The organism is Variovorax gracilis (genome assembly GCF_030317115.1).
Lineage (GTDB): Bacteria > Pseudomonadota > Gammaproteobacteria > Burkholderiales > Burkholderiaceae_C > Variovorax > Variovorax gracilis.
Map to the genome: position 1 here is coordinate 1 of NZ_JASZYF010000038.1, position 49,817 is coordinate 49,817.

Here is a 49,817-nt window from a genome sequence, read left to right on the forward strand (position 1 = left end):
AGTCTTTCCTGGATCCAGGCGTGAATCAGTGCGTAGTAGACGAACTCCATGGTGCTCGGGCAGTATCACCATCGCCTCTTGGCGAATGGCCCGAGCAGGGCTTCAATTCGTTCGGAAACTTCGCCGATTGATGGCGTGTTTTCCCGTTTCCGCTCAAGCTAGATCCCCTGCGGCTTCCTCAACGTCTGCATCCGATCCACCGCATGCACCTTGATCTTGCGCACCTCCGACCCCTGCCGCACGGTCAGCTCCACATCCGCGTCGGCGCCCGGCCGCATCCAAAGCTGCTTGTAGAAGGCCTCCAGCGTCGTCACCTGGATGCCGTCGATCTCCAGCACCACGTCGCCGGGTTGCAGGCCCGCTTCGAGCGCCGGTCCGGATCGGTCGACCCGCACGATCTCGATGTGGCCGCCGCGCTCCGACGATGACAGCCCGAGCCATGGCCGCACGCTCGCACGCGTCCGGCCGGTGGACTGCATCTCGGCGAGCACCGGGCGCAGCAGGTCCACGGGCACGAACATGTTGCCGGGCAGGGTGCGCTCCGGCCCCGCGGCTTCCAGCACGAACAGGCTGCCGATGCCGAGCAACTCGCCGTTGGCGTTGAAGAGCGACGCGCCACTGTGATTGGCGACCGGCGGGCTGGTGAAGATCGCCGCCTCGATGTGATATTCCCAATAGCCCGAGAAGGGGCGCGTGCCGACCAGCCGCGTGAAGCCCACCTCCGTGCCGTTGCTGCTGCCGGTCGCGACGAGCAGAGGTTGCCCCGTGTTCAGGCTGGACACACCGGCCAGGGGCACGGGCTCGACACCTCGAAGCGGCACCAGCGGACGCACCAGTCCGAATCCCGTCGCGAGGTCATAGGCCACCTGCCGCGCAGGCAGGACACGCTCATCCTGGGTGACGACCTCGATGGTTTCGGCTTCGAGCAGCAGGTAGCCGATGGTGAGGATGAGCCCGTCGGAGCCGATCACCACGCCCGAACCCGAGCGCCGCTGCCCCAGGCTGTCGGCCGACGTCGCGCCTTCGGTCGCGGTGACGTTGACTGCGACCACCGCATCGCCCGCACGCTTGAGCGCCCGGATCTGCGCGTTGGACGATGCGCTTTCCGGCGCGTTGGTGGCCGGTGCGGCCGGAAGGCTGGAGAAGAGCAGGGCGCTGCCCGCAAGCAGGCCGCCCATCCACCGCACGCGAGCGCATGACCACCAGCCGGTCCACGAAGATCGAACAACTGATCCTTGAACTTGCATGGCCGCGCTCCTCGGAACGATGGTCCCTCATGGTGCGCCCCCGCCGCCGCGCTCGCAAGCCCGCTTCAGCGCGAAGCGGCGCAGCTCATTGCGGCTTCAGGGCCGGTTCGGCGACGGGCGCCTCGTCCCGCGTCACCAGCCAGATCCCGCCGCACACCAGCAGCAGCGCCAGGCCGTTCTTCCACTCCAGGAAACTCTCGTTGAGGAAGAGCGCCGACAGCAGGGTGCCGAAGACCGGCACCATGAAATTGAACACCGCGACCATGCTCACGCGGTTGTACTTGAGCAGGGTGGTCCACAGCGAGAAGGCGGCGGACGACAGAAGCACCAGATAGCCCAGCAGGGCCAGCGCAGCGGGCGTCGGGCTGCCGAGCGTTCCGCCCATGGCGAAGCCGATCACCAGCAGCGCCACGCCGCCGATGGCCAGCTGGTAGCCCGTGAGCACCACCGAGTCGATCCGCTGCGAGAGCTTCTTGCCATAGATGCTGGCCGCGGACAGCACCAGCGCCGCCATCACCACCGAGCCTTCGCCCAGGAGGGTGAAGTCGAACTGCATCACGCCGTTGCCGAAGTTGACCACCATCACGCCGACGAAGCCCACCAGGCAGCCCAGCACCTTGTTGAGGCTGAGCCGGTCGTTGTGATAGATGAAGTGCGCCAGCAGCACGCTGAAGAAGGTGCCGGTGGCGTTCATGATCGAACTCTTGACGCCGGTGGTGTGCGCCAGCCCGAGATAGAAGAAGAGGTACTGCAGGCTGGTCTGCGTCAGGCCCAGCAAGGTGACCTGGCCCAGCGTCCGCCGGTCGAAGGGAAAGACATCCTTCCGACCCAGCGTCGCGACGCCCAGCAGCACCAGTCCTGCGAACAGGAAGCGGTAGCCCGCAAAGACCAGCTGCGAGGGAATGTCGCCCGGCGCGATGTGGAACAGCGCATAGCCGTTCTTGATCGCTGGGTAGGCGCTCCCCCACAGCAGGCAGCAGAGCGACGCGAGAAGAAAAACGACCCTGCGGTCGGTGAAGAAGGCGCGGCTGTTCATGCGCGCGCCCCGAGGTCGCTGTTGTTTTCTTGCCGGCGGAGCGGATCGTTCATTCGTTGTTTCTCCCTGGAATCGCGATTTGCCTGTCGTGTTGTCGTACAACAAACCCGCAATTATCGGAGAAACGATGAGGTTGTATGACAACTCCGGGCGCGCTGAGCGCCGGGGGTGGCGATTCCGACACACTTGCACCGTTGCCCGAGCCGCTGTCACGGGACTGAAATAGCAACTGTCGTGCCAGATCTGTTAGAATCTGGGGTTCGTTTCGATACCACGACGAAGCACTTCGTCACCTCGCCGGCTGGCCTGGAAATTCCAGGCCCTTTCATTTCAAGCCGGCTCATACAGTGTGTTGGAGCGCCAGACCCGGCGCCCATGATTGCCACCACTGCCTTCGTACTTGTTGAAGCGAACAGCGCGCTGTCCGCTCCGGTGGGCGCCTTTTCCGGCCGGCCTGCGCTCGTTTTTTCAAATGTTTTCAGCGCTACGCGGCGTCGCGGAGCGCAAGGCTTTTCATGGACATCATTCAACACAGCATCGCGGTGGGCAAGTACCTTGTCTCACCGCTCATCAAGGATCTGGACGACGGCCGCTTCTCGGCTTCCGTGTCGATCCGTTCCGGTCGCGGCAGCGGCACGCACGACCGCGTCATGCGCTTCACGCCGCGCTTTGGCAGCCATGCCGCCGCGGTGCGCTACGCCGTCGACCAGGGCCTGGGCTGGGTACGCGAGCGCACGGCGCCACACGCGCATTGCCCCGCTTGAACAGTCCCCCCGATTTCCTATCCAATCACGACAACCATTTTCAAAAGGTAATTCATGCCCAAGGAAGAACTGATCGAAATGAACGGCGCAGTGACCGAAGTGCTGCCTGACTCGCGCTACCGCGTGACGCTCGACAACGGCCACCAGCTCATCGCCTACAGCGGCGGCAAGATGCGCAAGCACCACATCCGCATCCTGGCCGGCGACAAGGTGTCGCTGGAGCTGTCGCCCTACGACCTGACCAAGGGCCGCATCACGTTCCGCCACCTGGAACGCCGTGGTCCTCCGCCCGTGAACAGCGGCGGCAACAACTCGCAGCGCCGCTGATCCTCGCAGTGACCGGTCCCGCCACCGACTTCGCCTCGCTGCCGCTTTCGCCACAGACGCTGGCGAACCTGACGCAGCTCGGCTATCTGCAGATGACGCCGATCCAGGCGGCCAGCCTGCCCGTGGCGCTGCTCGGCAAGGACCTCATCGCGCAGGCCAAGACGGGCAGCGGCAAGACCGCGGCCTTTGCGCTGGCGCTGCTGGCCAACCTCAATCCACGGCGCTTCGCGGTGCAGGCCATGGTGCTCTGCCCTACTCGCGAACTCGCCGACCAGGTGACCACGGAAATCCGCCGCCTCGCGCGGGCCGAGGAAAACATCAAGGTCGTCACGCTCTGCGGCGGTGTCGCATTGCGCGGCCAGCTTGCCAGCCTGGAGCACGGCGCGCACATCGTGGTCGGCACGCCGGGCCGCATCATGGACCACCTCGACCGCGGCAGCCTCCAGCTCGAAGCGCTCAACACCCTGGTGCTCGACGAAGCCGACCGCATGCTCGACATGGGCTTCTTCGACGACATCGCCAAGGTCGCGCGGCTGTGTCCCAAGGAACGCCAGACGCTGCTGTTCTCGGCCACCTACCCCGAAGGCATCGCCAAGCTCAGCGCGCAGTTCATGAAGAGCCCGCAGCAGATCACGGTGCAGGCCCAGCATGACGGCGCCAAGATCCGACAGCGCTGGTACGAGGTGAAGGACAGCGAGCGGCTCCACACCGTGAGCCTGCTGCTGAACCACTTCCGCCCGTCCAGCACGCTCGCCTTCTGCAACACCAAGCAGCAGTGCCGCGATCTGGTCCAGGTGCTGCAGTCGCAGGGCTTCAGCGCGCTGGCGCTCTTCGGCGAGCTCGAACAGCGCGAGCGCGACCAGGTGCTGGTGCAGTTCGCCAACCGCAGCTGCTCCGTGCTGGTCGCCACCGACGTGGCGGCGCGCGGGCTCGACATCGCCCAGCTCGAGGCGGTGATCAACGTCGACGTGACGCCCGACCCCGAGATCCACATCCACCGCATCGGCCGCACCGGCCGCGGCGATGCCGAGGGCCTGGCGCTGAGCCTCGCCAGCATGGACGAGATGGGCAGCGTCGGAAAGATCGAGCAGCTGCAAGGCCGCGAATCCGAATGGCACCCCGTCGGCGAACTCGCAGGCGACCCGACCCCCCTGCAGCCGCCGATGGCCACGCTGCAGATCGTCGGCGGCCGCAAGGAGAAGATCCGCGCCGGCGACGTGCTGGGTGCACTGACCGGCGAGGCCGGCTTCACCAAGGAGCAGGTCGGCAAGATCAACGTCAACGAGTTCTCCACTTACGTGGCGGTCGACCGGCGCATCGCGCGCGAGGCCGTGCACAAGCTTTCCACCGGCCGCGTCAAGGGCAAGACCGTCAAAGTGCGGCTGCTCGACGATGTGGCTTAATTACGTCCTTCGATTTCTTTTTACCGAGCTTTCCATGCCCAAGAAAATCCGCACCGAGGCAGACCGCATTGCCACCCCCCGCCCCGTTCCTGTCGCCGGCTACAACGTTCCCAAGACGGGCGGCGGCCAGAAGGTCAGCCTGGAGCGCGGTACCGCGACCCGCAGCAAGAAGAACCCCGGCAAGCGGGCCAAGAAGGGCGGCTGATCGCGCTTCGCGCCTTCATTGAGCCTCGGCTCTCGACAAGACGCGCCTTCGGGCGCGTTTTTCATTTGGACCTTCGCTGCAGCACCATGTCCGACGACTACCAGATCGACATCCCTCCCTCGTTCTTCGCGGTGTTCACCGATGCCAGGCAGCGCCTGAGCGAGCCGATCGGCGTCGTGCGCGAGCGCTACGAAGTCTGCGAGGACCTCGCCAACCATCTGGTGCAGCACGCGCAGATCCTGCACCACGTGGAAGTGCCATCGGAGGACGAGATCCTGCGGCGGATCCTCGCAGGCCTGGAATCGCCTGATGCCGGCGTGTCGGCGGCCGAAGCGCAGTGGATCGTGCGTCGGCTGGCCGAGCTGCTCGGCTGGGCCTGCCCACCGCTCGGCGACCAATCCGTCGCCTGAGCGCGCTCAGGTCGCGGCGCGCTTCGCTTTCTTCACCGGAGCCGCCTTCCTTGCGGATGCTTTCGCCCGCGCAGCCGGCACGGCATCCATGGGCGGGAACGGCGGCAATGCCCGTTGGGCCACCTGCTTCGCGTCGGCCCAATCCATGCCGAGGCCCCGCAGCACGCAGCTCGCCACGTCACGGCCGTGCGATGCGGGAACGCCCCCCAGGGCCACGGTGCGCATCGCCTGCTGCACCGTGCCGTTGATCAGGTCCATGGCCGCCGTCTCGCCGGGAATGCGAAAGGCCTTCTGCTTCACGCCGAGCCGCAGGTCGGCCAGCACGTAGTCGCGGATTTCCAGCACCATCTCCGGCGCCGCGGCCGACACCTCCAGCATCATCCGCGCCCATTCCGGGCTCTGCTCGGCCAGCCAGATGTAGCGCTGTATGCCGATCGCCATACGCTGCGCGCCTTCCGCGACGCCCTGCTGGCTGTCGGTGATGCGGCGGCACAGCGTGTGCGCCAGCAGCAAGGCAACCGCACTGGCCACCTCTTCCTTCGTCTTGAAGTGGTTGTAGACCGTGCCGGTCGTCATGCTCGCGACGCTTGCGATCTCCTGCATCGTCGCATCGGCATAGCCCCGCGTGCTGAACACCCGGATCGCCGCCTGCACGAGCTGCAGCCGGGTGCGCTCGCGCTTCAGCAGGCCGGGCCGCGGCGCCCACACACTTTCGGCCAGGACCTCTGGCAAAAGTGATATTGACCCTGCGCCAAAATTTACGCCATCATTCATTTTTGCACGTACAGTCTATTTTTGGTCAGTCCATCCATTCGAGAGAGTTTGCCATGCGTCCTGATCTCCGCCTCGGCTATCTGGTCTTTGAAGTCCGTCGGCTTCCTCGATGGATGGCGTTCTGCGAGCACATGCTCGGGCTGCCCGCGCCGGTGAGCAATGCGGACGGCAGCCTCGGCTGGCAACTCGACGAGGCCAGCCAACGGCTGATCGCGCAGGAGGGCGGGGCGGACGATCTCGCGGCGCTGGGCCTGGAGTGTTCGAGCGATGACGTGCTCGACCGGCTGGTGCGCACCCTTCGCGCCGCCGGCATCACCGTCGCCGCTGGCGATGCCGCGCTGTGCGCTGCACGCCGGGTGAAGCAGCTGCAACGCTGCGTCGATCCCTGCGGCAATGTCGTGGAACTGTTCACCGGTCTCGCGCCGGCGACCGTGCCTTTCGACTCGGCCGCCTTCCCCGAAGGCTTTCGAACCGGTGACCTCGGGCTGGGCCACGCCGTGCTGGTCGCGCACGACATCGCGGCCATGGAGTCCTTCTACGTCGACCTGCTGGGCTTCGGCGTGACCGAGCGGCTCGCCACGCGCGTCGGCCCCATCGACATCCGCGGCGTGTTCCTGCACTGCAACCAGCGCCATCACTCGCTCGCGCTGTTCGACATGCCGGTGCGCAAGCGCATCCATCACTTCATGCTGCAGGCCGAGCGCCTGTGCGACATCGGCCTGGCTTTCGAGCGCGCCCGGCGCCACAAGGTGCCGCTGAGCCTGGAACTGGGGCAGCACCCCGATCCGGACGGCACCTTCTCCTTCTACGGCGCCACGCCTTCGGGCTTCGATTTCGAGATCGGCGCGGGCACGCAGACCATCGACCCGGCCGGCTGGGAGACCCACCACACCGACGTCACCAGCACCTGGGGCCACAAGCCGAAGCTGCGCCTGCAATTGAAGATGGCCGCAGGCCTGATCGCCCAGAAAGTTTCCGGCGCGCCCCGCGCCACGAAGGAGCTGGCATGACCGCCGCCACCTCGCCCGGCAAACGCTGGCTGAAACGCATCGTCATCGCGCTGGTGGCGCTGCTCGCACTCGCCGCGGCAGCGATCTTCATCGGCGACCAGTTGGCGCGCCAGAAGATGCAGCGCAAGGTCGATGTCGCGGTGAAGGGCGTTCCCTTCCGCGATGACGCGGCTTCGCTGGAACGCGGTCGCTACCTGTTCGCGTCGCGCGGCTGTGTCGACTGCCATGGCGCCAAAGGCGGCGGCGCGGTGTTCGTCGACGACGGCAAGGGCCTGCGCATCGCCGGACCCAACATCAGCCCCGGCAAGGGCAGCGTCGTCGCGGGCTACACGCCGGAGGACTGGGTGCGCTCGATCCGCCACGGCGTCAACCCGAAGGGCCACGCGCTGATGGTCATGCCGAGCGAGGACTACAACCGGCTGACCGACGACGACCTGGCTTCGCTGGTCGCCTACATCCGTCACATGGAGCCCGCGCCGGGCGGAGCCGCCGTGCTCGACCTGTCGCTGCCGATGCGCGCCTTGTACGGCTTCGGGATGATTCAGGATGCCGCCTCGAAGATCGATCACACCCGGCCGCCCGAGCAGCCGGTACCCGATGGCGTGAACGTGACGCATGGTGCCTACGTCGCCAACATGTGCCTGGGCTGCCACGGCGCCAAGCTCAACGGCGGCAAGATCCCTGGCGGCCCGCCGGACTGGCCTGCAGCGGCCAACCTCACGCCAGGCGAGGGCACCGCGATGACGCGCTATGGCGACGCAGAAGCCTTCGCGCAGATGTTCAAGACGGGCAAGCGGCCCGACGGCACGCCGGTGAAGGTCATGCCCTTCGGGTCGCTGGGCGCGATGAGCGACGTGGACGTGCGCGCGCTGTTCCTGTACCTCAAGACCCTGCCGGCGAGTCCGCACGGCTAAGCCGACACGCCGACGCACTTGCCGACGCTGTTGGCAAGGCCAAGGTGCCCTCGCAAAATCCGTCTCCACAACATCCACGGAGACAGATCCATGTTCAACCGCCGTCTGGCCTGCGCTGGCGTACTCGCCCTTTCCGCATCCCTGGCCGCGCCGGCAGCGCTGGCGCAATCCTTCCCCGACAAGACCATCACGGTCATCGTGCCGAACCCGCCGGGCGGCGTGGTCGACTCGTCCGCGCGCCTGGTCGCCGACCCGCTCACCAAGCTCTTCGGCCAGGCCGTGATCATCGACAACCGCGCCGGCGCCAGCGGCAACATCGCCTACCAGATGGTGGCGCGCGCGCCGAAGGACGGCTATACGCTGCTCGCCTCCTACTCGGCCTACCACGTGGGCAACCCAGCGATGTTCCCCAAGCTGCCGTGGGAGCAGAAGGACCTCGTCCCGGTGGCGCTGATCGCCGCGGCCACCAACGTCATCACCGCGCACCCCTCGGTCCCCGCGCAGAACCTCAAGGAGTTCATCGCCTACGTGAAGCAGAACCCCGGCAAGGTGAACTACGCATCGCAGGGCAATGGCTCCCTGTCGCACGTCGGCACCGAGCTGTTCGACCAGACCACTCAGACGGAGATGACGCATGTGCCCTACAAGGGCTCGGGTCCGGCGATCCAGGACGTGCTGAGCGGTCAGGTGCAGGTGTTCATCACGACGCCGCCCTCGGTGATGGGGCACGTGCAGGCCGGCAAGCTCAAGGCCTTCGCGGTCACCAGCAAGACGCGCCATCCGATGCTGCCCGACGTGCCCACGACCGCGGAGGCCGGGTTGCCGGGCTTCGAGCTGGAGGCCTGGGTCGGCCTCTTCGCGCCGGCCGGCACGCCGCCCGAAGTGATCGCCAAGCTCTCCGACGGCGTGAAGAAGGCGCTCGAACTGCCCGAGACGAAGAAGCGCGCCGAGACGCTGGGGATCGAGCCGCGCTACCTGGGCCCGGATGCCCTGGCCGCGCTGGTCAGGAAGGACACCGAGTACTGGGGCAAGGTGATCAAGGCCCGCAACATCAAGGCCGACTGAGCCCGGCCTCGCTCAATCGACCTTGGCGCCGGATGCCTTCACCACCGCACCCATCGCATCCCAGTCGGCGCGCAGCAGCTTCTGGAACTCCTCGGCGCTCTGGCTGCGCGGCTCCACGCCCAGGCGCTTGAAGCGCTCCTGGATCGCCGGGTCGGCCAGCACCTTGTTGGTCGCGGCGTTGAGGCGGTCGATCTCGGCCTTGGGCGTGCCGGCCGGTGCGAGCAGGCCGATCCACGAATCGAAGGCATAGCCCGGCAAGCCGCTCTCGGCGACGGTCGGCAGGTTCGGCAGGAAGGGGCTGCGCTGCTGGCCGGTGGAAGCCAGCAGCTTCATGCGGGGGTCGTTCTGGAAGCCGATCACGCCGATGCTCGACGAGATCACCGCCTGCACCCGTCCCGCGAGCACCTCGTTGACGGCCTCGCCGGTCGACTTGGTCGGGATGTGCGTCATCTGCAGGCCGGCCTTGGCGAGGAAGGAGGCCATCGCCAGGTGCGTGGCGCTGCCGTTGCCCGCCGAGGCGTAGTTGTATTTGCCGGGGTTGGCCTTGACCTCCTTGATGAAGTCGGCCGTGTTCGACACGTTGAGGCCGCTCGCCACCGCGAGCACGTAGCCGGCGTTGCCGATGTTGGCGACGCCTACGAAATCCTTCAGGGGGTCGTAGGGCAGCTTGCTATACAGGAAGCCCGCGATGTGATGGCTGGCCGCCGCCAGCACCAGCGTGTTGCCATCGGCCGGCGCCTTGGCCGCGATGGCCGCGCCCACCGTGCCGCCCGCGCCTGCGCGATTCTCGACGATCACGGCGGCATTGAGCGCCGTGCCCAGCTCGTTGTTGAAGGCGCGCGCGACCGTGTCCTGCACCGCGCCCGTGCCGAAGGGCACGACGATGTGGATCACGCGCTGCTGCGCCAGAACGGGTGCTGCGGCGCCGAGGGCCAGCGCGCCGGCCGCTGCGAGAAGGGCCGAACGTCGGGTGGGGTGAGGGGTCATCGTTGAAAACGCTTTCGGGTCAGGGTGGAGGTGATGGAGATTCAAGCACCGGCGCCGACCGGGAGCCAGCGCTCCACCAGCTTCACGAAGTAGCTGGCACCGATCGGGATGATCTCGTCGTTGAAGTCGAACGAGGTGTTGTGGATGATGCAAGGCCCGGGCCCGTGGCCATCGAGCCGGTGGTCACCGTCGCCATTGCCCAGGAAGGCATAGCAGCCCGGCCGCACCTGCAGCATGTGGGCGAAGTCCTCCGCGCCCATCACGGCCGGGAAGTCGTCGGTGACCATGTCCTCGCCCACCACCTCGCGCATCACGCTGGCGGCGAAGCGCGCCTCGGCCGCATGGTTCACGACCGGCGGCGAGGCGCGGTTGAAGCTGATTTCCGCCGTGCACTCGTGCGCCGCCGCCACGCCCTCGGCGACCGTGCGCAGGCGCGCCTCGATCTTGTCGAGCGCATCGATCGAGAAGGTGCGCACCGTGCCGCCGACCGTCGCCGCATCGGGGATGACATTGGGCGCATCCGAACCCTGCAGCTGCGTGACGGCGAGCAGCGCGCGCTCGGTGCTCGCGATGGTGCGCGGCACGATGGTCTGCAACTGCTGCGCCAGCGTGATGACTGCTGCCACCGGGTCGATGCCGGTGTGCGGCATCGAGGCATGCGTGCCGCGTCCGCGCAGCGTGATCTTGTAGGTGTTGCTCGACGCCATGAGCGCGCCCTCGTTGAGCGCGAAGCGCCCGACTTCCCCCACCGGGAAGTTGTGCAGCGCGAAGACCGCGTCGCACGGAAAGCGGTCGAACAGCCCGTCCTGGATCATCTTCCTGGCCCCGGCCTTGCCCATCTCCTCGGCGGGCTGGAAGATGAAGTGGACCGTCCCGTCGAACTGGCTGCCCTTCTGGGCGAGGTGCCAGGCAGCCGCCAGCAGCATCGTGGTGTGGCCGTCGTGGCCGCAGGCGTGCATGCGCCCGGCGTGCGTGGACTTGTGGGCGAACTCGTTGGCCTCGTGCAGGGGCAAGGCATCCATGTCGGCGCGCAGGCCGATGGTGCGTTTGCTGCTGCCCCGCCTCAGCACGCCGACGAGCCCGGTGCCGGCGATGCCGCGATGGACCTCGATGCCCCATTCCTCCAACAGTTTCGCGACCTTCTCGGAGGTGCGGTGTTCTTCGAAACCCAGTTCTGGATGGGCGTGGATGTCGCGGCGGATGGCGACGAAACGGGTAACGTCCGCGAAGGAATCGGCGAGGTTCATGGCATGGCTGGAGAGAACGAGCCACGGATTCTGACGCAGCGCGGCACCTGCGCGCATGAGTAGTTGGCTCTATCGGCCCCAGGCCCTAGGATGACTCCCATCGCCCCCGATGGAGTTTCGACATGAGCAACGAGCTGCGCAACAAGCTGCACGAGCTGCAGGAGCTATCGAACAACGCCGCCGACCCGCAGACTCGCGCGCTCATCGAGGCGTTGCGGCTGCAGACCGCGATCCTCAACGAGCGCCTGTTCCGCATCGAGCTTCAACTCGGGGAGATGTCCAAGCGCCTCGACTCCGACCCGGCCTGAGCCGCACGCCCGGCAAACCGCGCGACGCCGGCGCGATCAGCCCCGATGCTCGGCGTTGCGCTTGCGGGTGGCGGCGGCCTTCTTCGCCGAAGCCGAGCGCTCGGCCGCACTGCGCGAAGCCGAGGCGGCACCGCCCAGTTTTCCGCCCTTGTGGGCCGGCGCATGGTTCTCGGCCTTGCCACGGCCGGAGCCGCTCTTCTTGCCACCGCCGGTCTCGGCGTTCACCGTGGCCCATGCGCGCCGCTCCGCTTCGGCCTTCGCGACGCCTCGATGCTCGTAGCCCTTTTCGATGTGCTCGGCCTGGCGCTTCTGCTTGCCCGTGTACGACGACTTGTCACCCCTTGGCATGGCGATGCTCCTTCAATCGTTGGATGCTGGGATGCCCATGTTTCGCACCCGGCGTGCGAGGCGGGTAGGAATAGACGGGCGTTGTCCGTCAGTGCACGCTTTCATGGCGCGCATGCTGGCCGTTCGGCCGCTTCCTACAAGCGGTTGAACTCGCTACCTTTACGCTTGGGTCATTCGACGAGGAAAGAGCGTGAAGAAACGCGAGAAGAACATTGCAGCCTTGGCCGGCCTGTCGGTGCTGGCCGGCCTTGCCGCGGCGACCGCCGGCTATGCGGCGCTCCGGCTGCGGCAATCGGCCCGGCTCGCCCGCATGAGCCACCCCTTCGACAAGCTTGCGCGGGCCGAAGGCTCGCGCCTGCTGGTGGTCGGCGACAGCACCGCCAAAGGAACGGGCGCCAGCGCACCGGAGTACAGCGTTCCGGGGCTGTTATGCCGTGCGAATCCGTCGCTCACCGTCGTCAACAGGGGGCAGGACCGCGCGCGCTTCGAGGACTTCCTCTCGCAACTGGATGATGACGAGCGCTTCGATGCCGTACTGATCCTCGGCGGCGGCAACGACGTGCTGCGCATGACGCGCGACGCCGCGCTGCGCGACAGCATCCGGCGCGTGGCGCAGCGTGCGCGGGTGCGCTCCGACCTGGTCGTCTTCCTGCCGCCGGGCAACATCGGCAATGCGCCGTTCTTCTTTCCGCCGTGGAGCTGGTGGATGACCTACCGCTCGCGCAGGCTGCACGCGATCGTCTCGGAAGAGACGCAGGCCAACGGCGCCCTCTATGTGTCGCTCTTCCGTGACCGCGACGACGACCCCTTCGCGCGCCATCCGCAGCGCATGAACGCGCGCGACGGCCTGCATCCGAGCGACGCGGGCTATGAACTCTGGCAGCGCGAGCTGGAGGCGCAGGTGCAGTTGTCGGCCAAGCTCCGCAAGATCGGGCGGACCGCGGCGGCGCGCGGGCCCGCTTTCTGAGGCTGGTTCCTTTCTACCGCTGCGCCGCGAACAGCGGCTGCACGTGCCACCACGCAGGCAGCAGCGCGCGAATCTCCTCCCGCGCAAATCGGTCGTCCAGCAGGTAGAGGACACCCGCGTCGGTCTCCGTGCGAATCACGCGGCCGGCCGCCTGCACCACCTTCTGCAGGCCGGGATACACGTAGGTGTATTCATAGCCGTCGCCGAACAGCGCGTGCATGCGCTCGCGCATGATCTCGTTGGGCTCGTTGTACTGCGGCAGGCCCAGGCTGGCGACGAAGGCGCCGACGAGCCTGTCACCGGGCAGGTCGATGCCCTCGCCGAAGGCACCGCCCAGCACCGCGAAGCCGATGCCCTGTCCGCCCGCGATGAACCGGGCCAGGAAGGCATCGCGATCCGCCTCGCGCATGCCACGCGACTGCGACCACGCCGGGATCTCCGGGTGCCGCTCCGCGAAGGCGGCCGAAGCGCTCGCCAGGTAGTCGAAGCTGCTGAAGAAGGCGAGGTAGTTGCCCGGATGCCCGGCGAACTGGCCCGCGATGATGTCGGTCAACGCCGTCAGCGAACGGTCGCGGTCGCGGAAGCGGGTCGATACGTCCATGGCGACACGCACGGTCAATTGCTCGCTGCGAAAGGGCGAGCCCACGTCGAGCGTGGCCGTGTCTTCCGGCAGGCCCAGCGTGTCGCGATAGAAGGAGAAGGGCGCGAGCGTGCCGGAGAAGCAGGCCGCCGAATTGCAGTCGACGAAGCGGCCCTCCAGGAAGGGCGCTGGCACGAGGTTGCGGATGGCGAGCATCCGTTCGGCGTCATCGCCCACCATGCATTCGAAGACCGAATGCTTGCCGAAGGAATCCGCGAGGCGGCTGAACTGGAGCAGGTCGAAGAAGCATTGCTGCAGCAGGCCGTGGGCATCGTCGGGCCGTGCGGTGAAGTGCTCGGCCATGACGGCAACCACGTCCTGCAGGGCGCGCGTGAAGCGCTCCGGGATCTCGTCGCGCGCCTCGTAGGCGCTGGCCTGGTCGCGCTGCAGCAGCAGCCATTCACGCTGCAGTTGGCCCAGCGCCTTCTTGATGAAGGGCGGCGCCTTGCCGCGCACGGCGTCCACGGCCTGCGCCTCCAGTTGCGCGGAGTACATGCCCCGCGCGCGGTCCAGCAGGTTGTGCGCCTCGTCGACCAGCAGCGCGACGCGCCAGTCCTCCTCCTTCATCAGGCCGAAGAGGAAGGCGCTGCCGTCGAAGTAGTAGTTGTAGTCGCCGACGATCACGTCGCTCCAGCGCACCAGTTCCTGCGCGAGGAAGTACGGGCAGACCTCGTGCGCGAGTGCGATGCTGCGCACGGCTTCACGATCGAGCCAGGCGGCCCGCGCCGCTTCGCTGCGCGCGGCGGGCAGCCGGTCGTAGAAGCCGCGCGCCAACGGACAGGCTTCGCCGTTGCAGGCGCGGCCGGGGTATTCGCAGACCTTTTCGCGCGCGGCGAGTTCGAGCACGCGCAGCGGGGCGCGTTCGCGGTCCATCGTGCGCAAGGCGTTGAGCGCAATCGACCGACCGGAGGTCTTCGCGGTGAGGAAGTAGATCTTGTCCAGCTTGCGCCCGGGCCGTGCCTTGAGCAGCGGGAACAGCGTCGCGACTGTCTTGCCGATGCCCGTCGGCGCCTGCGCCAGCAGGCAGCGTTGCGAGACGGCCGAGCGGTACACCGCCTGCGCCAGATCGCGCTGGCCCGCGCGGAATTCGCCGTGCGGAAAGCTCAGTGCGTCAAGCGCCTCGTCGAGCCCCGCACGATGGGCGGCCTCCTGCTCGGCCCAGGCGAGGAAGCCGCCGCAGAGCCGATCGAAATGCTCGCGCAAGGCCTCGCGCGTGCAGGTCTCTTCGAGCACCACTTCGCGTTCGGTGCCCAAGTCGAGGTAGACGAGCGCCACCTCGGCCTGCTCCAGCGCATCGCGCTCGCACAGCATCCAGGCGTAGGTGCGGGCCTGGGCCCAGTGCAGCGCGCGGTGGTTGGCCTTGATGGCTTCGAAGTCGCCGCGAAAGGTCTTGATTTCCTCGACGCGCCGGCGATGGGTGTCGTAGCCGTCGGCGCGTCCGCGCACGTGCAGTTGCTCGTGCCGCGACGAGAGGGCGATCTCGCTTTCGTACCCTGCGCCCCGGCGTGCCTGCACCAGCCGATGTCCCGCCTGTCCCTCCTGCGCGCTCGGCGCCGGCACGAAGCGCAGGTCGAGGTCGCCCGCCTTCGCGCCGAAGGCGCAGAGCGTCTTGACGGAGACCGTGAACGCTGGGGATGGAGAAGTGGCGGCGGCCATGAGCCTGGCTGGATGAACGTGGGCGATGTCCTTGGCTCCGGCGCATCGGGGCACTGGATGGACGTACACATGTTAGCGGTGCCGCAGGGGCCACGCTACAGTCCGGCACGCAGACATGGAGGAGGGTCGCCATGACCATCGAGCTGAGCAAGGAAGCGCGGAAGGAAGCCATCGCCTCCATCGAGAGGTACTTCCGCGAAAACATGGAGGAGCCCATCGGCAACATCGCCGCGGGCGCGCTCCTCGGCTTCTTCCTGGAAGAAGTCGGCCCGGTCATCTACAACCGCGCCGTCGCTGAAGTACAGGAGCGGCTCCAGGCCAGGATTTCGGAGCTGGACATCGACGTCCACGAGGAGGAGTTCCAGTACTGGCGCAAGTACGAGCGCAAGGGAGGGTCACGGCGCTCATGAAGTTCGACACGCTGCCCGACACCTGCCTCGTCGACGAGACCCTTGCGATTCGTGTCCTGGAGATTCGCGCCGGCGCGCGAATCACCTTGAAGCTCTGGAGCAGCTTCAATGATGTCGTTCTCCTCTCCAGCGCGACCTTCACCGCCGATGCCGGCGGGGTCGTGGACCTCGGCCGCCAGGCACCCGATTCGGGCTCCTACCAGGACGTGGATGCGATGGGACTCTTCTGGTCCCGCGCACCCGTGCAGGGCGAGGTCGCCACCGGCTTCGAGGGCATGAGCAAGGACCCCTTCACTGCAACGCTCACTGCCGAGGCGGAAGACGGCACACCACCGATCTCCCACGCCATCCGTCGCGTCTTCCTCGGACCGGCCGCGGTCTCGCGCGAGGTCAGGGTCGATGGGCTCGTCGGCCGGATGTTCGAACCGGCATACCCCGGTCCGCATCGCGCAGTGCTCGTGGTCGGAGGCTCCAACGGAGGATTGGGCTGGTCGCAGGAAATGGCGGCCCTGCTGGCCTCCCGCGGGTACGCAGCGCTTGCGCTGGCGTACTTCGCCGCCGAGGGCCTGCCCTCGACGCTCGACCGCATTCCGCTGGAGTACTTCGGGACGGCGCTGGAATGGATGTCCGCCCAACCCGGTGTCGCAGCGAAGCACCTGGCGGTCGTGGGCGTCTCGCGAGGCGGCGAGCTGGCATTGCTGCTCGGTGCGACCTATCCCAGCATTCGGGCAGTTGTCGCCTATGTCCCGAGCGGCATCGCGTGGCCGGCCTATCCGCCGAGCGGCCACGGCGCGTGGACGCTGAACGGAAAAGAGATTCCCTATGCGAAGACGCTGACCCATGAGCAATGGGACGAGGCATTGGCCGGCGGAAGCGCCCGAGCGGACAGCTTCGACTGGTACCTCATTCCGCTGAAGGACGCCGGGTATGCGGACGCGGCTTCCATTCCGGTCGAGAAGATCAACGGACCTGTCCTCATGATCACCGGCACCGACGACAAGTTGTGGCCGTCGACCGATCTGACGGAGTTCGCGGTACGCCGCTTCAGGCAGCAGGGCTTTTCCCATCGTGTCGAGCATCTGAAATACGCGAACGCCGGTCACAGCATTGCCTGGCCCAACGGGCCGACGACGATGTTGAAGTCCAGGCATCCCGTTTCCGGGGAAGACATGGACATGGGCGGAACGCCCGAAGGGACGGCTCACGCCCGTCGGGACTCCTGGCCCCGCATGCTGGCGTTCCTCCGGCAAGCGCTCGCCGACGGCTGAGCGCATGGGTCTCCGGCCGTGGAGAATGTCCCGCCGATTGAGCTTGCCCATGACCCGCCTCGACCTCACTGCCGTCCGCGCCCTTGAAGAACGCAGCTTCAACGCGTGGCCCGCGCTGCAGACCGTCCTCTTCAATGGCTGGCTGTTTCGCCTGGCCGGCGGCTACACCAAGCGGGCCAACTCGGTCAATGCGGCAGAGCCTGGCGCATCCTTCAAGGGCGTGCGCGACGCGGCCGAAGCGTTCTATGGGCGCCATGGCCTTCCGGCCGTGTTCCGCCTTTCTCCGCTGGCGCCGCCCGAGGCGGACAGGACATTGGCGGACGCGGGCTATGCGCTCTTCGACCCGACGCAGGTAGCCTGCGCGTCGCTCGCGGCCGCGGCGCGGCATCCTTCCGTGAGCATTTCCACCGAGCCGTCGCCCGCATGGCTGGAAGGCATCACCGCCGCCAGCGGCGTGAACTCCCGGCAGGATGGCTTGCACCGCGCAATGGTTCGCTCCATCGCGTTGCCTTGCGCCTTCGCCACCCTGCATGAACAGGGTGGAGCGATCGGCTTCGGGCTGGCCGTGCTGGACCGTGGCGTGGTGGGCTTGTACGACATCGTGGTGGAGCCGGCCCGGCGCGGGCGCGGACACGGTCGTGCGCTGACGTGCGCGCTGATGGATTGGGGCCGCGAAGAGGGGGCGAGTTCTGCCTACCTTCAGGTGCGCGAGCAGAACGAAGCGGCACGGCGCTTGTACGCGGGGCTGGGGTTTGAAGATTCCTACCGCTATCACTACCGGGTGCCGGGCTGGCATGGCTGAACTTCGCCACGAAGTACGCAAGGGCGATCCGGCAGCTCCGAGCGCATCTTGACCGGCCCGTCAAGTGAGTTACCGCTCGCACCTCGCTGTGGAAAAGAAAATAGGCCGGGCACCAACATGGCGTGCTGCGTTGCACGGTCCCGACGCACACAAAGCGTGCCGCTCCCAATGGAAAAAGGGGTTTGTGCACCGCACCAAAATGCGAAAGTCAAGGCATTGTTTTCCCCTCGACCGGTGCATGACTCTGTGGATAACTAAGTGGGCATCTCGCCGAAGCCGCATTCCGCTTGGCTTTCATTGCGGTGCTCATCGAACGAGCAACGCGCACCCCGGCGTCCTGCGGCGCCGACAAGGGCGCTTCGTGTAGCATTCGCCCCCCTCCGCACCATGCCCCACATCGTCGTAGACCATCTGCGCAAGACCTACCGCATCCACGAGCGCGACCCGGGCGTGATCGGCGCATTGCGCGCACTGGTTCGGCCGCGCCACCGCACGGTCGATGCGCTGGCCGGTGTGTCGTTCGAACTTCAGCGCGGCGAGTTGCTGGGCTTCATCGGTCCGAACGGCGCAGGCAAGTCGACCACCATCAAGATCCTTGCGGGGATCCTGCGGCCCGACGGTGGCCGCGTCGAGATCGATGGACGCGATCCCTTCGAAGATCGCGAGCGGCACGTGGCGCGCATCGGCGTCGTGTTCGGCCAGCGCACGCAACTCTGGTGGGACCTGCCGGTGGGCGACGGCTTCGCACTGCTGCGCGATATCTACCGCGTCGACCCGATGCGCTTCGCCCGCACGCGCGACGAACTGGTGGCACTGCTGCGCCTGGAACGCCTGCTGGACCAGCCCGTGCGCCAGCTCTCGCTGGGCCAGCGCATGCGCGCCGAGATCGCCGCCGCGTTGCTGCACGAGCCCGACATCCTTTTCCTCGACGAACCGACGATCGGCCTCGACGCGCCCTCCAAGCTCGCGGTGCGCGATTTCGTTCGCCGCGCCAACCGCGAACGCGGCACCACCGTGCTGCTGACGACGCACGACATGCACGACGTCGAGGCGCTGGCCGAGCGGGTGATCGTGATCGGCCATGGCCGCGTGCTGGCCGACAGCCCGGTCGAAGCGCTGCGCGCTCAGGTCATTGCCGCGCGCCGCCTGCATGACGGCCTGCCCGAAGACGCCGAGGACGAGGGCATGACCATCGAGGCCGTCATCGCGCGCTTCTACGCGATGCACGGCGCGGCCGAAGCCTGACCAACCATGGCGCCGCGGGAATTCGCTCGCCCCTATGTGGCTGCCTTCGCGTCGCGCTTCCTCCAAATGCTGCAGTACCGGGCGGCGGCCTATGCCGGCTTTGCCACGCAGTGCTGGTGGGGCGGCATCAAGGTCATGGTGCTGGCTGCGTTCTATGCCGGCGCGGCGGCGGGCACGCCGATGTCGCTCGAGCAGGCGATCACGTACACATGGCTCGCACAAGGCCTGCTGGCGCTGCTGCCATGGCTCGGCGACCCCGAGGTGGCACAGGCGGTGCGCACGGGCGCCGTCGCATACGACCGGTTGCGGCCGGTCGATGCCTACGCGCTGTGGTTCGCGCGCTCCGCCGGCTGGATCGCCGCGCGCGTGCTGCCCCGCGTGGCGCTGATGCTGGCGTTTGCGGGCGCCGTGCTGCCCTTGCTCGGGCTCCGCGAGTGGGCGTGGCAGCCGCCGGCCGGGGTCGCCGCGGGCGTGGGCTTCGCTGCGTCGGCGCTGCTCGCGCTGCTGCTGTCGACCTCGCTCGTGATGCTGCTCAACATCGCGGCGGCATCGGCGCTCAACGAGCGAGGCATCAACGCGCTGGCCGGGCCGATCGTCATCGTGTTTTCGGGCAACCTGCTGCCGCTGGTGCTGCTGCCCGACGCGTGGCAGACGGGGTTGTTGCTGCAACCGTTGGCCGGCGTGATGGACATCCCGGCGCGCATCTATTTCGGGCAGCTCGACGGCGCCCGTGCCGTCGCGGGTCTCGGCCTGCAATGCGTGTGGATCGTGCTGCTCGTGGCTTTCGGCCATGCAGCCATGGGGCGAACGATGCGCCGGCTCGAAGTGCAGGGCGGTTGAGGGGAATGGGCTCGCTCGCGTTGTTCGCCCGCCTCGTGATGGCCTCGCTCGGCAGCCAGGCGCGCTACCCGGCCTCGGCGCTGATGCTCACCGTCGGCCAGTTCCTCGGCACGGGCATCGAGGTGATCGCGGTCTGGGCACTCTTCCACCGGTTCGGCGGCGAGGTGCAGGGCTGGCGCATCGGCGAGATCGCGCTGTTCTACGGGCTGGTGAACTGCATGTTCGCCATCGCCGATGCCCTGGGGCGCGGCTTCGATGTGCTGGGCACGGAATTCCTGCGCACCGGCGCGTTCGACCGGTTGCTGCTGCGGCCCCGCCCACTGGCGCTGCAATTGATGGGTCACGATTTCCGCATCAGCCGTCTCGGGCGATGGATGCAGGGGCTGCTGGTGCTGGCCTTCGCCACGGCGCAGGCGGATATCGCGTGGACACCGGCGTCGATCGCCGTCGCGCTGTTTGCGCTCGCGGGCGGCGTCGCGCTGTTCCTCGGCATCCTCGTGCTGCAAGGCACGCTGTCGTTCTGGACCGTCGAGAGCCTCGAGATCGCCAATGTGCTGACCTATGGTGGCGTGCAGGCGGCGCAGTATCCGCTGGCGCTGTACGCGCGATGGTTCCGGCTGATGATGACTTTCGCCGTGCCTCTGGCCTGCGTCGCCTACTACCCGGTACTGTCGATACTGGGCAAGGCCGATCCCCTCGGTGCGCCCGCGTGGGTGGGATGGGTGTCGCCGCTCGCGGGCTTCGTGTTTCTCGCGGCCGCCTTCGGCGCATGGCGCGTCGGGCTGCGCCGCTACGCCTCGACCGGCAGTTGACGAGGGCGACGAGCGTGCCGCTCAATGCGTCGCGACAACCTCGATCCCGCGGATCTGGCCAGCCTTCGCTTCGGTCGCCGGCCTCGGATAGCGGCTGGGCGAGAAGCGGTGCATCAACTCCGCTTCACGGCCGCGCGCGAGTGCGAGATTCGCCAGCTTCACGTGGCCGTAGCCACGGATCGTGAGCGGCACGGCGGCGATCTGCGCCGCGAGCTTCTGGTTGCCGGGTGACAGCTCGGCCATCAGCTCGTCGAGCCGCGCATCGAGCTGCCCGATCAGCGAGCGCTCCAGCCGGCGTTCCGCCGTGTGGCCGAACAGGTCGAGGGCCGTGCCGCGAAGGCGCTTGCCGTGGGCGAGCCACTTCATGGCCGGCAGCATCCAGGCGCCGAGGCGGATCTTGGCGGGCGGCTGGCCGTTCTTCGGCCGCGACAGCAACGGCGGGGCCATGTGGAATTCGAGCTGGACGTCGCCTTCGAACTGCTCCGCCAGCTTCTCGCGGAAGCTGCCGTCGCTGTAGAGGCGCGCGACTTCGTATTCGTCCTTGTAGCTCATGAGCTTGAGCAGGCTGCGCGCTGCGTTGCGCGTGACCGGCAGGCTCGGGTCGCCGCCGGCGAGTGACGCTTCGCGCTGCTGCACGGCGCGCACGCGCGCCTCGAAGCGCTGCGCCCAGGCCGCGTTCTGGTAGCCGGTGAGGTGCTGGCGCCCGCGAGCGATCAGGGCCTCCACCGATTCGTCCTGCACGCTGGATGCGCTCGTGCTGCGCAGCGCCTCGACCGCCTGCGGCTCGCCCGCGGCGAGCCGGCCGAGCGAGAAGGCCATCAGGTTCGCTGCAACCGCAACGCCGTTGAGTTCGATCGCGCGCGTCACCGCCTCCAGGCTCAGCGGCACCAGCCCGCGTTGCCACGCATAGCCGGTCGCGAGGATGTTCGACGCCAGCGTGTCGCCGAGAAATTCCTCCGCCATCGTCTGTGCATCGAAGGTCTCGACCTGATCCCTTCCCGCAACGAAGCGCATCTTTTCCAGCAACAGTTCGACCTTGAGGTCGGCATCCGGATTTCGCAGCGACTCGGCCACGGGGATTTCGTGCATGTTCGCGAGGATGCGGGTGCGTCCATGGCGCACGGTCTGCAAGGCGTCGGGCGAAGCGCCCACGACGATGTCGCAGGCCAGGATGGCATCCGCCTGCTGGGTGTCGATGCGCACCTGGTTCAGCCGCGCGGGCGTGTCGGCCAGGCGCACGAAGCTCAGCACCGCGCCGCCCTTCTGCGCGAAGCCCATGAAGTCCAGCACGCTCGCCGACTTGCCTTCGAGGTGCGCCGCCATCGCGATCACCGCGCCCACGGTCACCACGCCGGTGCCGCCGACGCCGGTCACGAGCAGGTCATACGGCGCATCCCACGTGCGCTGCGCCGGGCGCGGCAGTGCGGCCACATGCTGCAGGAAGGCATCGCGCCCGGCGGCGAGCGCACCACTCTTCTTGCGCAGCGCGCCGCCGGTCACGCCCACGAAGCTGGGGCAGAAGCCCTTGGCGCAGGAATAGTCCTTGTTGCAGCTCGTCTGGTCGATCTTGCGCTTGCGGCCCAGCCCGGTTTCATGCGGCAGCACGGCCACGCAGTTGCTCTGCACGCTGCAATCGCCGCAGCCTTCGCACACGGCCTCGTTGATGAACAGGCGCTTGGGCGGGTCGACCAGCTCGCCCTTCTTGCGGCGCCTGCGCTTCTCGGCTGCGCAGGTCTGTTCGTAGATCAGCACCGTCACGCCGGGAATCTCCCGCAGCCGGCGCTGCACCGCATCGAGTTCGCTCCGGTCGTGGAACTCGGTGCCGGCCGGGAACTTGCCCTTGATCTGCGCGTACTTGTCGATCGCGTCGCTCACGACGACCACCTGCTTCACGCCTTCGGATTCGACCTGCCGCGCGATGGCATCGACGCTGATGATGCCGTCGACCGGCTGTCCGCCGGTCATCGCGACGGCGTCGTTGAAGAGGATCTTGTAGGTCAGCGTCGCCCTGGCCGCAACTGCCTGCCGGATCGCGAGATAGCCCGAGTGGTAGTAGGTGCCGTCGCCGAGGTTCTGGAAGACGTGCGGCGTGCGAGTGAACATCGAGTGCGAGACCCAGTCGACGCCCTCGCCGCCCATCTGGATCAGTCCCGCCGTGCTGCGGTCCATCCAGTTGGCCATGAAGTGGCAGCCGATGCCGGCCCGCGCGGTCGAGCCGTCGGGCACCTTGGTGCTCGTGTTGTGCGGGCAGCCGGCGCAGAAGTACGGCAGGCGCTTGACCGAATCGCCGTCGTTGCTCAGCAGCGCCGGCAGCGTGAAGTCGCGCACATGCTGGAAGTGGTCGCCGAGTTCGGCGTTAACGGGGAAGTGCACCGACAGCCAGTGGGCCACCAGCTCGATCAGCCGCGAGGGCCGCAGCTCGCCGAGCGCCGACACCAGCGGCCGGCCGTCACGGTCGTGCTTGCCGACCAGCGCGGGCCGCGCGCCAGGCGGCGCGTTGTAGAAAAGGTCGCGCAACTGGCTCTCGACGATCGCGCCTTTCTCCTCGACGATCAGGATTTCGTCGAGACCCTGAGCGAAGGCCTGGATGCGCGTCTGCTCGATCGGAAAGCTCAGTCCCACCTTGTAGAGCCGGACGCCGACGCGCGCGAGGCTCTCCGGCGTCACTTCGAGACGGCGCAGCACTTCCATCAGGTCGTAGTGCGCCTTGCCGCACGTCACGATGCCCACCTTCGCACGCGGGCTCTCGATGACGTGGCGGTCGATGCTGTTGACGCGCGCGAAGGCCGCCACTGCCTCCAGCTTGTCGGCCAGGCGCGATTCGATGCGCAGCGAGGGCAGGTCGGGCCAGCGGTAGTGCAAGCCGTCGGGCGGCGCGCGATGGCCGGTGGCGGCGCGGACAGTGTCGCCATCCGCCCACGTGGCGACGCGTGCGTCGACGAGGTCGAGGTCGACCGTGCCCGCGCTCTCCACCACTTCGGACAGTGCCGCCATGCCGACCCACGCGCCGGAAAAGCGCGACAGCTCGTAGCCGTACAGGCCGAACTCCAGGTACTCGGCCACGCTCGCCGGCTGAACGACAGGCATGCTCCAGGCGACGAAGGCGTGGTCGCTCTGGTGCGGCATCGACGAGGAGACGCAGCCGTGGTCGTCGCCCGCCACCACCAGCACGCCGCCGTGCGGCGACGAGCCATAGGCGTTGCCATGCTTGAGCGCGTCGCCGGCGCGGTCCACGCCCGGACCCTTGCCGTACCACATCGCGAACACGCCCTCGACGGTGCGTTCGGGGTCCGACTCCACGCGTTGCGTGCCCAGCACCTGGGTCGCCGCCAACTCTTCGTTGATGGCCGGCACGAAACGGATCCCAGCATCCTTGAAGCCCGCACCGGCCTTCCAGATCGCCTGGTCGACCATGCCGAGAGGCGAGCCCCGGTAACCGCTGACGAAGCCCTGCGTGTCCAACCCGCGGGCCGCATCGCGCTGGCGCTGCATGAGCAGCACGCGCACCAGCGCCTGCGTGCCGGTCAGGAAAACGGCGCCGGATCGGGCCCAGAGGCTGTCGGAAAGCTGGTACGCGGGGCGCTGGATGGGAGAGGGGGTCGCGGTCGAGTGCATCCGAGGATTGTTCTTCGCCTGCTGGAGGAATATTCTCTGGAATACGCCCCCACAGACCCTAGTTTCGAGAATCCTGTTCTCGCAGATCCCCATGAACGACGATTCCATTCCTCTGGACAATTACTCGCTGCAGATCCTGCTGGAACTGCAGCGCGACGCGCGGCAGACGGTGCAGCAGATCGCCGACAAGGTGGGCCTGTCATCCACGCCCTGCTGGCGCCGCATCAAGGAGATGGAGGCCGCGGGCGTGATCCGCGGCTACACCGTCGTGGTCGACCGCGAGAAGGTCGGCCTCAACATCGCCGCGGTGACAGAGGTGAATCTGGACCGACACAACGAATCGAAGGTGCGCGACTTCGAGAAAGCGGTCGAAGCGAGTCCGGAGATCGTGCGCTGCGTATCGGCCACCGGCCCGGCCGACTACATCCTCACGGTGCTCGTGCCCGACATCAAGCACTACGAGAAATTCCTGCACACCACCTTGTTCGAGCAGGCCGGCGTCACGCACGTGCGGTCTGCGATCGTGCTGCGGGAAGTGAAGACCGAAGGAAGCCTGCCTGTCGACTTCGGGCCGACGCTGCGCTCGCGAACCGGGGCACGCTAGCGCAGCCTTGGTGGATACCCTCGGTTCGAGCGCGTGGCGCGCACTTCCAGCGGTGATCGTGCAGCGCGGGCCCTGGCTTGTTGTATCGCACCGGCCTGCCGACTAATCTGCCGCCGACCACCTTCATCTCGGGACCGGCACATGAACATCTCAGGCAGCACGCGCGTCTTCCTCATCCTCGGCGATCCCGTGGCGCAAGTGAAGGCGCCGCAGGCCTTCAACCACCTTTTCCGTGAACACGGCATCGACGCGGTGCTGGTCCCCGCGCACGTGGCGCCCACGGACTTCGCCGCCTTTGCGACGCAGGCCTTGAAGGCGCGCAACATCGACGGCCTGTGGCTCACGATTCCCCACAAGAGCAGCATGATCCCGTTGCTGGACCATTGCGATGCGCTGGGGCTCGCAGCCGGCGCAGTCAATGCGGCGCGGCGCAATGCCGACGGATCGATCGAAGGCGCCTTGTTCGATGGCGTGGGCTTCACCAAGGCGCTGGACCATTGGGCGATCCCGATCGAAGGTCGCCGCATCCTGGTGGTGGGCGTGGGCGGCGCCGGCGTGGCGATCGCCGCCTCGCTGGCCGCACGCCGCGCCGGATGCGTAGCGCTTTCCGCCAGGAATCCCGCGCCTGCCATCGAAGTGGCGGCGCGCTTGCGCGAGCACTTCCAGTGCGAGGTGATGTCTGTCGCCACGACCGATCCCGCCGGCTACGACCTGGTCATCAACGCCACGCCGCTCGGGCTCGACCCCGGCGATCCGCTGGCCTTCGACGTCGCACGGCTGGACGCCGGTGCCAGCGTGGTCGATATCCTGATGAAGAACCAGCCCACGCCGCTGCTGCGCGCCTGCGAGGCCCGGGGCATCCGCGCCTATCCCGGCTTCGAGATGCTGATCCAGCAGGTGCCCGAATATCTTTCGTTCTTCGGCATGGAGGGCATGTCGCGGGAGGTTGCCGCGGACCTGTCCGGGGTGCGCGCGCTGTTCGGCGCCTAGAGCAGCGGCCGCAGCGACTGCGCCGTTTCGCTCAAGGCCGGCACCAGCCTCGCGATGACCTGTTCGCGCGACCACGAGCGCATCTGCAGCGTGATGCTGATGGCGGCGACGGCGGCGCCCCGCCGGTCGCGCACGGCCATGGCCACGCCGAGCAGGGCGGGATCGAGGTGTTCCTCGATGATCCAGTAGCCCAGTTCCCGGGCCGCACGGACGTGCTGCAGGAAGACGGCCGGATCGGTCACCGTCTTCGACGTGAAGGCCGTGAACACATGCTCGCCGACCCAACGCTCCAGCCTGCTGTCGTCGAGTGTCGCGAGCAGCGCGACCCCGGGGGTCACCACGTGGGCCGCCACGCGCAGGCCAGGGTAGAAGCCCACCGACACCAGCCGCGGGCTGTTGCTGCGCGAGATATAGACCACGTCGTGGCCCTCCAGCACGCTCACGTTGACGGTCTCGCTGGTGCGGGCCGAGAGGTGTTCGATCGCGGGTTGCACCAGGCGCGGCACGCGCGCCGCGTCCAGGAAGCTCTCACCGAGCCGCAGCACGCGCGCGGTCAGCCAGAACAGCTTGCCGTCGGTGTTCGCATAGCCGTGATGGCACAGCGTCAGCAGATGGCGTCGCGCCGCGGTGCGCGACAGTCCCGTGCGCGCGGCCACCTCGGAAGCGCTCATGCGCGAATGCGCCGCGTCGAAAGCCTCGATCACCGAGAGGCCGCGAGCCAGGCCTTCGATATGGTCTTCCGGTTCGATCGGGAAAACATCGGTCGAACTCGTCGATGAGGCATTTGCGGACATCCGTAGAAACCATCTAAACGAACGTTGATCGGACGGGTGCAGCCGCCAAGCGGTCAGTGCGCAAGGCGCAATCATTGTGCCGGAACGGCGTGCTCGGTACGCTTGGCCTCCGCTTCGGATCCTCCGGACTTCTACCAAGGACATCGACATGCACCGCTCCATCGCCACGGTCTCTCTGAGCGGCACGCTGCGCCAGAAGCTCGAAGCCATCGCTGCGGCGGGCTTCGACGGCATCGAGCTCTTCGAGCCCGATTTCATCCAGTTCTCCGGCAGCGCGGGCGAGTTGCGGTCGATGCTGTCCGATCTGGGCCTCAGCCTCGACCTGTACCAGCCGTTCCGCGATTTCGAGGGCATGCCGCAGGCCCAGTTCGAGCGCAGCCTGGATCGGGCCGAGCGCAAGTTCGACCTGATGCAGGCGCTCGGCGCGCCGCTGGTGCTGGTGTGCTCGAACACCTCGCCCGTGTCGCTCGGCGAAGTCGACCGGGCCGCCGATCAACTGCGCGAGCTGGCGGAGCGCGCTGCGCGGCGCAACCTGCGCATCGGCTACGAGGCACTCGCCTGGGGCCGCCACGTCAACCGCTTCGGCCAGGCCTGGGAGCGGGTGCGGCGCGCCGATCATCCGCACCTCGGCCTGATCCTCGACAGCTTCCACACGCTGTCGCTGAACGACGATCCGGCCGGCATCGCGGACATCCCGGGCGACAAGATCGCCTTCCTGCAGATGGCCGATGCACCCCGGCTGGCGATGGACGTGCTGCAGTGGGCACGGCACTTCCGCAACTTCCCCGGCCAGGGCCAGTTCGACATGGTGGGCTTCCTGGAGGTCGTGCTGCGCGCCGGCTACACCGGTCCGTTGTCGCTGGAGATCTTCAACGACATCTTCAGGGAGACGCCGAACCGCCGCACGGCGACCGACGCCATGCGTTCGCTGCTTCTGCTGGAGAGCGAGGTCCGGGCGCGCCTGCAGTCCGAGCCGCCAAAGGCCGGCCCGGTGCGAACCGAGCTGTTCGATCCGCCAGCCATGCCGCGATTGACGGGCTTTCGCTTCCTGGAATTCGCCGTCGACGAGCCTGCCGCCGCCGCGCTCGGTACCGTGCTCGAACAGATGGGATTCCGGCGCGCAGGCCGGCATCGCAGCAAGCAGGCCTTCTTGTATGCGCAGGGCGACATCCGGCTGGTCGTCAACGCGCAGCCCGATTCGCTGGCGCGCCAGCGCTTCGACCTGCAGGGCCCGTCGGTCTACGCGCTGGGGCTCGGCACGGCCGACCCGGAGCTGGCGGCCAGCCGGGCCGCTGCCTTGCTCTCGGCACGCTTCGACAGCCCGATCGGGCAGCAGGAGATGCGCCTGCCGGCGATCGTGGCGCCCGGGGGCACGGTGATCCATTTCGTGCCGGACCCATCCCCCGTGGACTTCGACCAGGTCGACTTCATCCCCGAGACCGACGGCGGCGAAGGCGGGCCGTTGCTGGACTGCGTGGACCACCTGGCGCTCGGACTCGCCCAGGACCAGCTCGATAGTTGGGTGCTGTTCTGCCGCGCCGTGCTGGGACTGTCGCCGGGGGACAGCCTGGAACTGGCCGACCCCTTCGGCCTGATCCGGAGCAGCGGCCTGGCCAATGCGGATCGCACGCTGCGCATCGTGCTCAATGTCTCGTTGAGCCAGCGCACACGCACGGCGCGCACCGTGGCGTCCAGCGGCAGCGGCGGGAGCGTCCACCACATCGCATTCGGTTCTCCGGACATCTTTGCCGCCGTCGAACGGATGCGTGAACGAGGGACGCCCTTCGTGCCGATCTCGGCCAACTACTACGACGACCTGTCCACGCGCTTCGACATCGCCGCACCGCTGCTCGAACGGATGCGCGCGCTCGGAATCCTCTTCGACCGCACTGCCGACGGCGACTACTTCCACATCTACACGGAGAGCTTCGGCGACAGGTTCTTCTTCGAGATCGTCCAGCGCGCAGGCGCGTACGACGCCTATGGGGCGCTGAACGCACCGGCGCGCATGGCATCGCAAGCGCAGCAGCAGGCGGGCGCGCGCTGATCGCCGCGCGGGCCCCATGAGGGATCACCCTTGATTGAACCGATCACCGGACAGGTTGTCCGCTGGGCGAGCATGTCGTGTACGCCTTGTCTTGCGGCGAGCGCGCATCAGGAATAACGTCGCTCAGCCCCGTGCTCTGTCATCCAAGCTGCCGTATGCCGGTCGGCAGCCCGAAATTCCCAATCGGCAAGTCGAAATTGGAGACATCGAATGACCAGTGCTTCAGACCACGAGCCGCATGGCACGCATCAGACCAAGAAGGCCACCGCCAGCGGCTGGATAGGCTCGGCCCTCGAGTACTACGACTTCTTCATCTATGCGACGGCAGCCGCGCTGATCTTCCCGCAGATCTTCTTTCCGAGTTCGGACCCCAAGGTCGCGATCGTCGCGTCGCTGGCCACCTACGGCGTCGGCTACGTCGCGCGACCGATCGGCGCTTTCTTCCTCGGCCACTGGGGCGACACGCACGGGCGCAAGATGGTGCTGGTCATCTGCATGTTCCTGATGGGCTTCTCGACCGTCGCGGTCGGCCTGCTGCCGACCTATGACCAGGTGGGCCTGTGGGCACCGGCGATGCTGGTGGTGCTGCGCCTGATCCAGGGCTTCGCGGTGGCCGGCGAAATCTCGGGCGCAAGCTCGATGATCCTGGAGCACGCGCCTTTTGGCCGGCGCGGCTTCTACGCCAGCTTCACGCTGCAAGGCGTCCAGGCCGGCCAGATCATGGCCGCGGCGGTGTTCCTGCCGCTGGCGCACTACATGCCGGCGGAGGCCTTCAACACCTGGGGCTGGCGCATTCCGTTCCTGCTGAGCTTCATCGTCATCGTGGCCGGCTACATCATCCGTCGCGAGGTCGAAGAGACGCCGGCCTTTGCCGAGGAAAGCGCGGAGGGCGCCTTGCCCAAGGCACCCGTGATCCAGGCGGTCACCGAAAGCTGGCGCGACATGCTGCGCGTGATGCTCTGCTCGCTGATGAACGTGATCCCCGTGGTCGCCACCATCTTCGGTGCCGCCTATGCGGTGCAGCCGGGCTACGGCATCCGCTTCGAGAAGGATGTCTACCTATGGATCCCGGTGATGGGCAACATCGTCGCCGTGCTGGTGATCCCCTTCGTGGGCAACCTGTCGGACAAGATCGGCCGCCGGCCGCCCATCATCATCGGCGCGCTGGCCTCGGGGCTGTTGTCCTTCGCCTACCTCTACGCGATCAGCATTCACAACGTGCCAATGGCGATCATCATGTCGCTGCTCATGTGGGGCGTGGTCTACCAGGGCTACAACGCCGTCTATCCGAGTTTCTATCCGGAGATGTTCCCGACACGCACCCGCGTCTCCGGCATGGCCATCTCGCAGAACCTGGGCACGGCGATCACGGCACTGCTGCCGGTGCTGTTCGTGACAGTCGCACCTCCGGGAGCCGTCAACATCCCCATGACCATCGGCCTCATCACGCTCGCCATCTGCCTCGTGGCGGCCATCTCCGCCTGGACCGCACGCGAAACCTACCGCGTGCACCTGAACGATCTGGGCGACAGGAACGCGGTGCCTGTTCCGAAGCAGGAGTACGACCGCATACGGGAACAGGCACTCGGCGACAAGCCGAAGATGACCAACGTCGCGGCCTGACCCGTGGAGGAGAGCGCGATGTCCAGAGCACCCGCCGACGGCGACGAATTCATGATGCGCGACACCACGTCGCACCCGGCGGCCTTTGCGCCGGCCTACAAGACCAGCGTGCTGCGCAGCCCGCGAAACGCGCTGATCTCGCTGCAGCAGTCGCTGTCGGAAGTGACCGCACCGGTGTTCAGCGCCGACGAGCTGGGCCCGCGGGACAACGACCTGATCATGAATGCCGCCAAGGACGGCATGCCGGTCGGCGAGCGCATCATCGTGCACGGCTTCGTGCGCGACCAGTACGAGCGGCCGGTGGCGAACGCGCTGGTGGAAGTCTGGCAGGCCAATGCCAGCGGCCGCTACCGGCACAAGAAGGATCAGTACATCGGCGCGCTCGATCCGAACTTCGGCGGCTGCGGCCGCATGCTGACCGACGCGAACGGCTACTACGCCTATCGCACGATCCGTCCGGGTCCCTACCCGTGGCGCAATCGAGTCAACGACTGGCGACCGGCGCACATCCACTACGCCATCTCCGGTGACGGCTGGGTGCAGCGGCTCATCACGCAGATGTACTTCGAGGGCGATCCGCTGATCGCCAGTTGCCCCATCCTGCGCATCGTCCCGAGCGAGGAGCAGATCCGCGGCCTGATCGCGATGCAGGACACGAGCGCCTTCGTGCCGCTCGACAGCAGGGCCTATCGCTTCGACATCGTGCTGCGCGGGCGGCGGGCCACGCTCTTCGAGAATCTCGTTCAGGGAGAAGCGCAATGACGAGCGTACTTCGCGAGACCGCGTCGCAGACGGCGGGCCCCTACGTGCACATCGGCCTCGCGCCGAACCAGGCCGGCTTCGACATCTTCGAGAACAACTTCGGCAACGTGCTGGTCACGCCGAAGACGAAGGGCGAGCGCATCCGCATCGAAGGCACCGTGTTCGACGGCTCGAACACGCCGGTGCGCGACGTGCTGATCGAGTGCTGGCAGGCCAACGCCGAAGGCAAGTACAACCACCCGGGCGACCGGCAGCCGGGCAAGAAGATCGATCCGGCCTTCCGCGGCTGGGGCCGCGCCTGCAGCGACTTCGACACCGGCCTCTACAGTTTCGAGACGATCAAGCCTGGCGTCGTCCAGGGGCGCAAGGGCCGGCCGATGGCGCCGCACATCTCGCTGTGGATCGTGGCGCGGGGCATCAACCTCGGCCTCAACACCAGGCTCTACTTCAGCGACGAGGCCGAGGCCAATGCCAAGGACCCGGTGCTCAACCTGATCGAGTGGGAGGTCCGCCGCAAGACCCTCATCGCGCAACGCGAGACGCGCGGGGACTCGGTGGTCTACCGCTTCGACATCCGCTTGCAAGGCGAAGGGGAGACGGTGTTCTTCGACATCTGAGCGAAGCGCTCCGCGCCTGCAACGCCCTCAAACCGACAACAACCGCGAGGAGAAGCGCCATGCCCAACATCGCCTACCGCAACACCGAAGACCCCGAACTGGCGGAGCTGGTCGCAACGATCCGCGCGCGCCGATCGAGCGGCAAGCTGCTGAACCTCGACCGCATGCTGCTGCACAGTCCCGCGTTCGCGCGCGGGTGGAACGCGATGTTCGCCGCCATCCGCAACCAGTTGCAGGTGCCGCGGCACATCAACGAGCTGGCGATCTGCGCCGTCGCGCGGCTCAACAACGCCGACTACGAGTGGCTGCAGCATGCGCCGGAGTTCCTCGCCGCCAAGGGCACGCAGGCGCAGCTCGATGCGCTCGACGACGTCACTTCGGCCTGCTACGACACCACGTTGTTCGACGACCACGAGCGCGCCGCGCTGCGCCTGACCCTCGACATGACGCGCCAGGTGGCCGTGCGCCCCGAGATCATCGAGCGGGCGCGGGTGCTGTTCGGCGAACAGCAACTCGTCGAGCTGATGGGCACCATCGCCGGCTACAACATGGTGTCGCGCTTCCTGGTGGTGCTCGGCATCGATGCCGCGGGGGAATGACGCCATGGCCATCGACACGCAAGCGCGCGAGGACGAGGGCCTGGAGCGCCGCGCGGCGAACCATGTGCCGCTCTCGCCCCTGACCTTTCTGGAGCATGCCGCAAAGGTCTATCCGCAGAAGGTCGCGGTGGTCCACGACGATCGGCGCATCAGCTACGCCGAGCTGTACGAGCGCTGCAAGCGCCTGGCTTCCGCGCTCAGCCGGGCGGGCGTCGGACTCGGCGACACGGTCGCGATCATCGCGCCCAACGTGCCGGCGATGCTGGAAGCGCACTACGGCGTGCCGATGGTCGGGGGCGTTCTCAACACGATCAACACGCGCCTCGACGGACCGGCCATCGGCTTCGGCCTGAAGCACGGCGAGGCCAAGGTGCTGATCGCGGACCGCGACTTTGCCGATGTCGTGCGCGCCGCGCTCAAGGAAGTCGAGGCGCCGCCGCTCGTGATCGACATCGTCGACCCCGCGGGCAAGAACGGCCATCCGGATTCGATGGCGGTCGGCCAGCTCGACTACGAGGCCTTCCTCGCGCAGGGCGACCCCGAGTTCGCGTGGCAGTTGCCGGCGGACGAGTGGCAGTCGATCGCGCTGAACTACACCTCGGGCACGACCGGCGACCCCAAGGGCGTCGTCTATCACCATCGGGGCGCCTACCTGAACGCCATGGGCAATGCGCTCGCATTCGGCCTGACGCCGGATACGGCCTACCTGTGGACGCTGCCGATGTTCCACTGCAACGGCTGGACCTATACCTGGGCCGTGACGCTGGTCGGCGGCACGCATGTCTGCCTGCGCCAGGTCGAGCCGGCGCGCATCTTCGAGCTGATCGGCAGCGAACGCGTGACCCACTTCTGCGCCGCGCCCATCGTGCTGAACATGATGATCCATTCGCCGGCCAAGCCCTCCGCGCGCTACGCGCACGTGGTCGAGGTCGCGACCGGCGGCGCCGCTCCGCCGAGCGCGGTGATCGAGCAGATGGAGCAACTGGGCTTCAAGGTCACGCACCTCTACGGACTGACCGAGACCTACGGCCCCGCCACGCTGTGCGCCTGGCAGCACGACTGGGACGGCCTCGATCTCGCAGGGCGCGCGGGCAAGATGGCGCGCCAGGGCGTGGCCATGCCCACGCAGCAGGAAGTCACGGTGCTGGATGCCGAGACCGGCGAACGGGTGCCGGCCGACGGCGCGACGGTCGGCGAGATCGCGATCCGCGGCAACACCGTGATGAAGGGTTACCTGCGCAATCCGCAGGGCACCGAGGAGGCATTCAAGGACGGCTGGTTCCGCTCCGGCGATCTCGCGGTGATGCACCCGGACGGCTACATCGAGATCAAGGACCGGCTCAAGGACGTCATCATTTCCGGCGGAGAGAACATCTCGTCGCTCGAAGTCGAAGAGGTGCTCTATCGCCACCCGAAGGTGATGGAAGCGGCGGTGGTCGCCAGGCCCGACGAGAAATGGGGCGAGACGCCCTGCGCCTTCGTCGCGCTCAAGCCCGACGCCGGCGCTGCCACGGCCGAGGAGATCATCAAGTGGTGCCGCGCCAACCTGGCGAGCTTCAAGTGCCCGAAGCATGTGGTGTTCGGCGAACTGCCGAAGACCTCGACCGGCAAGATCCAGAAGTTCCTGCTGCGCGAGCAGGCCAAGTCCCTCTGAGCCAGCTGGAGCAAGCACATGGCAGACCGAATCGAAAGCATGTTCAGGGTCGACGGCCGGCGCGCGCTGGTGACCGGTGCCTCCAGCGGGCTCGGCCGACGCTTCGCGCGCACCCTGGCGCTGGCGGGCGCCGAACTGATCGTCGTCGCGCGGCGCGCCGACAAGCTCGGCGGACTGGTCGAGGAGATCGCCGGCCTCGGCGGCAAGTGCCTCGCGGTGAGCCTCGACGTGACCAGCGCGGCGAGCGTGCGGGCCTGCTTCGACGAGATCGAGCGCTCGGCCGGCGGGGCTGCCGACATCGTGGTCAACAACGCCGGCGTGACCGTCACCAAGCCGCTGCTGCAGCACACCGAGGAGGACTGGGACTCGGTGGTCGGCACCAACCTGAAGGGCGGCTGGATGGTCGCTCAGGAGGCGGCGCGACGGCTGGTGGCCGCGAAGAAGGGCGGCAGCATCGTCAACATCGCGTCGATCCTCGGCGAGCGCGTGGCGGGCGGCGTGGCGCCCTACGCGGTCTCGAAGGCCGGGCTGGTGCAGGCGACCAAGGCGATGGCGCTCGAACTCTCGCGCTACGACATCCGCGTCAACGCGATTCTTCCGGGCTACGTCGTCACCGACCTGAACCGCGACTTTCTCGAAAGCGAAGCGGGCGAGAAGCTGCGCTCGCGCATCCCGACGCGCCGCTTCGGCCAGCTCGAGAACCTCGACGGCCCGCTGCTGCTGCTGGCGAGCGACGCCGGCCGGCACATGACGGGATCGGTGCTGGCGGTCGACGGCGGGCATCTGGTGAGCTCGCTGTGAGCCGCGACAAGGAAAACGACATGGCCAGTGACAAGGACGATCTCGACGCGACACAGGCTTCCGAGCCTCTCTACGACTGGTGGCTCAACCTGCTGCCGACCCTCTTCGGCACGGGTTCGCCCATGGCCGCGCAGCCCGCCGACGATGCGGCACCGCTGCCGTTTCCGCTGCCCCAGGTGTCGCAGGCGCTGGCGATGATGCAGCAGCTGATCGGGCCGATGTTCCAGGGCTACTTCCAGACCCTGCTCCAGCACCCGAAGCCCGAGGAGGCCTTCGTCGCCTTCCAGGAGCAGATGCGGGGGCAACTGCAGAAGCTCTCCGAAGCACTGGCCGGCGCCAGCCAGTCGCTGTCGTCGGGCGGCACGTCGGCCGCCGGCTGGAACCTGATGGGTCAGCCGATGGCGATGTTCGGGCAGGCGCTGGAACCGCTGTCGCTCAACCTCGAACGCGCCTACGGCGGCCTCGCCGACGCTTTCGGGCTCGCGCCCTCGCGCGAGCTGCAAGCCGCCGGGCGCGGCCTCGCGACGGCGGCGCTGGCCAAGAAGCAGGCGCAGTCGGAATACCTGAGCCTGATCGTCGCGGCGATGGCCAAGGGCAGCGAGGGATTGCTGTCGCGCCTGGCCGAGATGGGCCGGAAGGGAGAAACCGTCGAGTCCTTGCTGGGCCTGGTGCGGCTCTGGAGCCGCTCGGCCGACGAGGCCATGCACGCCGCGATGCAGTCGCCGAAGGCGCTGGAGGCGGCGGCCCGGCTGGTGCGCGCTTCGACGCAATCGCGCCAGCAACAGCAGCGCATGATCGCCATCGCGAGCGAGGCGCTCAACGTGCCGACGCGCGCCGAGATCGACGACGCGTACCGCGAGATCCAGGAACTCAAGCGCGAAATGCGGCGTCTGCGCAAGTCCATCGGGGTTGCTGCGCCGGTGGACGCCCTGCCGGAAGCGGCCACGTCGGCCCGTATCGCGCGCACGCCTTCGCCATCGCGCGCCGCCGCCAAGCGCGCCCCCGCTGCAAAGCGCAAGACCAGCACGAAGGCCACCACATCATGACCGAATCCGCTGCAGCCCTGCCGATCCGCATCACTCCCGAGACGCTCCTGCGCGAGATGCAGCAGGTGAGCGAGAAGCTCACGCGCGGCAGCCAGCGCCTCTCGGCCTACACCGAAGACCAGCTGGCCATCGCCACCACGCCCAAGGACGAAGTCTGGCGGCAGGACATGGTGCGCCTCTACCGCTACCGGCCGACCGTGGAGAAACCCGCGCGCGTGCCCGTGCTGCTGGCCTACGCGCTGGTCGGGCGCTACCAGATGATCGACCTGGAACCCGACCGCTCCTTCGTGCGCAAGCTGCTGGCCGAGGGGCTGGACGTGTATGTCATCGACTGGGGCCTGCCGACGCGCGCCCAGCGCTGGCTCACGATCGACGACTACGTCTCGGGCTATCTCGACGATTGCGTCGACCTGATTCGCGAGCGGCACGGCGTCGACAAGATCAACCTGCTCGGCGTCTGCCAGGGCGGCGTGTTCGCTACCTGCTATGCGGCGCTGTTCCCGCAGAAGATCAGGAACCTCGTGCTCACGGTGACGCCGCTCGACTTCCATGGCGACATGGACCATCCGGAGCCGGGTGCCGGCTACATGAACCTGTGGGCCCGCTCGCTGAAGCCCGAGGACATCGACATGATGGTCGACACCATGGGCACCGCACCCGGCGCGATGGTCGGCTTCTCGTTCCTGATGATGAACCCCGTGGGCAACGTCACGAAGTACACGACCGAGCTGGTGGACATGCTCGACGACGAATCGAAGATGCTCGGCTTCCTGCGCATGGAGCGATGGATCGCCGACCGGCCCGGCCATCCCGGCGAGGTCATGCGCCAGTGGTTCAAGGACCTCTACCAGGCCAACAAGCTGGTGAAGAGCGAGCTGATGCTCGGCGACCGGCGGGTCGATCTCGACCAGATCCGCATGCCGGTGCTGAACGTGTATGCGACGGGGGACGTGATCATCCCGGTCTCCTGCTCCCAGGGCATGGAGGACAGGTTCGGCACCGACGACTACAGCGAGCTGTCGGTGCCCGGCGGACACATCGGCACCTTCGTCGGAGGCAAGGCGCAGAAGGTTCTCGCGCCATCGATCGCCAAGTGGCTGAGGGAGCGCAACTAGATGAACTCGCCCAGCGGCAGCCATGTGCCGACCGGAAGAAGCAGGGACATCGCCGAGCGCGTGGAGGCGTTCGTCCGCGAGGTCGTGATTCCGTACGAGCGCGACCCCCGCCGGACGCGCCATGGGCCGGACGAAGCGCTCGTGCGGGAACTGCGGGCCAAGGCGCGCGCGGCCGGCGTGCTCACGCCGCACATCCTGGCCGACGGCGGCCACCTGTCCCAGCTCGAAACGGCGCTGGTGCTCCAGCGCAGCGGGCTCTCGCCGCTGGGTCCGGTGGCGGTGAACACCGCAGCCCCCGACGAAGGCAACATGTACCTGCTCGGCAAGATCGGCACGCCGGGCCAGAAGGAGCGCTTCCTCGCGCCCCTGGTGCGTGGCGAGGCGCGGTCCGCCTTCTTCATGACCGAGCCGGCGGAAGAAGGCGGCGCGGGTTCCGATCCGTCGATGCTGCAGACCGTGGCGAAGCGCCAGGGCGGCGGATGGCGCATCGACGGGCGCAAGGCCTTCATCACCGGTGCCGAGGGCGCCTCGGTCGGCATCGTCATGGCGCGCACCGGCAGCACCGAGACAACGCGCGCGACGATGTTCCTGGTCGACCTGCCGCATCCCGCGATCCGCATCGAACGGGTGCTGGACACCATCGACAGCTCGATGCCGGGCGGCCACGCGATTGTCGGCATCGAGGGCCTCGAAGTCGGCGACGATCAGGTGCTCGGCGAAGTGGATGAAGGCTTTCGCTATGCGCAGATCCGGCTCTCGCCGGCGCGCCTGTCGCACTGCATGCGCTGGCACGGCGCGGCCACCCGCGCCCAGGAGATCGCCACCGCCTATGCCACCAAGCGCAAGGCCTTCGGCAAGCTGCTGATCGACCACGAGGGCGTGGGCTTCATGCTGGCCGACAACCTGATCGACCTGAAGCAGGCCGAGCTCATGATCGACTGGTGCGCCACGGTGCTGGACACCGGCTCCCTCGGCACGACCGAAAGCTCGATGACCAAGGTCGCGGTCGCCGACGCGCTCTTCAGGGTGGCCGACCGCTGCGTGCAGGTCATGGGCGGCAGCGGCGTGACGCAGGACACCATCGTCGAGCAGGTGTTCCGCGAGGTCCGCGCCTTCCGCATCTACGACGGGCCGACCGAGGTCCACAAGTGGTCCCTTGCCAAGAAGATCAAGCGTGACGCCCTCGGCGGGGGCAAGGCGTGAGCGGCGGCGACTGGGACGACGAGCGCCTCGCCGACTGGATGAAGGTCCACGTGCCCGGCTTTGCCGGGCCGATCCAGGCCGAGCGCTTTGCCGGCGGGCAGTCGAACCCGACCTACCAGCTCAAGACGCCCGGGCGCTCCTATGTCCTGCGTCGCAAGCCGTCGGGGGTGCTGCTCAAGGGCGCGCACGCGGTCGAGCGCGAGGCACGCGTGATCGGTGCGCTGCGCCAGGTCGGGTTTCCGGTGCCGGCGCTGCATGGCCTGTGCACGGACGACGCGGTGATCGGCAGCTGGTTCTACGTGATGGAGATGGTGGAGGGGCGGATTTTCTGGGACTCCGCCTTTTCGGTGCTGCCCGTGGCCGAACGCGGCGCCTGCTTCGACGCCATGAACGCGACGCTCGCGCAATTGCACCAGGTCGACTTCCGGGCGATCGGACTGGAGGACTACGGCCGTGTCGGCGGCTACGTGGAACGTCAGGTGCGCCGCTGGTCGAAGCAGTATGTCGAGGACGAGGCCGCGGGCCGCAACGCCGACATGGATCGGCTGGTCGAATGGCTCGCCCGGAACGTGCCCGCGGACGACGAGACGTCGATCGTGCATGGGGACTACCGCGTCGACAACCTGATCTACCACCCGAGCGAGCCGAGAGTGGTGGCGGTGCTGGATTGGGAGTTGTCCACGCTCGGCCATCCCCTGGCCGATTTCGCCTACCACGCGATGATGTTCAGGATGCCGCCCGAGATCATCGGCGGCATCCGGGGGGTGGACCTCGCGGCCGGAGGATTGCCGGATGAAGCGGCTTACGTCGCGGCCTATTGCCGGCGCACCGGCCGGGCGGGCCTGCCCGCGCTGGACTACTACGTGGCGTTCAACATGTTCCGCTTCGCCGCGATCCTGCATGGGATTCGCGGGCGCCTCATTCGCGGGACAGCGGCCAGCGCCGAGGCGGCGGCCCTTTCATCACATTTCGAACGGGTGGCCGAACTCGCGTGGGAGCAGGCCATGAAGGCGGCGCCGGCAGTGTGATCGGGCGCCCCTGGGCCGAGTCAGCGCAGGCCCAGCATCGCGTCCATTTCCTGCGAATAGATCACTGCGTTGCCGACAACGATGGCCAGAAGGCCGACGCAGGTGAGGGCGGTAAACATGGGGGATTCCTTGGTGGAGCGGGCCAAGGGGGATTATAGGGTAACTACCTATAGTCAAGTAATGAATCAAAGTGCTGGACATCCATTCCTGCCCGGTCCTGCGGCTCGCGGACCCAACGTTGAGCTGCGGTGTAAGTGTCGTTTCAACCCGAAAAGAGAAGCCATCCGAGGCCAGCGCAGCCCGCTGCTTTTCTTCAGTCAAATCAACGTGCAGCAGGAATTTCCACGAGGACAGGCTTCTGGGTTGTCACGCCGCTGAGACGTCGACCTCATGCAACCCGGCGCCTATATTGGCCCTCCCCCGGAGGAGAGGGAACTGAGGCGACTCGCCGCAAACAAGAAGCCCGCCATCCGGCGAAGGCATCGATGGCGCGGCGCCCACCACCGCCATCGCAATCGAGTCGCGACGATTCGTTGGCCCTAGAAACGCGCGCGCAGGCGCGCTCACTCTTGCAGGCAAATCTGGAGGGCAATCATGGAAACGAGAACACTTGTCATGGCCGGCGTCGTGGCCGCGTTCGCGGCATCGGCAACCCTGGCCGAAGCCGCGGGACGCTGCTTCCCGCGGCAGCAATGCCAGGCCGGCCAGCAGGCCTCCCCCTCGGCTCCGGACGACGGGCCGGTACCGGAGGTGAGCGGCGCATCTGCCGCAGGCACGGAGTCCGGCGGTCGCCTTCCTCTCATTGCCCCGATCAACTCGCTGCCGGGCGGACAGACCTACGGACGCTGGGCCGTCGAGTGGCAGCAATGGGCGGTGTCGATGTCGAAAGCAAGCAACCCGTTGCTCAGCGTCATGGAGACCCACCCCGAACGCTGCGCCCACCGTCAGGTGGGCAGGGTCTGGTTCCTCGGTGGCGCCATCCTCGGCGAGACCAACGCCGACCGGGTGTGCGAGGTTCCTGCGGGCAAAGCCTTGTTCTTCCCGATGATCAACACGGCGTACTACGCGTTCCTGAACGATTCGGAGGAAACGCGGACCGAGGCTTTCGTGCGCAATGCCGGCAATTGCACCGTGCCGGCGGAGATCACGATCTGGATCGATGGCGTCAAGGTTCCGCGCCCGACCCGGTACTTCACCGGTCCGTCCGGCAGCCCATCGCCCATCTTCAACGCGCAACTGCCACCGGACAACATATTCAAGCTCGACACCGCGGCGGCCACAGACCTGGCGTTCAGCCCGAGTGCCGAACAGGGCTACTACCTGTTCATCTATCCGATGTCGCCGGGTTTTCACCTGATCCGCTGGGTTGCGCACGGGTGTCTGCCCGACTTCGTTCAAGAGATCACCTATCGGCTGACGGTCCTGCCGCGCTGAGCCGCATCTGGAGCGCGCCATGGTCATGAACCGCCGGCTGGTGGTCTCGGTCGCCATGGCGCACCTGGCCGCCGGCCCCGGCATCCCGCGTGCGCAGCCCGTCGGCAGGGCGGCGATGCCCAAGATTGGCATCCTTTCCTTCGGCCAGCCGAGGTCGGGCGTGGACCCGGACCCCATCGCCGGCTTTGTCCAGGGCATGCGCAACCTCGGCTATGCGGATGGCCGCAACATGGTGCTCGACTACCGCTATGCCGAAGGGCAACCCGACCGGCTGGCGGCATCGGTCGCCGCGCTCGTCGAGCTGAACGTCGATGTGATTCTGGCGGGAGGCCCGTTGCCTTTGCAATTTGCGCGCAAGGCGACTCGCACGATTCCCATCGTGGCGATCAGCGGCAGCGACCCGGTCCGCGAAGGCTGGGCGCAGACACTGGCCCGGCCCGGCGGCAACGTCACCGGGGTCCAGGTGACTTTCCTCGAACTTGCCGCCAAGCAGCTCGAAATCCTCCAGACCGCCGTGCCGGAACTGGAACGGGTGGCCGTCCTGGTCGCGCCGGCCGAACTCAACGAGCCGGGTGTCGAGGCCGGTGCCCGCGCACTCGGGCTCGAATTGACCACGCTGGAGGTCAAGGGGCCGGCGGATTTCGAACGGGCATTCAAGGCCGCGGCATCGCGTCGCGCGCAGGGCCTCTACGCCATCGCCACCAACACGATCGTGGCTCATCGGACCCGATTGGCGGAACTCGCCATCACTCATCGACTGCCATCGATCAGCGAGCTGACCTTGCTTGCCAACGCCGGCTTCCTGCTGAGCTACGGCGCCAATCTCGAAGCCCTGGGCGTACGCGCCGCGAGCTACGTCGACAAGATCCTCAAGGGTGAGCGGCCTGGCGACCTGGCGATCGAGTTGCCCGCGGTGTTCGAACTCGTCATCAACCGCAAGACGGCCAGGGCGCTCGGGATGGCGCTGCCGCCATCCCTATGGATGCGCGCCACCCGGGTGATCGAGTGACGCGCCGTTCGTGCCAGCGGCTCAGGCCGCCGCGGTCGCGAGCGCCGCGTTCAGCGTGGCGCTGGGCCGCATCACCTCGTCGGTCTTGCCCGCGTCCGGCAGGTAGTAGCCGCCGATGTCGGCGGGCTTGCCTTGCACGGCGGCCAACTCGTCCACGATCTTCTTCTCGCTGGCGCCGAGCGCCTCGGCGAGCGGCTTGAAGTGCGCGGCCAGTTCCTTGTCTTCGGTCTGTTCGGCCAGGGCCTGGGCCCAATAGAGCGCCAGGTAGAAGTGGCTGCCGCGGTTGTCGAGCTGGCCGGTCTTGGGCGAGGGGCCCTTGTTGTTGTCCAGCAGCTTGCCCGTGGCGGCATCGAGCGTCTTCGCCAGGACCTTGGCCTTGGCATTGTTCGTCTTGATGCCCAGGTCTTCCAGGCTCACGGCCAGCGCGAGGAACTCGCCCAGCGAATCCCAGCGCAGGTGGTTCTCCTCGACCAGTTGCTGCACGTGCTTGGGTGCCGAGCCGCCGGCGCCCGTTTCGTACATGCCGCCGCCAGCCATCAGGGGCACGATCGACAGCATCTTGGCCGAGGTGCCCAGCTCCATGATGGGGAACAGGTCGGTCAGGTAGTCGCGCAGGATGTTGCCGGTGGCGCTGATGGTGTCGAGCCCGCGGACCACGCGCTCCAGCGTGTAGCGCATGGCGCGCACCTGGCTCATGATCTGGATGTCCAGCCCGGCGGTGTCGTGCTCGTGCAGGTACATCTTCACCTTGGTGATGAGTTGCGCCTCATGCGGGCGGTAGGCGTCCAGCCAGAACACCACCGGCATGCCCGAGTTGCGCGCGCGCGAGACTGCCAGCTTCACCCAGTCGCGGATGGCCGCGTCCTTGACCTGGCACATGCGCCAGATGTCGCCCGCTTCCACGTCCTGGCTGAGAAGCACTTCGCCGGTGTTGAGGTCGGTGATGTTGGCCACGCCGTCCTCGGAGATCTCGAAGGTCTTGTCGTGCGAGCCGTATTCCTCGGCCTGCTGCGCCATGAGGCCGACATTGGGCACCGTGCCCATGGTCTTGGGGTCGAAGGCGCCGTGCCACTTGCAGAAGTTGATCATCTCCTGGTAGATGCGGGCGAAGGTGCTCTCGGGCATGACGGCCTTCACGTCCTTCAACCGGCCGTCGGCACCGTACATCTTGCCGCCGTTGCGGATCATCGCGGGCATGGAGGCATCCACGATCACGTCGTTGGGCGAATGGAAGTTGGTGATGCCCTTGGCGGAATCGACCATGGCCAGCTCGGGGCGGTTCTCGTGGCAGGCGTGCAGGTCGCGGCGGATCTCGTCCTGCGTGCTCTGGGGCAGGGTGGCGATCTTGTTGTAGAGGTCGACCATGCCGTTGTTGACGTTCACGCCCAGCTCCTCGAACAGCTTGGCGTGCTTCTCGAAGGCCTCGCGGTAGAAGATCTTCACGCAATGGCCGAACACGATGGGGTGCGACACCTTCATCATGGTGGCCTTCACGTGCAGCGAGAACATCACGCCGGTCTTGTGGGCGTCCTGGATCTGGCGCTCGTAGAAATCGACCAACTCCTTCTTGCTCATGAACATGGAGTCGATCACCTCGCGCTCCAGCAGCGAGACCTTCGGCTTGAGCACGATGGCCTTGCCGCTCTTGGTGATGAGTTCCATCTTCACGTCGCGGGCCTTGTCGAGCGTCATCGACTTTTCGCCGTGATAGAAGTCGCCGTGGTGCATGTGCGAGACGTGCGAGCGCGACGCCTGGCTCCACTCGGCCATGCTGTGCGGGTTCTTGCGGGCGAACTCCTTCACGGCCTTGGGCGCGCGGCGGTCGGAGTTGCCCTCGCGCAGCACCGGGTTCACCGCGCTGCCGATGCATTTGTTGTAGCGAGCGCGGATGTCCTTGTCCTCGTCCGTCTTCGGGCTCTCGGGGTAGTCGGGAATCTTGTAGCCCTTGTCCTGAAGCTCCTTGATTGCGGCCTTCAGCTGGGCCACGGAGGCGCTGATGTTGGGCAGCTTGACGATGTTGGCGTCGGGCCGCAGCGTGAGCTTGCCCAGTTCGGCCAGGTTGTCGGGGACGCGCTGCGCTTCGGTCAGGGCTTCGGGAAACTGGCCCAGGATGCGGGCAGCCACCGAGATGTCGCTGGTCGTGACGTCGATGCCCGCCGGCGCGGCGAAGGCCTTGACGATGGGCAGCAGCGAGGCGGTCGCCAGGCGGGGTGCCTCGTCGGTGAGGGTGTAGATGATCTGGGATTTTGCGGCGGTCATGGCGGCCCTAGGTGGGTTGGAAAACAACGCGATTCCGCCCGCCGGCATGGCCGGCGGGGATGCGAAACGATGCAAACTTTAGCAAGTTGGGGCGGGGGTTCCGGCTTCCCGGGCTTTTTTGCCTCCGGCCACCTTGGAAAATGCAGGTGCCGTCGCTCCCGGATGGCTGTTTCCGACGGCGCCTGGCCTTCCCGATGCCCAGAGAGGAGTTCCCAGTGAAGCATCTGCCCCCACTCCCTCCTCCGCCACGCCCGAGCACCGGCGAAGCGGAGGCCAGCACGCCGCCGGCGACGGAAGCGCCAGCGGCAAACGAGGCGGAAGCAGCCGAAATGCTCGAGTCGCTGCGGTGGCTGGGCTGGGTGGCCGAGCAACACCTGCGCGGCTGCACGCCGGAATCGATGCTCGAAGTCATGAGCGCCGCCGGCCTCGACCGCGAGACCAGCGCGTCGGTGATCGGCCTCGTGCCGGGCAACCCGATCTACATCGCTGCCAAGCGCCAGGCGCAATTGCTGCGCAAGCTGGAATCGACGGTTGCCAACCTGCAACTGCTGTGGGAGTTCGATTCCACCTATGGCGCGGTCGACAAGCGCGCGGTGGTGTCCGACGACGAGTTCTTGCACCGCTATGTGCGCGGATGCCGCCCGCTGGTCCTCACCGGACACGCGCGGGACTGGCCCGCCATGCAGCGATGGTCGCCGGCCGACCTGAAGGCGCGCTTCGGTCATCTCGATGTCGAGATCCAGGCCGAGCGTCAGGCCAACCCGCGCTACGAGGAGGACAAGCTGTCGCACCGGCGCGCGGTCCGCCTGGGTGAGTTCGTCGACCAGGTGGTGCGCGGCGGGGTGAGCAACGACTACTACCTCACCGCCAACAACGAGGCATTGCGCCGGCCCGGCTTCGCGCCTTTGCTGCGAGACATCGGCAGCCTGCCGCCCTGCTGCAACCGCGCCGAGCTGGCCGAGCGCTCGTCGTTCTGGTTCGGACCCGGCGGCACCGTGACTCCCTTGCATCACGACACGCTGATGCTGTTCCACACGCAGGTCGTCGGACGCAAGCGCTGGCGCCTGATCTCGCCGCTGCAGGGGCCGCGCCTGTACAACACGAACGGTGTCTTCAGCCCGATCGATCTGGATGCGGTCGACCTGACGCAGTTTCCGCTGTTCAAGGGTGTGCGCGTGCTGGAGGTCGTGGTCGAGCCGGGGGAGACGATGTTCCTGCCGCTGGGCTGGTGGCACCAGGTGCGGGCCATGGACATCAGCATGTCGTTCTCCTACTCGAACCTGGCGCTGCCGGTTCCGAACCAGTTCAGCTACGCCGATCCGCAACTGCCGCCGGCGTCGCAGGGCTGACAGAAGGACGGCTTCATCAGCCGCCGGCGCGCGCCATGCGCTCGACCTGGCAGGCGTAGGTCCCGGGCTGCGTCGAGCACACGGAGAACTGCCGCGGGGGCGGCGTGCCCGAGCAGCCCACCAGGACGATCAGGGCGCACAGAAGTGCGGCGCTCGCAATCTTGGACATTTCATTCTCCAGGCGTCGGAGCGGGCCATGCCGATCAGGATCGCGCATGCGAGCGGGAAGTCTACTCGTCGAAGGGTGTCGATCCTCCACCGGCCAGGGGATGAAATCAGCACGCGGCGAGCCTAGATTCGCCCCTACATGGAAGGCAAGAGATGCCTGCGCGTCGCATCTCAGGAAGGACTGCCGATGACTGCTCTCGACAACAAGGTGGCCGCCGACGCGAAGCCGCGGGCGACAGAGGCCGGGACGAGTCCCGAGAGCGCCGCGGCCCCTGGCGCCGCTTCGCGCATCTACATCGATGAGGAAGTTCGCGAGCGGCGCAGCAAGCTCGGCGACAAATCGATTCCGGCAGATGCCTCCAGGAAGTGGGGCCTGGCTCTCTCGGGAGGGGGAATAAGAAGCGCGACATTCTGCTTCGGCCTGCTGCAGGCGCTCGCCAAGTCCAACCTGCTTCTGCGCTTCGACATCCTGTCGACCGTATCCGGAGGCGGCTATATCGGCAGCACGCTCGGGCGCCTGTTCTCGTGGGCCAAGAGCACCGAGGAAGTCCAGGCGGTCCAGTCCAAGCTGGCCAAGGCCGACGGAAAGTGGTTTCTCTGGTGGCTTCGTGCGAATGGACGCTACCTCATACCCCGAGGCGCCGCGGACACGACCTTCGTTGCCGCCCTGTTCCTGCGCAATCTCGTTGGCGTGCATTTCGAACTGGGTCTCGTCGCGGTCACGCTGGGCATGGCCCTGGCCGCGCTGGACTTGGGCGTCTGGTCGAGGTTGGTCGAAGCGGGATATGACTTTCCGGATGGCTTCCGATACGTACGCTGGCTGGCCGACTGGATTCCGACCGCGTGGCTCACCGTTCTGCCAGCGCTGGCACTGGTGGGGCTCGTCATCGGTTCCGCCTACTGGGCGATGGGTGTCGCCAAGCGCGGCGACGTGGCGTTCTGGCTCTGGATCATGGTCTTCCTGCTTTGGGCCTTCTGTTTTTGCGCCTGGCTCTCCGGCGGGCTACTTGTGGAGCATTCCGCTTCGCTGAGCGACAGCCTTCGCGTCAAGCTCTACGGGGCCAGTCGAGCCCTGCACGAAGCGCTTCACAACACCAACAGCGAGGTGGGCGACGGCCTGCGTTCGGTGCTGTGGATCGCCATCCTCGGCTTGGTCGGCACGTGGCTCCTCGCGTTACCTCTCGCTGCGCTCTACCTTTTCGCAGCGCGCCAAAAGAACGAACTCAGAGCCAGCGAGACGGCCAACACCTGGCTCACGCGCCACCTTGCCTTTGTCTTTCGCATCTTCATCCTGGTCGCGATCGCCGGCCTCGTGGACCGGACTGCCTGGTTTCTTGCATTCGAGTTCAAGGACCTCGCCCGAGCGGGTGTCGGACTTGCCGCCGCCGCTGCCGTCGTTCGAATCGGCTTTCCGCTGGCATCGAACCTGATTCCGGGAAAAGGGGGCACGGCCATCGTGGTCGTGCTCGGCAGAATTCTTGGCTACGCGCTTGCCTTCGGCCTGGCGGTCTGGTGGGTGTCGCTGGTCCACCGAGCCGTGCTGGGGTCCGCTTTCACCCGGGGCGGGCTGGCGTTCCAGGATGCCTGGGTCACGATGGCCATGGTGTTCGTGCCGGCGTTCGTCTACCTGCTCCTCACCGGGCGTGATGTCGATTTTCTCAACGCATCATCGCTTCACGCCTTCTACAAGGCGCGCCTGGTCCGAAGCTATCTCGGCGCGGCCAACGGGCACCGCTTCGACTCTGCGCTCGGCCTCGGCTCCCTCGAGAAAGTGCCTCGGAAGCTTCCAGCGTCCTGGAAAGGAAAGGAGATCGAATCCATCCGGGGTGGCGACGACATCGCGATGGACAAGTATCGGCCGCAAGCGCATGGCGGGCCCATTCACATCATCAACGTATGCGTCAACCAGACCGAGGACCCGCGAGGGGGCTTGTTCAACCAGGACCGCAGGGGCCTTGCACTGGCTGTTGCGTCTGGAGGGAAGATGCAAAAGTCAGTGGAAGGATGGAAGGACCAGCGCGACTACGAATCGCTGAGCCTGGGAAGCTGGATGGCCATTTCCGGCGCCGCGATCGCGCCTGGCCTCGGAAGCATGACGCGAGGCGGCATCTCGGCACTCATGACGTTCGCAGGTGTGCGGCTGGGGTACTGGTGGGACTTGAAGAAGCGCGCCAACGGCGAGGCATCCGGGTTCACGCTGAAGCGCTTCGCAGCAAAGCCACTCGGGCTCCTGAGGGAGACCTTCGGGCAATTCGACGGCTCGGAAGGTGCCGACTGGTTCCTGACGGACGGGGGCCATTTCGAGAACACCGGGGCCTACGTGCTGTTGGCAGAGCGGACCGAGGTCATCGTCATCGCCGACTGCGGGGCCGACCCCAAGTATGAGTTCGGCGATCTGGAGAACCTTGTTCGCAAGGCTCGCATCGACTTGCGCACGGAGATTTATTTTCAACGGCCCCATCCCTATCTGGCGCTTGCCGAACGACTGCACCGCGCGACCACCGAGGACTCGAGGCCCGCTGTGCTTGAGCAATTCGGGTCCCTGGATGACCTCAAGTCACCGACGAGCACGGCGTGCCTTGCATTGGCAAGGATCGAGTATCCGGGGGGCCGCCGCGGCGTGATGATCGTCGTGAAGCCCAATACCTGCGCCGGGCTGCCGATCGACCTGGTGAACTTCAAGGCACAGAACAAGGAGTTCCCCCAGCAGACGACCGCCGACCAGTTCTTTTCCGAAGCCCAGTGGGAGAGCTACTTTCACCTCGGCTATTTTCTCGGGGCCGGACTCAACAAGGAGTTCATCGAAGGGCTCGTCGAGAACCGCGAGCTCTACTTCGAGGATGATGACTGCAGGCCATTCGCCGCCAAATCCAAGGAAACCGGAGACGCGCCCAAGCCCAACGGAACCGCGATTTCCCGGCTTCCATCGCGAATCAGCACGGCGACGGCCGTGAGCACCACGCTGAGCCTGGGCGCGATCGCCACTTTGAGCGTCGGTGTGTGGCAGGCGCTCGACGGCTTCAAGACCTCGCAAGCCAAGCAACTGGCCGACGAGCGCGGCGCACTCAAGGAGTTGACCGACATCTACGGGGAGGCAAGTCCCGCGGACAAGCCCGAGAGGTCCGCGTTGCTGGCAGGCAAGCTGGCCGCCGCCCTGGTCCGCACCGCCGACAACCTCTGCCCCAACCATGAGGCCGCGTGGTTCACACGGTCTCAGCTGGCTCAGAACCTCTACCAGACTGCGGTCAGCGAGTGCAGCGCGCTGGATGCGAACGAACGACCCTTTGCCTGCACGGAGCTCCTCAACAGTCAAAGCAGGATAGTGGAAGGGCGTGTCGCAGGGTGCCTTCCGCCTTCCCAGCGGGACAACTCGGTCCCACCTCCCCACTACTGGGCCTATGACTATTCCACGGCGGCGTTTCTCGCCAGCGCGCACCCCTGCGACCCTGTGGCATTCAAGAAGCGGGAGATGGCAAGGACGGCGGCGGGGGGCGCCTCGCTGACTGAAGATGCCGCGCTGGCCGCCCGGAGCGGGCCTTGCAAGTGGACGGGAATTCTCGACCTGAAGAACCTCAAGGACAGGGGAGTGCCCATCGCCGACCCGGCCGCGCAGGAAGACAGTCCTCCGGCCAAGACGCAGGCAAAGCGGACGGCGGCGCTTGGCCCCGTCAAGGTCTGCCAAGGCATCACCGTCTACATGCAGATCTACGGCCCTGAAAGACGAAACGAAGCCCGGCAGATCCGACCGAAATGGCAGAAGTTGGGCGCGAATGTCCCTCAGATAGAGGACGTCCTCGCGACCGCCCGGGACCAGCGCACGACGCCCCCGCCAGCCGCGATCAAACCGGTCATCCGGTTTCACGACGAAGCGTCCATTGCGTGCGCCTTGGCAATCTACGACGACAGCGGGGGCAAGTGGCTGATCGAACCGTTGTCTCCCCTTGAAACGCCCTCCCGGAACGTGGTCGATGTCGTGTTCCCGCCTGCGCTGCGGCCTAAATCGGCCAGGACTGCGCAGCCTTAGCCGAGGTCAGAAAGAGTGGCGCAGCCCCAGGTCGTAGCCATACGACTTGTCCGGCACCGGCGCGAAGCCATTGATGACCGGCGTGAAATAGGCCGGGCCCCCGACCGTCAGGGCGGCGCCGTTCTTGTTGCTCAGGTAGGCGACGGTCGCGTATACGGCAGTGCGCTTGGAGAAGTTGTACACGTACCCGATCGCGAACTTGTCGGCCTCCGGCTGGTTGTTGAAGCCGAAGAAGTCGGCGGTCGTGCCGAGCACATTGGTGCTGGTGTTGTTGTACCTAACCGCCGAATACGAGACGCGGATCAGGTCGTACCCGGCAACGGGAATCGTCGCGCCGATCAGCACCCCGTTGAATCCCGGCCTGGTGGTGCCGAAGGGATTGAAGGTGTTG

The 49,817-nt window shown here is 67.0% G+C and carries 45 protein-coding genes; 33 read left to right on the forward strand and 12 right to left on the reverse strand.

All coding sequences use genetic code 11. The features are described 5' to 3' along the window. Window positions 1-158 precede the first annotated feature (158 nt). A complete protein-coding gene (locus QTH97_RS32805; RefSeq protein WP_286572773.1) occupies window positions 159-1,247 on the reverse strand; it encodes a S1C family serine protease in 1,089 nt (362 codons plus the stop codon). Between the two features lie 85 nt (window positions 1,248-1,332). After that, a complete protein-coding gene (locus QTH97_RS32810) occupies window positions 1,333-2,283 on the reverse strand; it encodes a DMT family transporter (protein ID WP_286572774.1) in 951 nt (316 codons plus the stop codon). A 515-nt stretch (window positions 2,284-2,798) separates the two neighbouring features. Here QTH97_RS32810 and QTH97_RS32815 point away from each other — a divergent pair. The 5 genes from QTH97_RS32815 (at window position 2,799) to QTH97_RS32835 (ending at window position 5,392) form a co-directional block, all read left to right on the forward strand. Next, the gene (locus tag QTH97_RS32815) at window positions 2,799-3,047 is read left to right on the forward strand and encodes a hypothetical protein (RefSeq protein WP_286572775.1); all 249 of its coding nucleotides are present in this window, start codon (window positions 2,799-2,801) and stop codon (window positions 3,045-3,047) included. Between the two features lie 54 nt (window positions 3,048-3,101). Then, entirely contained in the window at window positions 3,102-3,374 is a 273-nt protein-coding gene (infA, locus tag QTH97_RS32820) for a translation initiation factor IF-1 (protein WP_286519699.1), read from the forward strand. 8 nt (window positions 3,375-3,382) lie between these two features. Continuing rightward, a complete protein-coding gene (gene dbpA, locus QTH97_RS32825; RefSeq protein ID WP_286572776.1) occupies window positions 3,383-4,777 on the forward strand; it encodes an ATP-dependent RNA helicase DbpA in 1,395 nt (464 codons plus the stop codon). 34 nt (window positions 4,778-4,811) lie between these two features. Continuing rightward, window positions 4,812-4,982, forward strand: a complete 171-nt coding sequence (locus QTH97_RS32830; RefSeq protein WP_286572777.1) for a hypothetical protein — start codon at window positions 4,812-4,814, stop codon at window positions 4,980-4,982. A gap of 86 nt (window positions 4,983-5,068) precedes the next feature. Continuing rightward, window positions 5,069-5,392: a hypothetical protein gene (locus tag QTH97_RS32835; RefSeq protein WP_286572778.1), complete on the forward strand. Its 324-nt coding sequence runs from the start codon at window positions 5,069-5,071 to the stop codon at window positions 5,390-5,392. A 6-nt stretch (window positions 5,393-5,398) separates the two neighbouring features. On the opposite strand, the gene QTH97_RS32840 is transcribed toward QTH97_RS32835, so the two are convergent. Then, entirely contained in the window at window positions 5,399-6,124 is a 726-nt protein-coding gene (locus QTH97_RS32840; RefSeq protein ID WP_286572779.1) for a TetR/AcrR family transcriptional regulator, read from the reverse strand. Window positions 6,125-6,219: 95 nt separating this feature from the next. Between QTH97_RS32840 and QTH97_RS32845 the strand changes: the two genes are divergently transcribed. The 3 genes from QTH97_RS32845 to QTH97_RS32855 all read left to right on the forward strand — a co-directional run bounded on the left by QTH97_RS32845 (window position 6,220) and on the right by QTH97_RS32855 (window position 9,155). Further along, on the forward strand, window positions 6,220-7,176 hold the full coding sequence (locus QTH97_RS32845) for a VOC family protein (protein ID WP_286572780.1): 957 nt from the start codon (window positions 6,220-6,222) through the stop codon (window positions 7,174-7,176). After that, window positions 7,173-8,090 carry a c-type cytochrome gene (locus QTH97_RS32850; protein ID WP_286572781.1) on the forward strand — a complete coding sequence of 306 codons (918 nt, stop codon included), beginning with the start codon at window positions 7,173-7,175 and terminating at the stop codon, window positions 8,088-8,090. The genes QTH97_RS32845 and QTH97_RS32850 overlap by 4 nt, the downstream gene beginning before the upstream one ends. A 90-nt stretch (window positions 8,091-8,180) precedes the next feature. Continuing rightward, the gene (locus QTH97_RS32855; protein ID WP_286572782.1) at window positions 8,181-9,155 is read left to right on the forward strand and encodes a Bug family tripartite tricarboxylate transporter substrate binding protein; all 975 of its coding nucleotides are present in this window, start codon (window positions 8,181-8,183) and stop codon (window positions 9,153-9,155) included. Window positions 9,156-9,167: 12 nt separating this feature from the next. Here QTH97_RS32855 and QTH97_RS32860 read toward each other — a convergent pair whose 3' ends face one another. Further along, window positions 9,168-10,142: a tripartite tricarboxylate transporter substrate-binding protein gene (locus QTH97_RS32860; RefSeq protein ID WP_286572783.1), complete on the reverse strand. Its 975-nt coding sequence runs from the start codon at window positions 10,140-10,142 to the stop codon at window positions 9,168-9,170. Window positions 10,143-10,183: 41 nt separating this feature from the next. After that, window positions 10,184-11,389, reverse strand: a complete 1,206-nt coding sequence (locus tag QTH97_RS32865) for a M20 aminoacylase family protein (RefSeq protein ID WP_286572816.1) — start codon at window positions 11,387-11,389, stop codon at window positions 10,184-10,186. A gap of 122 nt (window positions 11,390-11,511) precedes the next feature. Here QTH97_RS32865 and QTH97_RS32870 point away from each other — a divergent pair, with 122 nt between their 5' ends. Beyond that, a complete protein-coding gene (locus tag QTH97_RS32870; protein ID WP_286572784.1) occupies window positions 11,512-11,697 on the forward strand; it encodes a hypothetical protein in 186 nt (61 codons plus the stop codon). Between the two features lie 36 nt (window positions 11,698-11,733). Here QTH97_RS32870 and QTH97_RS32875 read toward each other — a convergent pair whose 3' ends face one another. After that, on the reverse strand, window positions 11,734-12,045 hold the full coding sequence (locus QTH97_RS32875; protein WP_286572785.1) for a plasmid stabilization protein: 312 nt from the start codon (window positions 12,043-12,045) through the stop codon (window positions 11,734-11,736). Window positions 12,046-12,235: 190 nt separating this feature from the next. On the opposite strand from QTH97_RS32875, the gene QTH97_RS32880 reads away from it, so the two are divergent. Then, window positions 12,236-13,012: an SGNH/GDSL hydrolase family protein gene (locus QTH97_RS32880; protein ID WP_286572786.1), complete on the forward strand. Its 777-nt coding sequence runs from the start codon at window positions 12,236-12,238 to the stop codon at window positions 13,010-13,012. 13 nt (window positions 13,013-13,025) lie between these two features. Here the strand turns inward: QTH97_RS32880 and QTH97_RS32885 are convergent, their stop codons facing one another. Continuing rightward, window positions 13,026-15,308, reverse strand: a complete 2,283-nt coding sequence (locus QTH97_RS32885) for a helicase C-terminal domain-containing protein (RefSeq protein ID WP_286572787.1) — start codon at window positions 15,306-15,308, stop codon at window positions 13,026-13,028. 131 nt (window positions 15,309-15,439) lie between these two features. Here QTH97_RS32885 and QTH97_RS32890 point away from each other — a divergent pair, with 131 nt between their 5' ends. The 6 genes from QTH97_RS32890 to QTH97_RS32915 all read left to right on the forward strand — a co-directional run bounded on the left by QTH97_RS32890 (window position 15,440) and on the right by QTH97_RS32915 (window position 20,685). Further along, window positions 15,440-15,718 (forward strand): DUF2164 domain-containing protein, encoded by a 279-nt coding sequence (locus QTH97_RS32890; RefSeq protein ID WP_286572788.1) that lies wholly within the window; start codon window positions 15,440-15,442, stop codon window positions 15,716-15,718. Continuing rightward, window positions 15,715-16,986, forward strand: a complete 1,272-nt coding sequence (locus tag QTH97_RS32895; RefSeq protein ID WP_286572789.1) for an acyl-CoA thioesterase/bile acid-CoA:amino acid N-acyltransferase family protein — start codon at window positions 15,715-15,717, stop codon at window positions 16,984-16,986. Before QTH97_RS32890 ends, QTH97_RS32895 begins: the two co-directional genes overlap by 4 nt. 49 nt (window positions 16,987-17,035) lie before the next feature. Next, window positions 17,036-17,788, forward strand: coding sequence for a GNAT family N-acetyltransferase (locus tag QTH97_RS32900; RefSeq protein WP_286572790.1), 753 nt, complete (start codon window positions 17,036-17,038; stop codon window positions 17,786-17,788). Window positions 17,789-18,175: 387 nt separating this feature from the next. Then, window positions 18,176-19,033 carry an ABC transporter ATP-binding protein gene (locus QTH97_RS32905; RefSeq protein ID WP_286572791.1) on the forward strand — a complete coding sequence of 286 codons (858 nt, stop codon included), beginning with the start codon at window positions 18,176-18,178 and terminating at the stop codon, window positions 19,031-19,033. A gap of 6 nt (window positions 19,034-19,039) precedes the next feature. Continuing rightward, window positions 19,040-19,873 carry an ABC transporter permease gene (locus tag QTH97_RS32910; protein WP_286572792.1) on the forward strand — a complete coding sequence of 278 codons (834 nt, stop codon included), beginning with the start codon at window positions 19,040-19,042 and terminating at the stop codon, window positions 19,871-19,873. 5 nt (window positions 19,874-19,878) lie between these two features. After that, a complete protein-coding gene (locus tag QTH97_RS32915; RefSeq protein WP_286572793.1) occupies window positions 19,879-20,685 on the forward strand; it encodes an ABC transporter permease in 807 nt (268 codons plus the stop codon). 21 nt (window positions 20,686-20,706) lie between these two features. On the opposite strand, the gene QTH97_RS32920 is transcribed toward QTH97_RS32915, so the two are convergent. After that, window positions 20,707-24,300 carry an indolepyruvate ferredoxin oxidoreductase family protein gene (locus QTH97_RS32920; protein WP_286572794.1) on the reverse strand — a complete coding sequence of 1,198 codons (3,594 nt, stop codon included), beginning with the start codon at window positions 24,298-24,300 and terminating at the stop codon, window positions 20,707-20,709. 91 nt (window positions 24,301-24,391) lie between these two features. On the opposite strand from QTH97_RS32920, the gene QTH97_RS32925 reads away from it, so the two are divergent. Then, window positions 24,392-24,904: an Lrp/AsnC family transcriptional regulator gene (locus QTH97_RS32925; protein WP_286572795.1), complete on the forward strand. Its 513-nt coding sequence runs from the start codon at window positions 24,392-24,394 to the stop codon at window positions 24,902-24,904. Window positions 24,905-25,045: 141 nt separating this feature from the next. Next, window positions 25,046-25,894 (forward strand): shikimate dehydrogenase family protein, encoded by an 849-nt coding sequence (locus tag QTH97_RS32930; RefSeq protein WP_286572796.1) that lies wholly within the window; start codon window positions 25,046-25,048, stop codon window positions 25,892-25,894. Here QTH97_RS32930 and QTH97_RS32935 read toward each other — a convergent pair. Then, window positions 25,891-26,688, reverse strand: a complete 798-nt coding sequence (locus QTH97_RS32935; protein WP_286572797.1) for an IclR family transcriptional regulator domain-containing protein — start codon at window positions 26,686-26,688, stop codon at window positions 25,891-25,893. The genes QTH97_RS32930 and QTH97_RS32935 overlap by 4 nt on opposite strands. 148 nt (window positions 26,689-26,836) lie before the next feature. Between QTH97_RS32935 and QTH97_RS32940 the strand changes: the two genes are divergently transcribed. From QTH97_RS32940 to QTH97_RS33000, 13 genes are all read left to right on the forward strand, one after another. Then, the gene (locus QTH97_RS32940; protein WP_286572798.1) at window positions 26,837-28,735 is read left to right on the forward strand and encodes a bifunctional sugar phosphate isomerase/epimerase/4-hydroxyphenylpyruvate dioxygenase family protein; all 1,899 of its coding nucleotides are present in this window, start codon (window positions 26,837-26,839) and stop codon (window positions 28,733-28,735) included. Window positions 28,736-28,945: 210 nt separating this feature from the next. Further along, window positions 28,946-30,358, forward strand: a complete 1,413-nt coding sequence (locus tag QTH97_RS32945; RefSeq protein WP_286572799.1) for an MFS transporter — start codon at window positions 28,946-28,948, stop codon at window positions 30,356-30,358. An 18-nt stretch (window positions 30,359-30,376) separates the two neighbouring features. Beyond that, complete coding sequence (gene pcaH / locus QTH97_RS32950) at window positions 30,377-31,120, forward strand: protocatechuate 3,4-dioxygenase subunit beta (protein WP_286572800.1); 744 nt, start codon at window positions 30,377-30,379, stop codon at window positions 31,118-31,120. Next, window positions 31,117-31,737, forward strand: coding sequence for a protocatechuate 3,4-dioxygenase subunit alpha (gene pcaG, locus QTH97_RS32955; protein ID WP_286572801.1), 621 nt, complete (start codon window positions 31,117-31,119; stop codon window positions 31,735-31,737). Before pcaH ends, pcaG begins: the two co-directional genes overlap by 4 nt. Window positions 31,738-31,796: 59 nt before the next feature. After that, entirely contained in the window at window positions 31,797-32,336 is a 540-nt protein-coding gene (locus QTH97_RS32960) for a carboxymuconolactone decarboxylase family protein (protein ID WP_286572802.1), read from the forward strand. A gap of 4 nt (window positions 32,337-32,340) precedes the next feature. Continuing rightward, window positions 32,341-33,990, forward strand: coding sequence for an acyl-CoA synthetase (locus tag QTH97_RS32965; protein WP_286572803.1), 1,650 nt, complete (start codon window positions 32,341-32,343; stop codon window positions 33,988-33,990). A gap of 18 nt (window positions 33,991-34,008) precedes the next feature. Then, entirely contained in the window at window positions 34,009-34,791 is a 783-nt protein-coding gene (locus tag QTH97_RS32970) for an SDR family NAD(P)-dependent oxidoreductase (RefSeq protein ID WP_286572804.1), read from the forward strand. A 20-nt stretch (window positions 34,792-34,811) separates the two neighbouring features. Beyond that, on the forward strand, window positions 34,812-35,837 hold the full coding sequence (locus QTH97_RS32975) for a poly(R)-hydroxyalkanoic acid synthase subunit PhaE (protein ID WP_286572805.1): 1,026 nt from the start codon (window positions 34,812-34,814) through the stop codon (window positions 35,835-35,837). Continuing rightward, window positions 35,834-36,952, forward strand: coding sequence for a class III poly(R)-hydroxyalkanoic acid synthase subunit PhaC (gene phaC, locus QTH97_RS32980; protein WP_286572806.1), 1,119 nt, complete (start codon window positions 35,834-35,836; stop codon window positions 36,950-36,952). The genes QTH97_RS32975 and phaC overlap by 4 nt, the downstream gene beginning before the upstream one ends. Next, window positions 36,953-38,155, forward strand: coding sequence for an acyl-CoA dehydrogenase family protein (locus tag QTH97_RS32985; protein ID WP_286572807.1), 1,203 nt, complete (start codon window positions 36,953-36,955; stop codon window positions 38,153-38,155). It begins immediately after the preceding gene. A 38-nt stretch (window positions 38,156-38,193) separates the two neighbouring features. Further along, window positions 38,194-39,183 (forward strand): phosphotransferase family protein, encoded by a 990-nt coding sequence (locus QTH97_RS32990; protein ID WP_444813505.1) that lies wholly within the window; start codon window positions 38,194-38,196, stop codon window positions 39,181-39,183. A 594-nt stretch (window positions 39,184-39,777) separates the two neighbouring features. After that, a complete protein-coding gene (locus QTH97_RS32995; RefSeq protein ID WP_286572809.1) occupies window positions 39,778-40,617 on the forward strand; it encodes a hypothetical protein in 840 nt (279 codons plus the stop codon). Window positions 40,618-40,636: 19 nt separating this feature from the next. Next, window positions 40,637-41,626, forward strand: a complete 990-nt coding sequence (locus QTH97_RS33000; RefSeq protein ID WP_286572810.1) for an ABC transporter substrate-binding protein — start codon at window positions 40,637-40,639, stop codon at window positions 41,624-41,626. A 21-nt stretch (window positions 41,627-41,647) separates the two neighbouring features. Here the strand turns inward: QTH97_RS33000 and QTH97_RS33005 are convergent, their stop codons facing one another. Further along, a complete protein-coding gene (locus tag QTH97_RS33005; protein WP_286572811.1) occupies window positions 41,648-43,885 on the reverse strand; it encodes an NADP-dependent isocitrate dehydrogenase in 2,238 nt (745 codons plus the stop codon). Between the two features lie 215 nt (window positions 43,886-44,100). On the opposite strand from QTH97_RS33005, the gene QTH97_RS33010 reads away from it, so the two are divergent. After that, window positions 44,101-45,234, forward strand: a complete 1,134-nt coding sequence (locus QTH97_RS33010) for a cupin-like domain-containing protein (protein WP_286572812.1) — start codon at window positions 44,101-44,103, stop codon at window positions 45,232-45,234. Between the two features lie 16 nt (window positions 45,235-45,250). Here QTH97_RS33010 and QTH97_RS33015 read toward each other — a convergent pair whose 3' ends face one another. Further along, a complete protein-coding gene (locus tag QTH97_RS33015) occupies window positions 45,251-45,403 on the reverse strand; it encodes a hypothetical protein (protein WP_286572813.1) in 153 nt (50 codons plus the stop codon). A gap of 186 nt (window positions 45,404-45,589) precedes the next feature. Between QTH97_RS33015 and QTH97_RS33020 the strand changes: the two genes are divergently transcribed. Beyond that, window positions 45,590-49,426 (forward strand): patatin-like phospholipase family protein, encoded by a 3,837-nt coding sequence (locus QTH97_RS33020; protein WP_286572814.1) that lies wholly within the window; start codon window positions 45,590-45,592, stop codon window positions 49,424-49,426. 6 nt (window positions 49,427-49,432) lie between these two features. Here QTH97_RS33020 and QTH97_RS33025 read toward each other — a convergent pair. Next, window positions 49,433-49,817, reverse strand: a 385-nt coding sequence (locus tag QTH97_RS33025; RefSeq protein WP_286572815.1) for a porin, incomplete at its 5' end; no start/stop codon positions are given.

Bases quoted from the DNA above. Each gene is read 5' to 3' on its own strand.
- QTH97_RS32805 (WP_286572773.1), bottom strand. From the start codon at position 1,247: ATGCAAGTTCAAGGATCAGTTGTTCGATCTTCGTGGACCGGCTGGTGG.
- QTH97_RS32810 (WP_286572774.1), bottom strand. From the start codon at position 2,283: ATGAACAGCCGCGCCTTCTTCACCGACCGCAGGGTCGTTTTTCTTCTC.
- QTH97_RS32815 (WP_286572775.1), top strand. From the start codon at position 2,799: ATGGACATCATTCAACACAGCATCGCGGTGGGCAAGTACCTTGTCTCA.
- infA (WP_286519699.1), top strand. From the start codon at position 3,102: ATGCCCAAGGAAGAACTGATCGAAATGAACGGCGCAGTGACCGAAGTG.
- QTH97_RS32830 (WP_286572777.1), top strand. From the start codon at position 4,812: ATGCCCAAGAAAATCCGCACCGAGGCAGACCGCATTGCCACCCCCCGC.
- QTH97_RS32835 (WP_286572778.1), top strand. From the start codon at position 5,069: ATGTCCGACGACTACCAGATCGACATCCCTCCCTCGTTCTTCGCGGTG.
- QTH97_RS32845 (WP_286572780.1), top strand. From the start codon at position 6,220: ATGCGTCCTGATCTCCGCCTCGGCTATCTGGTCTTTGAAGTCCGTCGG.
- QTH97_RS32850 (WP_286572781.1), top strand. From the start codon at position 7,173: ATGACCGCCGCCACCTCGCCCGGCAAACGCTGGCTGAAACGCATCGTC.
- QTH97_RS32855 (WP_286572782.1), top strand. From the start codon at position 8,181: ATGTTCAACCGCCGTCTGGCCTGCGCTGGCGTACTCGCCCTTTCCGCA.
- QTH97_RS32860 (WP_286572783.1), bottom strand. From the start codon at position 10,142: ATGACCCCTCACCCCACCCGACGTTCGGCCCTTCTCGCAGCGGCCGGC.
- QTH97_RS32865 (WP_286572816.1), bottom strand. From the start codon at position 11,389: ATGAACCTCGCCGATTCCTTCGCGGACGTTACCCGTTTCGTCGCCATC.
- QTH97_RS32870 (WP_286572784.1), top strand. From the start codon at position 11,512: ATGAGCAACGAGCTGCGCAACAAGCTGCACGAGCTGCAGGAGCTATCG.
- QTH97_RS32875 (WP_286572785.1), bottom strand. From the start codon at position 12,045: ATGCCAAGGGGTGACAAGTCGTCGTACACGGGCAAGCAGAAGCGCCAG.
- QTH97_RS32885 (WP_286572787.1), bottom strand. From the start codon at position 15,308: ATGGCCGCCGCCACTTCTCCATCCCCAGCGTTCACGGTCTCCGTCAAG.
- QTH97_RS32890 (WP_286572788.1), top strand. From the start codon at position 15,440: ATGACCATCGAGCTGAGCAAGGAAGCGCGGAAGGAAGCCATCGCCTCC.
- QTH97_RS32895 (WP_286572789.1), top strand. From the start codon at position 15,715: ATGAAGTTCGACACGCTGCCCGACACCTGCCTCGTCGACGAGACCCTT.
- QTH97_RS32900 (WP_286572790.1), top strand. From the start codon at position 17,036: ATGACCCGCCTCGACCTCACTGCCGTCCGCGCCCTTGAAGAACGCAGC.
- QTH97_RS32905 (WP_286572791.1), top strand. From the start codon at position 18,176: ATGCCCCACATCGTCGTAGACCATCTGCGCAAGACCTACCGCATCCAC.
- QTH97_RS32910 (WP_286572792.1), top strand. From the start codon at position 19,040: ATGGCGCCGCGGGAATTCGCTCGCCCCTATGTGGCTGCCTTCGCGTCG.
- QTH97_RS32915 (WP_286572793.1), top strand. From the start codon at position 19,879: ATGGGCTCGCTCGCGTTGTTCGCCCGCCTCGTGATGGCCTCGCTCGGC.
- QTH97_RS32920 (WP_286572794.1), bottom strand. From the start codon at position 24,300: ATGCACTCGACCGCGACCCCCTCTCCCATCCAGCGCCCCGCGTACCAG.
- QTH97_RS32925 (WP_286572795.1), top strand. From the start codon at position 24,392: ATGAACGACGATTCCATTCCTCTGGACAATTACTCGCTGCAGATCCTG.
- QTH97_RS32930 (WP_286572796.1), top strand. From the start codon at position 25,046: ATGAACATCTCAGGCAGCACGCGCGTCTTCCTCATCCTCGGCGATCCC.
- QTH97_RS32935 (WP_286572797.1), bottom strand. From the start codon at position 26,688: ATGTCCGCAAATGCCTCATCGACGAGTTCGACCGATGTTTTCCCGATC.
- QTH97_RS32940 (WP_286572798.1), top strand. From the start codon at position 26,837: ATGCACCGCTCCATCGCCACGGTCTCTCTGAGCGGCACGCTGCGCCAG.
- QTH97_RS32945 (WP_286572799.1), top strand. From the start codon at position 28,946: ATGACCAGTGCTTCAGACCACGAGCCGCATGGCACGCATCAGACCAAG.
- pcaH (WP_286572800.1), top strand. From the start codon at position 30,377: ATGTCCAGAGCACCCGCCGACGGCGACGAATTCATGATGCGCGACACC.
- pcaG (WP_286572801.1), top strand. From the start codon at position 31,117: ATGACGAGCGTACTTCGCGAGACCGCGTCGCAGACGGCGGGCCCCTAC.
- QTH97_RS32960 (WP_286572802.1), top strand. From the start codon at position 31,797: ATGCCCAACATCGCCTACCGCAACACCGAAGACCCCGAACTGGCGGAG.
- QTH97_RS32965 (WP_286572803.1), top strand. From the start codon at position 32,341: ATGGCCATCGACACGCAAGCGCGCGAGGACGAGGGCCTGGAGCGCCGC.
- QTH97_RS32970 (WP_286572804.1), top strand. From the start codon at position 34,009: ATGGCAGACCGAATCGAAAGCATGTTCAGGGTCGACGGCCGGCGCGCG.
- QTH97_RS32975 (WP_286572805.1), top strand. From the start codon at position 34,812: ATGGCCAGTGACAAGGACGATCTCGACGCGACACAGGCTTCCGAGCCT.
- phaC (WP_286572806.1), top strand. From the start codon at position 35,834: ATGACCGAATCCGCTGCAGCCCTGCCGATCCGCATCACTCCCGAGACG.
- QTH97_RS32985 (WP_286572807.1), top strand. From the start codon at position 36,953: ATGAACTCGCCCAGCGGCAGCCATGTGCCGACCGGAAGAAGCAGGGAC.
- QTH97_RS32990 (WP_444813505.1), top strand. From the start codon at position 38,194: ATGAAGGTCCACGTGCCCGGCTTTGCCGGGCCGATCCAGGCCGAGCGC.
- QTH97_RS32995 (WP_286572809.1), top strand. From the start codon at position 39,778: ATGGAAACGAGAACACTTGTCATGGCCGGCGTCGTGGCCGCGTTCGCG.
- QTH97_RS33000 (WP_286572810.1), top strand. From the start codon at position 40,637: ATGGTCATGAACCGCCGGCTGGTGGTCTCGGTCGCCATGGCGCACCTG.
- QTH97_RS33005 (WP_286572811.1), bottom strand. From the start codon at position 43,885: ATGACCGCCGCAAAATCCCAGATCATCTACACCCTCACCGACGAGGCA.
- QTH97_RS33015 (WP_286572813.1), bottom strand. From the start codon at position 45,403: ATGTCCAAGATTGCGAGCGCCGCACTTCTGTGCGCCCTGATCGTCCTG.
- QTH97_RS33020 (WP_286572814.1), top strand. From the start codon at position 45,590: ATGACTGCTCTCGACAACAAGGTGGCCGCCGACGCGAAGCCGCGGGCG.